The 56094-nt window shown below is 71.7% G+C and carries 54 protein-coding genes, 1 tRNA gene and 2 pseudogenes (2 of these 57 cut by a window edge); 31 read left to right on the forward strand and 26 right to left on the reverse strand.

The features are described from left to right. From ZF1_RS03700 to ZF1_RS03725, 6 genes are all read right to left on the reverse strand, one after another. A protein-coding gene (locus tag ZF1_RS03700; RefSeq protein WP_482636463.1) for a hypothetical protein crosses the window boundary here: on the reverse strand, window positions 1–3009 show its 5' portion. It extends 381 nt beyond the left edge of the window; the window shows 3009 of its 3390 coding nt (coding positions 1–3009); its start codon is at window positions 3007–3009; its stop codon lies beyond the left edge, outside the window. A gap of 143 nt (window positions 3010–3152) precedes the next feature. Continuing rightward, window positions 3153–4103 (reverse strand): DUF4007 family protein, encoded by a 951-nt coding sequence (locus ZF1_RS03705; protein WP_482636464.1) that lies wholly within the window; start codon window positions 4101–4103, stop codon window positions 3153–3155. Next, window positions 4100–5287, reverse strand: coding sequence for a cysteine desulfurase family protein (locus tag ZF1_RS03710; protein ID WP_482636465.1), 1188 nt, complete (start codon window positions 5285–5287; stop codon window positions 4100–4102). The genes ZF1_RS03705 and ZF1_RS03710 overlap by 4 nt, the downstream gene beginning before the upstream one ends. A gap of 426 nt (window positions 5288–5713) precedes the next feature. Beyond that, on the reverse strand, window positions 5714–7240 hold the full coding sequence (locus ZF1_RS03715; RefSeq protein WP_482636466.1) for a tyrosine-type recombinase/integrase: 1527 nt from the start codon (window positions 7238–7240) through the stop codon (window positions 5714–5716). Between the two features lie 261 nt (window positions 7241–7501). Further along, window positions 7502–7960, reverse strand: a complete 459-nt coding sequence (locus tag ZF1_RS03720; RefSeq protein ID WP_482636467.1) for an NUDIX domain-containing protein — start codon at window positions 7958–7960, stop codon at window positions 7502–7504. A 57-nt stretch (window positions 7961–8017) separates the two neighbouring features. Next, on the reverse strand, window positions 8018–9238 hold the full coding sequence (locus tag ZF1_RS03725; protein WP_482636468.1) for a helix-turn-helix domain-containing protein: 1221 nt from the start codon (window positions 9236–9238) through the stop codon (window positions 8018–8020). Window positions 9239–9371: 133 nt separating this feature from the next. On the opposite strand from ZF1_RS03725, the gene ZF1_RS03730 reads away from it, so the two are divergent. The 11 genes from ZF1_RS03730 to mobF all read left to right on the forward strand — a co-directional run bounded on the left by ZF1_RS03730 (window position 9372) and on the right by mobF (window position 20709). Continuing rightward, the gene (locus tag ZF1_RS03730) at window positions 9372–9644 is read left to right on the forward strand and encodes a helix-turn-helix domain-containing protein (protein ID WP_482636469.1); all 273 of its coding nucleotides are present in this window, start codon (window positions 9372–9374) and stop codon (window positions 9642–9644) included. Continuing rightward, on the forward strand, window positions 9644–9874 hold the full coding sequence (locus tag ZF1_RS03735) for a hypothetical protein (protein WP_482636470.1): 231 nt from the start codon (window positions 9644–9646) through the stop codon (window positions 9872–9874). The genes ZF1_RS03730 and ZF1_RS03735 overlap by 1 nt, the downstream gene beginning before the upstream one ends. A gap of 293 nt (window positions 9875–10167) precedes the next feature. Further along, the gene (locus tag ZF1_RS03740) at window positions 10168–10476 is read left to right on the forward strand and encodes a hypothetical protein (protein WP_482636471.1); all 309 of its coding nucleotides are present in this window, start codon (window positions 10168–10170) and stop codon (window positions 10474–10476) included. Continuing rightward, window positions 10473–10856 (forward strand): hypothetical protein, encoded by a 384-nt coding sequence (locus ZF1_RS03745; protein WP_482636472.1) that lies wholly within the window; start codon window positions 10473–10475, stop codon window positions 10854–10856. Before ZF1_RS03740 ends, ZF1_RS03745 begins: the two co-directional genes overlap by 4 nt. Beyond that, window positions 10853–11425 carry a WhiB family transcriptional regulator gene (locus ZF1_RS03750; RefSeq protein WP_482636473.1) on the forward strand — a complete coding sequence of 191 codons (573 nt, stop codon included), beginning with the start codon at window positions 10853–10855 and terminating at the stop codon, window positions 11423–11425. Before ZF1_RS03745 ends, ZF1_RS03750 begins: the two co-directional genes overlap by 4 nt. After that, window positions 11425–11964: a hypothetical protein gene (locus tag ZF1_RS03755; protein WP_482636474.1), complete on the forward strand. Its 540-nt coding sequence runs from the start codon at window positions 11425–11427 to the stop codon at window positions 11962–11964. The genes ZF1_RS03750 and ZF1_RS03755 overlap by 1 nt, the downstream gene beginning before the upstream one ends. Then, complete coding sequence (locus ZF1_RS03760; protein ID WP_482636475.1) at window positions 11964–13889, forward strand: type IV secretory system conjugative DNA transfer family protein; 1926 nt, start codon at window positions 11964–11966, stop codon at window positions 13887–13889. The genes ZF1_RS03755 and ZF1_RS03760 overlap by 1 nt, the downstream gene beginning before the upstream one ends. Continuing rightward, window positions 13886–14644, forward strand: coding sequence for a hypothetical protein (locus ZF1_RS03765; RefSeq protein WP_482636476.1), 759 nt, complete (start codon window positions 13886–13888; stop codon window positions 14642–14644). The genes ZF1_RS03760 and ZF1_RS03765 overlap by 4 nt, the downstream gene beginning before the upstream one ends. Further along, window positions 14641–15297, forward strand: a complete 657-nt coding sequence (locus ZF1_RS03770) for a hypothetical protein (protein ID WP_482636477.1) — start codon at window positions 14641–14643, stop codon at window positions 15295–15297. Before ZF1_RS03765 ends, ZF1_RS03770 begins: the two co-directional genes overlap by 4 nt. Next, window positions 15294–16157 (forward strand): hypothetical protein, encoded by an 864-nt coding sequence (locus ZF1_RS03775; protein ID WP_482636478.1) that lies wholly within the window; start codon window positions 15294–15296, stop codon window positions 16155–16157. Before ZF1_RS03770 ends, ZF1_RS03775 begins: the two co-directional genes overlap by 4 nt. A gap of 211 nt (window positions 16158–16368) precedes the next feature. After that, window positions 16369–20709 carry a MobF family relaxase gene (gene mobF / locus ZF1_RS03780; RefSeq protein WP_482636479.1) on the forward strand — a complete coding sequence of 1447 codons (4341 nt, stop codon included), beginning with the start codon at window positions 16369–16371 and terminating at the stop codon, window positions 20707–20709. Here mobF and ZF1_RS03785 read toward each other — a convergent pair whose 3' ends face one another. After that, window positions 20710–20859: a hypothetical protein gene (locus ZF1_RS03785; protein WP_482636480.1), complete on the reverse strand. Its 150-nt coding sequence runs from the start codon at window positions 20857–20859 to the stop codon at window positions 20710–20712. It abuts the gene before it with no gap. Window positions 20860–21291: 432 nt separating this feature from the next. Here ZF1_RS03785 and ZF1_RS03790 point away from each other — a divergent pair, with 432 nt between their 5' ends. Continuing rightward, window positions 21292–22629 carry an ApeA N-terminal domain 1-containing protein gene (locus tag ZF1_RS03790; protein WP_482636481.1) on the forward strand — a complete coding sequence of 446 codons (1338 nt, stop codon included), beginning with the start codon at window positions 21292–21294 and terminating at the stop codon, window positions 22627–22629. 141 nt (window positions 22630–22770) lie between these two features. Here the strand turns inward: ZF1_RS03790 and ZF1_RS03795 are convergent, their stop codons facing one another. The 3 genes from ZF1_RS03795 to ZF1_RS03805 form a co-directional block, all read right to left on the reverse strand. Beyond that, complete coding sequence (locus ZF1_RS03795; protein WP_482636482.1) at window positions 22771–24759, reverse strand: heavy metal translocating P-type ATPase; 1989 nt, start codon at window positions 24757–24759, stop codon at window positions 22771–22773. After that, window positions 24752–25132: an ArsR/SmtB family transcription factor gene (locus ZF1_RS03800; RefSeq protein WP_482636483.1), complete on the reverse strand. Its 381-nt coding sequence runs from the start codon at window positions 25130–25132 to the stop codon at window positions 24752–24754. The genes ZF1_RS03795 and ZF1_RS03800 overlap by 8 nt, the downstream gene beginning before the upstream one ends. A 487-nt stretch (window positions 25133–25619) precedes the next feature. Then, entirely contained in the window at window positions 25620–26144 is a 525-nt protein-coding gene (locus ZF1_RS03805) for a L,D-transpeptidase (protein ID WP_482636484.1), read from the reverse strand. 661 nt (window positions 26145–26805) lie between these two features. On the opposite strand from ZF1_RS03805, the gene ZF1_RS03810 reads away from it, so the two are divergent. The 3 genes from ZF1_RS03810 to ZF1_RS03820 all read left to right on the forward strand — a co-directional run bounded on the left by ZF1_RS03810 (window position 26806) and on the right by ZF1_RS03820 (window position 29734). Beyond that, window positions 26806–27582, forward strand: coding sequence for a M23 family metallopeptidase (locus ZF1_RS03810; protein ID WP_482636485.1), 777 nt, complete (start codon window positions 26806–26808; stop codon window positions 27580–27582). A 734-nt stretch (window positions 27583–28316) separates the two neighbouring features. Continuing rightward, complete coding sequence (locus tag ZF1_RS03815) at window positions 28317–29021, forward strand: DsbA family protein (protein ID WP_482636486.1); 705 nt, start codon at window positions 28317–28319, stop codon at window positions 29019–29021. After that, the gene (locus ZF1_RS03820; protein ID WP_482636487.1) at window positions 29018–29734 is read left to right on the forward strand and encodes a substrate-binding domain-containing protein; all 717 of its coding nucleotides are present in this window, start codon (window positions 29018–29020) and stop codon (window positions 29732–29734) included. The genes ZF1_RS03815 and ZF1_RS03820 overlap by 4 nt, the downstream gene beginning before the upstream one ends. Before the next feature lie 106 nt (window positions 29735–29840). Here ZF1_RS03820 and ZF1_RS03825 read toward each other — a convergent pair whose 3' ends face one another. Beyond that, a complete protein-coding gene (locus ZF1_RS03825; RefSeq protein WP_482636488.1) occupies window positions 29841–30290 on the reverse strand; it encodes an ArsI/CadI family heavy metal resistance metalloenzyme in 450 nt (149 codons plus the stop codon). 72 nt (window positions 30291–30362) lie between these two features. Between ZF1_RS03825 and ZF1_RS03830 the strand changes: the two genes are divergently transcribed. From ZF1_RS03830 to ZF1_RS03850, 5 genes and pseudogenes are all read left to right on the forward strand, one after another. Then, window positions 30363–30752, forward strand: a complete 390-nt coding sequence (locus ZF1_RS03830; protein ID WP_482636489.1) for an ArsR/SmtB family transcription factor — start codon at window positions 30363–30365, stop codon at window positions 30750–30752. Continuing rightward, a complete protein-coding gene (gene arsB, locus ZF1_RS03835; RefSeq protein WP_482636490.1) occupies window positions 30749–31852 on the forward strand; it encodes an ACR3 family arsenite efflux transporter in 1104 nt (367 codons plus the stop codon). Before ZF1_RS03830 ends, arsB begins: the two co-directional genes overlap by 4 nt. A 93-nt stretch (window positions 31853–31945) precedes the next feature. Continuing rightward, window positions 31946–32113, forward strand: a pseudogene (locus ZF1_RS03840) (three-helix bundle dimerization domain-containing protein); the annotation flags it as partial. Window positions 32114–32143: 30 nt separating this feature from the next. Continuing rightward, a complete protein-coding gene (locus ZF1_RS03845) occupies window positions 32144–32581 on the forward strand; it encodes an arsenate reductase ArsC (RefSeq protein WP_482638671.1) in 438 nt (145 codons plus the stop codon). Continuing rightward, on the forward strand, window positions 32578–32985 hold the full coding sequence (locus tag ZF1_RS03850; protein WP_482636491.1) for an arsenate-mycothiol transferase ArsC: 408 nt from the start codon (window positions 32578–32580) through the stop codon (window positions 32983–32985). Before ZF1_RS03845 ends, ZF1_RS03850 begins: the two co-directional genes overlap by 4 nt. Before the next feature lie 27 nt (window positions 32986–33012). On the opposite strand, the gene ZF1_RS03855 is transcribed toward ZF1_RS03850, so the two are convergent. From ZF1_RS03855 to ZF1_RS03870, 4 genes are all read right to left on the reverse strand, one after another. Next, complete coding sequence (locus ZF1_RS03855) at window positions 33013–33354, reverse strand: YnfA family protein (protein WP_482636492.1); 342 nt, start codon at window positions 33352–33354, stop codon at window positions 33013–33015. Further along, the gene (locus tag ZF1_RS03860) at window positions 33348–34106 is read right to left on the reverse strand and encodes a MerR family transcriptional regulator (RefSeq protein WP_482636493.1); all 759 of its coding nucleotides are present in this window, start codon (window positions 34104–34106) and stop codon (window positions 33348–33350) included. The genes ZF1_RS03855 and ZF1_RS03860 overlap by 7 nt, the downstream gene beginning before the upstream one ends. Window positions 34107–34377: 271 nt before the next feature. Then, window positions 34378–35811: a tyrosine-type recombinase/integrase gene (locus ZF1_RS03865; RefSeq protein WP_482636494.1), complete on the reverse strand. Its 1434-nt coding sequence runs from the start codon at window positions 35809–35811 to the stop codon at window positions 34378–34380. Window positions 35812–35904: 93 nt separating this feature from the next. After that, window positions 35905–35977, reverse strand: a tRNA-Arg gene (locus tag ZF1_RS03870). A gap of 340 nt (window positions 35978–36317) precedes the next feature. Here ZF1_RS03870 and ZF1_RS03875 point away from each other — a divergent pair. Next, complete coding sequence (locus ZF1_RS03875) at window positions 36318–37646, forward strand: MFS transporter (RefSeq protein WP_482636495.1); 1329 nt, start codon at window positions 36318–36320, stop codon at window positions 37644–37646. A 4-nt stretch (window positions 37647–37650) separates the two neighbouring features. On the opposite strand, the gene ZF1_RS03880 is transcribed toward ZF1_RS03875, so the two are convergent. Beyond that, the gene (locus ZF1_RS03880; RefSeq protein ID WP_357437658.1) at window positions 37651–38220 is read right to left on the reverse strand and encodes a TetR/AcrR family transcriptional regulator; all 570 of its coding nucleotides are present in this window, start codon (window positions 38218–38220) and stop codon (window positions 37651–37653) included. Between the two features lie 115 nt (window positions 38221–38335). Here ZF1_RS03880 and ZF1_RS03885 point away from each other — a divergent pair, with 115 nt between their 5' ends. Next, window positions 38336–39583 carry a YbfB/YjiJ family MFS transporter gene (locus ZF1_RS03885; protein ID WP_357437655.1) on the forward strand — a complete coding sequence of 416 codons (1248 nt, stop codon included), beginning with the start codon at window positions 38336–38338 and terminating at the stop codon, window positions 39581–39583. On the opposite strand, the gene ZF1_RS03890 is transcribed toward ZF1_RS03885, so the two are convergent. Continuing rightward, window positions 39552–39698 (reverse strand): hypothetical protein, encoded by a 147-nt coding sequence (locus tag ZF1_RS03890; protein ID WP_157818460.1) that lies wholly within the window; start codon window positions 39696–39698, stop codon window positions 39552–39554. The genes ZF1_RS03885 and ZF1_RS03890 overlap by 32 nt on opposite strands. Before the next feature lie 288 nt (window positions 39699–39986). On the opposite strand from ZF1_RS03890, the gene ZF1_RS03895 reads away from it, so the two are divergent. From ZF1_RS03895 to ZF1_RS03910, 4 genes and pseudogenes are all read left to right on the forward strand, one after another. Beyond that, window positions 39987–40385, forward strand: coding sequence for a 6-pyruvoyl trahydropterin synthase family protein (locus ZF1_RS03895; RefSeq protein WP_073577581.1), 399 nt, complete (start codon window positions 39987–39989; stop codon window positions 40383–40385). Then, the gene (locus ZF1_RS03900) at window positions 40382–41446 is read left to right on the forward strand and encodes a glycosyltransferase family 4 protein (RefSeq protein ID WP_357437652.1); all 1065 of its coding nucleotides are present in this window, start codon (window positions 40382–40384) and stop codon (window positions 41444–41446) included. Before ZF1_RS03895 ends, ZF1_RS03900 begins: the two co-directional genes overlap by 4 nt. Before the next feature lie 41 nt (window positions 41447–41487). After that, on the forward strand, window positions 41488–42312 hold the full coding sequence (locus ZF1_RS03905) for a class I SAM-dependent methyltransferase (protein WP_379673746.1): 825 nt from the start codon (window positions 41488–41490) through the stop codon (window positions 42310–42312). A gap of 8 nt (window positions 42313–42320) precedes the next feature. After that, window positions 42321–43151: pseudogene (locus ZF1_RS03910) on the forward strand (lysylphosphatidylglycerol synthase domain-containing protein); the annotation flags it as partial. A gap of 63 nt (window positions 43152–43214) precedes the next feature. Here ZF1_RS03910 and ZF1_RS03915 read toward each other — a convergent pair. Next, a complete protein-coding gene (locus ZF1_RS03915) occupies window positions 43215–43958 on the reverse strand; it encodes a creatininase family protein (RefSeq protein ID WP_073577781.1) in 744 nt (247 codons plus the stop codon). Window positions 43959–43970: 12 nt separating this feature from the next. Between ZF1_RS03915 and ZF1_RS03920 the strand changes: the two genes are divergently transcribed. Beyond that, window positions 43971–44621, forward strand: a complete 651-nt coding sequence (locus tag ZF1_RS03920) for a GTP cyclohydrolase II (RefSeq protein WP_073577782.1) — start codon at window positions 43971–43973, stop codon at window positions 44619–44621. Here the strand turns inward: ZF1_RS03920 and ZF1_RS03925 are convergent. After that, entirely contained in the window at window positions 44615–45595 is a 981-nt protein-coding gene (locus ZF1_RS03925) for a zinc-dependent alcohol dehydrogenase (RefSeq protein WP_357437646.1), read from the reverse strand. The two genes, ZF1_RS03920 and ZF1_RS03925, sit on opposite strands and share 7 nt — an antisense overlap. 92 nt (window positions 45596–45687) lie before the next feature. Here ZF1_RS03925 and ZF1_RS03930 point away from each other — a divergent pair, with 92 nt between their 5' ends. Beyond that, window positions 45688–46356: a RibD family protein gene (locus tag ZF1_RS03930; protein WP_357437644.1), complete on the forward strand. Its 669-nt coding sequence runs from the start codon at window positions 45688–45690 to the stop codon at window positions 46354–46356. Between the two features lie 4 nt (window positions 46357–46360). Here ZF1_RS03930 and ZF1_RS03935 read toward each other — a convergent pair whose 3' ends face one another. The 5 genes from ZF1_RS03935 to ppk2 all read right to left on the reverse strand — a co-directional run bounded on the left by ZF1_RS03935 (window position 46361) and on the right by ppk2 (window position 52113). Further along, window positions 46361–48700 carry a CDP-alcohol phosphatidyltransferase family protein gene (locus tag ZF1_RS03935; protein ID WP_482636496.1) on the reverse strand — a complete coding sequence of 780 codons (2340 nt, stop codon included), beginning with the start codon at window positions 48698–48700 and terminating at the stop codon, window positions 46361–46363. 49 nt (window positions 48701–48749) lie between these two features. Then, window positions 48750–49502, reverse strand: coding sequence for an FkbM family methyltransferase (locus tag ZF1_RS03940; RefSeq protein ID WP_161151229.1), 753 nt, complete (start codon window positions 49500–49502; stop codon window positions 48750–48752). A 44-nt stretch (window positions 49503–49546) separates the two neighbouring features. Next, window positions 49547–50104 carry a TetR/AcrR family transcriptional regulator gene (locus ZF1_RS03945; protein ID WP_179761107.1) on the reverse strand — a complete coding sequence of 186 codons (558 nt, stop codon included), beginning with the start codon at window positions 50102–50104 and terminating at the stop codon, window positions 49547–49549. A gap of 25 nt (window positions 50105–50129) precedes the next feature. After that, window positions 50130–51224: an SDR family oxidoreductase gene (locus tag ZF1_RS03950; RefSeq protein WP_482636497.1), complete on the reverse strand. Its 1095-nt coding sequence runs from the start codon at window positions 51222–51224 to the stop codon at window positions 50130–50132. Between the two features lie 91 nt (window positions 51225–51315). Then, a complete protein-coding gene (gene ppk2 / locus ZF1_RS03955; protein WP_482636498.1) occupies window positions 51316–52113 on the reverse strand; it encodes a polyphosphate kinase 2 in 798 nt (265 codons plus the stop codon). A 139-nt stretch (window positions 52114–52252) separates the two neighbouring features. On the opposite strand from ppk2, the gene ZF1_RS03960 reads away from it, so the two are divergent. Further along, entirely contained in the window at window positions 52253–53452 is a 1200-nt protein-coding gene (locus tag ZF1_RS03960; RefSeq protein ID WP_482636499.1) for an MFS transporter, read from the forward strand. A gap of 6 nt (window positions 53453–53458) precedes the next feature. Here the strand turns inward: ZF1_RS03960 and ZF1_RS03965 are convergent, their stop codons facing one another. Together ZF1_RS03965 and ZF1_RS03970 are read right to left on the reverse strand one after the other, a co-directional pair. Continuing rightward, window positions 53459–54145: an SGNH/GDSL hydrolase family protein gene (locus ZF1_RS03965; protein WP_253068904.1), complete on the reverse strand. Its 687-nt coding sequence runs from the start codon at window positions 54143–54145 to the stop codon at window positions 53459–53461. Between the two features lie 22 nt (window positions 54146–54167). Further along, on the reverse strand, window positions 54168–54872 hold the full coding sequence (locus tag ZF1_RS03970) for a mycothiol-dependent nitroreductase Rv2466c family protein (protein WP_346101738.1): 705 nt from the start codon (window positions 54870–54872) through the stop codon (window positions 54168–54170). A 133-nt stretch (window positions 54873–55005) separates the two neighbouring features. Here ZF1_RS03970 and ZF1_RS03975 point away from each other — a divergent pair, with 133 nt between their 5' ends. Both ZF1_RS03975 and ZF1_RS03980 read left to right on the forward strand, forming a co-directional pair. Further along, a complete protein-coding gene (locus ZF1_RS03975) occupies window positions 55006–55863 on the forward strand; it encodes an NAD(P)-dependent oxidoreductase (protein ID WP_226364516.1) in 858 nt (285 codons plus the stop codon). Window positions 55864–55940: 77 nt separating this feature from the next. Then, window positions 55941–56094, forward strand: the start of a protein-coding gene (locus ZF1_RS03980) for a response regulator transcription factor (protein WP_062400160.1). 542 nt of this gene lie beyond the right edge of the window; the window shows 154 of its 696 coding nt (coding positions 1–154); its start codon is at window positions 55941–55943; its stop codon lies beyond the right edge, outside the window.

Consider the following 56094-nt stretch of genomic DNA (forward strand, 5'->3'; position numbering starts at 1 on the left):
CCACCGCTCGACCGACTTTCCGGTGATTGCTAACCCGATTCGACCCAGCCAGCCTTCTCCGTCGGTGGTTTCATCCGCTACGTTGAAGATGAATGCTTTCAGTTTGCTGTCGATAACCTGGTCATCGATCTGCTCGGCTCGTGCGCTGAGAGACTTCCGAAGTTCGTCCAGCTGGTTGGACTCGTGGAACGAATCAGCTAGCCATCCCAGCACTTCCAGGAGTTGGCGCTCGTAAGCGTGCTGCAATTCTTCGAGGGCCGTCATGAGGCTGTCGCTGAACGACGCAACAGCAGCCGCTGAGGGTTTGCTCCAGGCCGGCCCCGAGAAGCCGCACGCGTTCGGGAGATCCACGAGGAGCAGCTGATCAGGTTCCCGGGCGCTGAGGAGTACGCGGCGAACGGCGAGTGCTTTTTCGCCCAGGTGGCTGGTCTTGCGTGTGTAAAGGTTCATGCCGCGGACTAGGTTGAGAAGCGGTGCCGCGACGGCGAGTACCGTCTCGTTGCGAAGTGCCTTCTGGGTGGTGCTGCGCAGCCCCCCTACTCCCAGGGACGCCGTCACCTTCGCGATCGCGGCTAGGACTTGCGCTCTGCTACCACTGTGTTCGAAGGACTTCAGCGCGAACCGCTGCGGCGACTTGACGAGACGCTCCACCAAGTCGGCTGTGAGGCTCGGTTGAAAGGTCCCATCCTCGTAGATTGCGACGTCATCGGACCTCTGCAGGAGATGCGCCACGAGGAGTACTGGGATCGGCCCCTCCTTGAGTCCAACAGGCGGAGCCATTAGGCGGGCGTATAGGCGATCGATGCCCGCTGGCTTGTCGTGAGCCCGGTCTATGAACCCGGCGATAGCTCCCCAGGAGTCTTGGAGCTTGCTATCCCGGCTGGGTGTTCCGAACGACCAAGAGTCTTCTAGCTGGCAGTGGATACCGGTGTGACGGAGTACCGCTTCGTACATAGCTCGCTCCGGGCCATACCCGCTGAGCCCTAGACGCTCCTCGCCCGGGTGCTGGATCATGGCCTCAATGAGCTCGCGACGCGCCTTCGCGCCTTGGCTCGTGAGTTCGCGACGTCCCAGCATCTCGTTGCGAATGTGAGGGCTGTGGTTGTAGGCGTCGTCGCAGACGTCGGAGAGCAGGCGAGAGAGGCTCACCTCGCTCGCTGGCGGCTCGCTCCAGGAGTCGTCGGTCCGAACTCGGAAGTCGACGCCGTTGGTCCCTGGACGGAACGCGTCAGATAGCGCTTGGCTCAGCCTGTTGCGGGCATCGGCTACGCGGTCCTGGAGCTCGCGCTTTGCGACTCGGTCGTCGACCACCTCTTGCTGATCAAGGACAGCTAGCGCCGCAGCGACTTCGATTGCGGCCTCCCGCACCTGCCGAGCGCGTTCGCTTGTGCACAGCACGACCGGCCTGTTGTCGGCTCCCGGAGCCAGCTGAAGTGCCGAGTCGGATAAGCCGAGGTGGTACACGACGAGCCCGTCGGCTGGATCGTTTCGCGGCAGCTTGGGAAGTGACTTCGAACCGTCGTCTGTGTATGCGACGGCAAAGTACCGGAGCATCCCGACTTCCTGACTGTGCCGCGCAGCGATAATTGGGTTGTCGCCCTGCAGGCGCCCAATTAGCTCTGCAGCGCTCGTGCTTCGGAGTTGCTCGCGTGCGTCTGCGACGCGGCTCCGAAGGTCTACATCGCTGCCCTGCCACAGTCGATACTCGTCAGCAAAGGAACGGAAGGTTAGGAAGCCTCGCGCTTCTAGATCCTCAAGCCGTGCCCGCCATTGCGGGTCGGCGACGTGATCCGGGTTGCTAAGTGCATAAGCTACGAGATCCGCTGATGCGCGTAGGCCGAGTGTGTTACCCATCAGATTCAGCAGTCCGACAGTCTTGAGGACTGCAAGTTCGTTCAGGTCGAGGTTGATGGCCTCGTGGACGCGATCATGGATCTCGCGCCAGCGTTGCCCGCCGATGCTGAGCGCCATGGCTCGACCTGCACCTGCGAAAAAGTCGAACAGTTCTGGCAGTCCGATGGTCGGTAGGGCGGCTGGAGCCTTGGGTACAATAGTGGATTCGAGGAAGTGCCGAGCCGAGCCGGCCTCGACGCTGGTGAGGAACGTGAACAATGTGCGGCCATGTTGGCCTAACTGTGCACAGAGCTCAGGCAGCGCTAGCAAGGCCACGGGATGAAGGGGGTAGCTATGCGCGACTGTCTCGATGCCGCCTGGAAGGTGGTTCGCAATCCCAACTTCTCGGGCGCCTTCGAATGATGCGGTAGCCCACTTCTGGCGACGGCCAGAGAAGGACCTCGACATCGCTCCACCATCGAGAGCGCCCACGACCAGGCGGAGCGACTGCTCTGGTGATTCGAGGAACGAGACATCCTCGAAGCGGCCCTGGACTTTACCCCACTCTCGGCGCTGCTGCACCGAGGCCTGCCGCACATAATCATCGAACGCTAGATGCTGAAGGGTGAATGTAAAGGCGGCAATCGCCTTATCGCCGGTTGCGTGCTCGGCCAGCTCTTGCAGAACAAATAGGTCGGCGCCGACTTCGCTTCCCTCGCTTGCGCGCACTGCGAAGTGCTCCAGCGTTTTGCCGAACTCATCGAGAATCAGAAGTAGCGGCGCGTTGCCCGCAATGCTTCGGGCTGCTGCCGCAATCGAGCGAGCCGACTTCGTAGCCTGAGCCTCCCGGAGAGCCTCGGTGACAGCGACGGGCTTTCGCTTGGGCCAGTAGTTCTGGGTGCCCTTGACGAGAGCACGCAAGAGGCTGTCAGTCACCGGCTCTAGCTGACACGTGGTGGTAGCGAGCACGAAGCCATCGTCGGCACCCAATGTCGTGCGGGCGGCGACCAGGTCATCCAGCAAAGCGGCGTCGGCGGCGCGGAGCGATGCCTCAGCGGCACATCGAAGGTCCCCGCGGGGGCCGAGCAACGTCCGCAGGAATAGGGCGAACGAACTCTTGCCAGCACCGTACGGACCAGTCAACGACCATGACCGGCCTGCGTTCGGGTCTGTCATCGATTGGACAAGGCGGCGCAGCACCTCGAGGGCACGGCTGGTTGGGATGTAGTGCTCCGCCTGCTCCTGGTGACTCTCTAGGTTGGCAGCACGCAAATAGTGGTCGCGGGGTCGGACCTGTGCTGACAGGGTGGTATCAGCACTCACGCTGCGTGCTCCTGGTTCTTGTCGTAATAGTCTGCGACGAACTGATCTTTGAGGACGCTGATATCGCCTTGGACCACTAGCTGTCGAAGGCCGCCGGGTTCGGCGACGCGTATCTGGCGGACCTTCTTGCTGGCGTCGACGAGGATCTCGTAGAGATTGCTTTCGGTGAGACGGAAGGCGCGGCCGGGGCTGCACGGATCGCTAGCGAGGCGGGCTAGGGTGATGGTCGACTCCTTGCCGCCAACCTCCTGCATGAAGTCGAGGCAGGCGTACGCGACGATCGCGCTAGGTAGTGAAGGCTTGGGGCCGGTAACGAAACGCCAGCTTCTTGACTCTCCCACGGCGGGCGCGATAAGACCCAGCTGGCGAGTGGGGCAGTCGAGAACATCGTCCATTGTCTGGCGGCCAGTGCGGCGAACAGCAAACGTGCGGAGTAAGCAGTCGACGTCCTTCTTGACCGAGGCCTCAACGACGCTCTTCCACCCCGCAGCGTCAGCGAGCTCCTGGACGTAGGCAGTCAGCTGAGTTTCCTCGAACTGCTCAAGGCCAAAGAGATTGAACGCGGTCCACCATGCCGGGGCTAGGCACGGGCCACTTAGTAGCTTCCAGTGAAGGAGCCAGAGGCTAGCTGGCTCTTCAAGCCAGGGATCCCAGCCGTCTTCGGCGAGCAGCTTTAGACCGAATTCCGAGGGGCGCCAGTGAGGTACTCGCGGTCGGTCGGTGTTCTCCGCGGCCTCAATCACCTTATACGCCTGGCACCAGTAACGGATGGCGTTGACCATATTCTTGCCGACTCCGAGCGTCACCGTGGCGTCGGGCTCCGAGAAGACCGCCTGGTTTCGCTGGGCCTCGGCGTAGCCCTTGCGGAGCCAGCCGAAGCGGAGATGGAACGTTTCGTGACGCGCAAAAATGGGTTCCGAGTGTTGGGCGAGTAGTGCGCCACTCATCTCGTAGTCCTCTCAACTGGGGAGACGTCACCAAGCAGGAGGGCCAACTCAGTGTAGGCGGCGATGAGGGCCTGTGAAGCTTGGTCAATTTCGCGTGCTGTCGTATACCTGCTCAGGCTGAGGCGCAGCGACCGAGCGGCCTCGTGCTCGGGGACCCCCATGGCGAGCAGCACCGGCGACGGCCCTGGAGCGCCTGAATGGCAGGCACTGCCAGTCGACGCAGCGAGATCGGGTATCCGCGCAAGCACCACGTCGGACTCGACACTGTCTGGATCGGAAGCGCCGACGGCGACGTTCAGAATTCCAGGTAGGCGCCGGGCAGCGGCAGCGCCGTGCTCGACGACATCGACGAGTCCTGTCTGGAGGTTGTCTCGGAGGCGTGCGCGCAGACCCGCGGTTACCGCGGCAGCCTCGTGTCCTGAGTTGGCGGCGAGAGCGGCTGCAGCGCCGAAGCCCGCGATCGCCGCGACGTTGAGAGTGCCGCTGCGTAGGCCCTTTTCCTGTCCGCCACCCGTTACCTGCGCACGCAGTAGCTGCCGCGCCGTTGGCCTCGCGATGAGTGCGGCAGCTCCTTGCGGGCCGTGCATCTTATGGGAGCTGACAGTGATTAGGTCGCATTCGTCGAGTAACGGCGCCCGCCCCCAGGCCATGAGTTGGCTCGCATCGGCGTGGACGAGGGCGCCTGCTGAATGCGCCAGATCGCAGATTTCGTCGAGGGGCTGGACTATTCCGGTCTCGTTATTCGCTGCGTGAACCGAGACTAGAAGTGTCTTTGGGGTGACGACTTCTTTGAGCTCAACTAGGTCGATCTCACCCGACAGAGTTACGGAGGTCAGCCGGATCGGACTCCCTTGGCCGTCAAGGTCGTCAAGGGTGGCAAGGACCGAGGGGTGGTCGGTAGTTGTAGCAACGACCTCCTTCCTCCGATCCCTACTGCTGAGGCCTCGCAGCGCGAGGTTGTTTGCTTCCGTCGCGCTGCCCGTGAATATGACGCTTGCCGCGCCGACGTTCAGGAGTGCTGCCACTGCTTCACGGGCAGAGTCGATGGCGTGGGCCGCCGAGTGGCCAGCGGCGTGGGCTGCGGACGGGTTCCCCGAGTGACGCAGCATTTCGACGGTCGCTGTGAGCGCCTCAGGGGCAAGCGGTGTCGAGGCGGCGGCGTCCAGGTAGATCACGTCGTGCATCTTCGTCTCCTCCCCCTGCTAGACGATGGGTGGGGTGCAGACCAAGCTACGGTCGGGGTCCGACAGTTTCGGACGGCCGTCGCCCCGTGGGGTTCGGGCGAGTGGAGGTGCCCAGCGCGACAGGGCATGACGAGATGCTCGCCGTCGACCACGCCGTGCGACGACAGGTCGACGGCAGGCGGCTTGAGGGCCTCGGCGGCCGTCGAGCTGACACCGCCGGTCCCGCGGTGGAAGATCCTCGCCGTCCGCGCTGTCACAGCGGCAGTCTCTCGCGAACCTCGTCCTGGGACTTCTCCAACACGCCGACAGCCTAGTCCCAGGAGCACCTGTGTGACCGCCCGGCCTACCGCTTCAGGTGTGGCTCCCGAGGCGCGGGAATCTGTCTGATTCGCTCAGACAATCAGCTCTGCTGAGATTGCTAGTGCTTCAGGTAAAGGACCCGCTATGTGTGGGGCGATCGTAGATCACCGACGTTCGACGTCCTCTGCCTGATGATACGAGACCCTCGGTCTGAAGAATGGTGACCGCGCTATGTGCGGTCCCGGTCGCAACTTCGTATCGCGCAGCCAGCGTTTTGACGGCTGGGAGCTCGTCGCCGATCCTGAGCGCTCCGCACGCGATCGCGGCCCGGAGATCGTAGGCAATCCTTCGGGACTTCCCCTTCTCGTCGATGTCGTCTGGGTGTTCTTCGACTGAGGGGCTCCCTGCAGTGGCGCCAGCCGGGATGGCAGGCATCCGGACCCCAGTCGACTTCATGGCTCGCTGGTCGGACTCTGCAACCCAGGCCGTGTAGACGCGGAGAGTCGTAGAGCCACCGCCTCCGTGGCCGAGGCGACCGGCGACGGTGCGGACGTCGACTCCCGCGGCGATGAGCTCCGTGGCCGAGTAGTGGCGGAGCTGGTGGAGGTTCATGTCCCAGCCGAGCCTCTTGCACATCCGCACGTAGCGGTTGGAGATCGAGGAGGGACGGAGCCAGGTGCTGTGGTCGATAGCCGGCGAGAAGATGCGGCCGTCCGGGCGGATCGTGATCCCGGCTGACTCGGCGAGCCGGTCGCACTCCGCTCGGTAGGTCTTCAACAGCGTGACCGTGTCCGCGTCGAGGTGGATGCGGCGTTGCTGGTGGGTCTTGGTGTCCTTCTCCCAGGTGTGGGTGTCCCGCTGGGCGACGCTGGAGCGGATCGTGAGTACGGCGCGGTCGAGGTCGAGGCGGTCCCAGCGGAGGGCGCAAAGCTCGCCGCGGCGTGCGCCGGTCACCATCGCCAGCCAGAGGAAGCAGGCCCACCAGAGGTCGGCGTCGAACGCGGACGCCAGGATCCTGGCGGCCTGAGCAGCCGTGGGCGGGTCGGGCTCGGCCACAGAGCTGCGGGGCGGCTCGGCTTGGTCGAGCGGGTTGACGGCGATCCAGCGCCAGCGGACGGCGCGGGCCAGCGCGCCGCTCAGGCAGAAGTGAATCTTGCGGATCGTGGCGCTCGCGAGTGGCTTGCAGACGTGGCGAGTGCACTTCGCGTCGCACTCGTGCGGCCCGTCAGAGGCGTGGTCGACTTTCAGGCGGCCGTTGCAGTGCTGCCGACAGCGCCGCAGGATCGCGTAGTACGAGTCCAAGAGCTCGCCGTCGAGCCGCGCGACCTGGAGGGGACCGAGTCGCGGGCGGATGTGGACTCGGATGACCTGTTCGTAGCGGTCCCTCGTGGTGTCTTCGACTTCGAGGAGCTCGAGGTAGCGGTCCAGGAGTTGGTCGACCGTGGCCTTGGTGCGCGGGTTGCGCTGCTCGTCGACCTGCGTAGCGAGCCGGCGCTGCACCTTCTCGGCCTCTTTGCGAGCGTCCTTGCCGGCGGGGACAGTCTCGACGAGGTAGTGCCGCTTGCCGCTCAGGGGATCGATGCCCGCGTACACGCGGACGCGCAGGGAGCCGTTGGAGCGGACCTCGATCTCGCCCCGCTGTCGTCTGGCCATGGGAGCGACGCTAGCGATTCGCTCCCATCATGGCTCCCAGGCCTGTGGACAACTCCGGCCAGCACCCCTGCTGACCTGCGTGCCCCCGGCAGGATTCGAACCTGCGGCACCCGCTTTAGGAGGCCGGGACGGTGCGTGATCCGGACCGCGCTCGTCGGCTCTACCAGGAGCCGGAGTTCTCGCGGACTGTCCACGGTGGTCCCGGATGCGCTGTAGTTCGCCCCACGATCGGCCCCACGTGGGGTCATGCTGAACCGCTGGTCAGCGGACGGTCAGTGCCTCTCCGTGCTCCAGGTACCGGACATCACTCGACGCCGTGGTGCGGAGACGACGTGCCAGGCGAGGGATCACGTACGACTCCAGGTCTTCGAGAGCGACCCACTCCCAGCGGTCGAGTTCGTCGTCGGCGAGCCGGATGCGCTCAGCGTCGTCGCCGAGCTGGCCGCAGTCGAAGATGAACAGGAGTTTGTCGCCTTCCTTATCGCTCGGTGCCCAGTCGACCGACAGCAGCGCGACGGGCTTCCGGTCCAGACCGAGTTCCTCGGCGATCTCCCGGCGGCAGGCGGCAGCGGGCGACTCCCCGCGCTCGACGTACCCACCGGGGATGTCCCACGTCTCCTTGTAGGTCGGGTGGACAAGGAGGATCCGGCCGCCGCCATCAACGAAGAGCGCGCCAGCGGCGACGCGGGGAGTTGCGAACGATTCGCTCGGGTCGGACACGCCGCGAGCTTACGACTGCGGCTGTGGAGGTGCTGTTGGCCGTGCGGCACGAGCCGATCAGACCAGACGCAAACGGCCGGCCAGATCGTCGAGGGCCGGATCCCGGTGCGCTCGATTGCTCTTCACCCAGCCGAGAACGAGTTGGCGGCTGAGGGCATGGTGTCGGATCTGCTCAGGAGCGATTCGCTCGGCCTGGAGCAACACCGCCAGCGCGTCCTCGCGGCGATTCCGGGCCGCGTAGGCGCGAGCCGTCTCGATAGCGTGTCGCACCTGACGCTCCGGAGGAAGACCCGAGACGTCGATCGAGGGTGCGAGGTCGACCGCCACCTGGACGTCGCCGAGCTCCAGCGCTGTCGTCATGCGGTGGAGCGCGACGTTCGTCGGGCCGAACGCTGTCCACATCGCGTTGGTGTCGTGCCCGACTCGGTGCGCGCTGTCCTCAGCTTCGCGGAGGAAGGCGTTCACCGAGGCCCGATCGTCGGCCCTCGCCGCAGCGACGGCCCCGGTCAGGAAGAGCGTGCCGTAGACCGAGAGGAAGGACTCGTCGGTGCGGCTGCTCAGGTGTGTTTCGAGGACGCCCGCGGCGGTCCGTACGAGGTCGACGCCCGCCGCGAACCTTCCGGTCGAGTGCAGGGCGTAGGCGACGGACCGGAACAGCGAGCCGAGTACGACGGGGCTCTCCGACTCCTGGGCTGCGGCCAGACCGCGCTCGGACGCGATCCACGCCAGGTCGGTCTCTCCCAGCTTCGTCAGGACCGACACCGCGACCTGATAGGTGAGCGCCAGCAGTGCGAGCGCCCTCCGGCGGTCCGCCTGCTCCGCGTTGTGTACAGCGGTCAGCGCGTCGCTGAGGACCAGGGGAGTCCGGCCGGTGACGTAGGCGTAGCGGCTCGCCTGGTACGCGTCGAAGATCGCCGAGACGTCCGCCTCCAGCGAGTCGAGGTCGGCTGCCTCGCCCGGAGCCGTCGGGCTCGCAAGTAGCGGAGTGATCTGCCGGTAGTCCATGAGGGCGGAGCGGAGCGCGGGGACGGTCTGGACCCCGCTGTCCGCCGTCCACTCCAAGAGGGTCGGTTCGCCGACCAGGTCACCGATCGTCACGTCGAGTGCCTCGGCGATCCGTCGAATGACGGACAGTCGATCGAGGTCGATCCGCCCGTTCTCGACCTTGCTGAGCCAGTCCTCCGTCCGGCCGATGAGACCGGCGAGCACGAGCTGCGAGAGCCCACGCCGCCGCCGGTAGAAGGCGATCCGCTCGCCGATGGTCATCGCCGTCGTCATTCCGCGCATGGCAACCACCCTCCTCGACTGGTCCGGACGTACCCCGGAATTTCCTTCCGGGTTCTACGTCAGAACAGGACTCAGGCTATCTCCACTGCCCGACAGGGAGCAGTAGTTCGAGAGGAGAAGCCCAGTGAACAGTCCGTCTACCAGGGAGGGTGTCGGCGCCGCCGCGGCAGTCGGCCCGACCTTCTACAGCGTTCCCGACGCCGCGAAGTTGATCGGAACCTCGCCCGTCACGCTGTACCGCGCAATTCGCGATGGTGAATTCCCCGCGCTCCGAGTCCGCGGCCGACTGATCATCCCGGCACGGGTTCTCGACGAGATGGTGAGCGCCGCCGTCAGCCAGCAGGCCGTCGTCGATGTCGCCGCGTGGGTCCCCGCGACCCGGGGGAGCGCGTCCTGATGGGCAGCGTCGGTGTGCTCATCCTCGGTGCGGTGCTCGGGGCGTTCATCTGCGCGAAGGCGCGGGTCGCGATCGGTGCGGTCGCGTTCTCGCTGATCGCGCTGGTCCTGTTCATCGCCACGCCGGTCGGTTCCGGGCTGCCGGAGGCGATCAGCACGTTCGTCTCGGCGTTCGACCGGGCGGCGACGCCCGCCCTGAACGGCGCCGGGACCACCGGGGCGGGGGCGTGACCGCGGCCGCCGATCCCGGAGCGGGAGACCTCGCCCTCACGGCCGGGCGGGCCGAGACCCCGGGTGGACCCGCCTGCGGCGGGGCGGAGGGCCGTCCGGCCCGAGTTTGGCCCGGCCTCACTCAGATTCAAGGGCGCTCCGCTGGCGCTACGCGTCGCTGCGCGACCGACCTTCGGCCGGCCCTTGAGTCCGAGCCTCGGAGGCCGTGCGCGCCTGACGGCGCGGTGGCGGACGGGACGCCGCCACCGGGGGGCCGGACCGGCCGACCCTCCTCACCCCTTCTGGAGGCCAGCATGACCGCGATCTTCCTGCCCGGCCCGCCCGTCGTGGACCTGGCCGACGACCCCGTCGACCTGGTCGACGTGACCGATCTGGTGTGCCCGGGTTGCGCTGGGCCGGTGGTCGACGCCCCGCCCTCGGGGTGGCCCGCGAGCGCCGGTCGGTGCCCGCAGTTCTCGCACCTCGACGGGTCGGTGCTCTGCCCGGGCTCGCTGGGGCGGGTCCCGGAGCCGGTCGAGGCGGCGTCGTTGCGCTACGGGCTCACCGAAGCCGGGGCGACCGCGACCGCGGCCGCGGACGAGGCGTCCGGGTGGTCGGCGTGAGCGCCCGTCCGTCGCCGGAGCGGACGGTCCCGGAGCGGGTCGTCGGGCCCGAGGACCTGGACCCGCGGTTGCTGCGTCCGACCGGTCGGACGGATCGGTTGCAAGTGGTGGTCGAGCACTACGTGCCGGGTGCGGGTCGGTGCCCGGGGTGCGGGTGGCCGGTACTGCGTCGTCAGGAGTGTCCGTCGCGCCAGGTCGCAGTGTGCCTGCTGGACAACCGGCCGCTGCCGGTCCGGCTGGCGCACCTGGCCGAGGTGATCCCCAGTGCCCGTGCCGGCCGGGACACCGCGGCGGACCGGGACGAGCAGCGCCGGATCGAGGACGGGCTGCCGGGGCTCTTCGCGGCCCCGGCCCGGGCCCCGGAACGGGGACAGCCGTGAACCAGCAGCAGAACCACGAGATGGGACGGCCCGGCGACGAGATCTTGGCGGAACACGACCGCCGGGCCGCTCTCACCAACCAACAGGAGGCAGGAGAGATGTTCACCGTAGACCCGACGCCCGGCATAGGCGACGCGTTGGACTGGCGGGCTGCTGCGGCCTGCCGCGACGTCGACCCCGAGCTGTTCTTCCCGACCGCGATGAGCGGTGCCGCGCTGGTCGCCGCGGAGCGGCGGGCGCTGTCGGTGTGCCGGGTGTGCCCGGTCGTGGCCGCCTGCCGGTCGTGGGCGATCGTGGAGCAGCCGCACGGCATCGCGGGTGGGACGACCGAGGACGAGCGCCGTCGCGCCCGTCGGGTGATGCCCCGCCGGGCCGGTCGCGTCGAGGGTCCGGCCTTGGTGCCTGGCCCGTCGCCGCGTACCGATCGGGCTCCGGTCATCGCCGCGGGCCGCACGGCGCTCACCGCCGGAGCCGACCGTGGGGACATCGCCCGCACGCTGGGTGTGACCCGGCGGACCGTGGATCGCTGGGCCGCCGCCTTCGCGATCCCCGCCGGGGGTGGTCGGTGATGAGCGAGATGTTCAGGGTCACCGAGTCCGGACAGGCTGCCGGCCGGATCCGGGAGCTGGTCCGCCGGATCGCCGTCGAGGTCTTCGCCGCGACCGAGACCGAGGTCCCGATCCCCGGGTTCACGATCTTCACCGACCGCAAGCTTGACGACCCGCTCGCCGGGGTCCGGGCCGCGCTGCTGATGCTCAGCGTCGCGGAGGCCCAGCTCTACGACTACGCCCGCTCCGCGCGGGCCGCGGGCCGCGCGTGGGACGAGATCGGCGCGGTCCTCAGCCTGCCGACCGGCGGGGTGCCGGTCGGGGAGGCGGCGTTCAACTGGCTGGTCTGCGGCCGGGTCCCCGACCCGGAGCGGGACGGGATCAGGTCGTTCAGGACGCCGTCGGCGTTCTGGCGGTGCTCGACCTGCGGTGAGCAGGTCACCGACGACGGGCCGTTCGAGTCCCACCCGACCGACAACGAGACCGGGCACGCCGACTCCTGCACCCGCCACCAGGCCGACGTCGCGGCGTGGGCGCAGCGGACGGGGTGGGCCGACTGATGGAGATCCTGTTCAGCTCCACCAGTCTCGTCCTGGCCGTGTTCGCCGGGGGCGCGCTGCTGGCCTGGTCTCGTGGTGCCCGCGGTCTGGCCGCTGGGCTCGCCGCGGTCGCCCTGCTTCCGGCGGCGACGCTCGTCACCGCCCTGTCCTGGCCCGCGATGGTCGCGGTGGCCGGGCTGGCCGTGGTGATCGTGTGGCACCGCTGGACCCGCTCGTCGGCGACGGTGTCGCGGTGGGCGTCGCGGTCCCGGCGCAAGGTCGGGGTCGCGTCGTCGTTGGACATCGTCCGGCACGCCGGGACTTTCGCGGTGCGTCGCCGCACCGGCACCGTCCGCCCCTCGCTGGCCGGGCTGCCGCGCTGGCAGCGGGCCCAGCTCGCGACGACCGAGGCTGCGGTCGAGCTGTGCCGCACCGGTGCTCTGCGGGTGTGGGCGCTGGTCGAGGACGTCGTGATCGTCGTCGGCGGCCCGCGCACCGGCAAGACGGGCTGGCTGGCCGGGCGCGTCCTCGACGCCCCTGGCGCCGCGCTGGTGACCTCGACCCGCACGGACCTGCTGGACCTGTGCGCGCCGATCCGGCGCCAGTCCCGCGGGGAGGTGTTCGTGTTCAACCCCGCCGGTCTGGGCGATCGGACCTCGACGATCACGTTCGATCCTCTGACCGGCTGCACGGATCCGGTGACCGCGACCGAGCGGGCCACGGACATGCTCGCCGCCGTCGCCTCCGGCAGTGGTGGAGATCGGGAGTTCTGGGACGGTCAGGCCCGCCGCGTCCTCGCCGCCCTGCTACACGCCGCCGCCCTCGGGGGCCGGCGGATGGTCGACGTCCTCGGGTGGGTCGCCGACCCCGACGCCGCAGGCCGCGAGGTCCCCGCCCTGCTGCGCCGCTCGGGTGTGACCGCGTTCGAGCAGGACGCGATGCAGTTCATCACCACCAACGAGCGCACCCGCTCCTCGATCACCTCCAGCGTCATGCCCGCGCTGGGCTGGCTCACGCACCCGGCCGCTGCCGCGGCGGCCGAGCCCGGGCAGGGGTTCGACGTGGCCCGGCTCCTGGACGATCGGGCGACGGTGTTCCTGCTCGGCGCCGAGGAGGCCCAGACCGCGCCCCTGGTGTGCGCCCTCACGGGGCACATCGCCCGCGAGGCCCGACGGCTCGCCGCAGGCCAGCCCGCGGGGCGGCTGGACCCGCCGCTCGGACTGTTCCTCGACGAGGCCGCCCTCATCAGCCCCGTCCCGTTGGAGTCCTGGACCGCGGATATGGGTGGGCGGGGTGTGACGATCCTGTGCGCGTTCCAATCCCGTGCCCAGCTCCTCGCCCGCTGGGGCGAGCACAAGGCCGCGACCATCCTGAACAACACCGCCGCCGTCATGATCTTCGGAGGGACGCGGGACAAGGCAGACCTGGAGTTCTGGTCCACCCTCGCCGGAGAGCGCGACGAGAAGGTCTCGACGACGGACGAGCGCGGTCGAGTCGCGTCGAGGTCGGTGCGGAAGGTGCCGGTGCTCGCCCCGGCGCAGATCGCGAACCTGCCCGCGGGGCGGGTGGTGGTGATCCGGCGGGGGATCGCCCCGGTGATCGGTCGGGCCCGCATGGCCTGGAAACGGCCCGACGTGCGGCGCCGCGCTCGGCTGATGGCCCGGGTCGAGGCCGAGTCTCGTCGTCACCGCCGCAACGAGGCGGTCCGGGTGTGGGGCGACGCCCAGCTCGAACGGGCCCTGGTGGTGCTCGCGGCGCGGTGGCCTGTCCGGTTCGGGGAGGCGTTGGAGCGGGTGCGGTCGTCGAACCGGATGTTCGCCGAGCTGCGTGCCATCCGCCGCGGCGACGACGCCGACCAGGCTGCCGAGGCAACGGCGCTGGTCGAGCCGGCCCCCGGTGAGCGGCCGGCCGATGGCCCGACCGGTGACGAGCGGTGGCAGCGATGAACAACAGCCACGAGCTGCTGACCCCGGCCCAAGCCGTCGAGCGGCTCGCCGCCGAGCTGCCCGGCGGTCGGGCTGACGCCGAACAGGTCATTGCCTCCTACCTGCGCGACGCCACCGGTGTGCACGGCCGTCCGTCGTCGGGGTGGCGGCTGGATGACTTCGATCTCGACGACGCCCGCGCCCGCTTCGGCTGGGTCGACTTCACGGGCGGGGAGACCGTCGCCGCCGCCCGAGCCCGGGCTGAGACGGCTGCGGTCGCGGCAGTCCGCGAGGCGCGTGGGACGTCGGCGGTTACCGAGCGGGACCGGCTGGCCGGGCTGCACTCGGATGCGGAGATGTGGGGCTACCGCGCCCACGAGGTCGGGCTCGACGAGCTGACCACCACCACCGCGTGTGCCCCGCAGCCCCGGTTGGTGACTGTCGCCCGGGAGGGCCGGGAGAGGTCGCATCGCGAGGCCGCCGCGACGCACGACGCCCGGGTCCTGGCCGCGGAGGCCGCGGCCGAGGCAGCCCGTTGTGGACACCCCGCACGAGCGCACGAGCAGCCGGACCACGACCAGCACGAGGACAAGGAAGGGGACCCGATGACCACCCCGGACAACGACCAGCATGACACAGAGCCGGAGGTGTCGCGGGTGTCGGACCTGGTCCGCGCGGTCCAGGCCGAGGCTGTCGCCCAGCAATTCGACGACCTCGACACCGTGGCCGCCCGCGGGCCGGTCGACGACGTCGACGGGGCGGGGTGGGAGCGATGAACACCCCGCCCGCTCCCGGACCCGCCGAGGTGGAGGTCCTCGCCGACCTCGTTCGCGAGGTCGACACGCTCCGGCGCCGTCTGGGTGTCCTCGACCAGGTCGGGCACCGGCTCGACGAGCTGGATCGGGTCGTCGCGCAGCTCGCGAACACCCTGGCGACCGTCGCCGCGCGACGGCGGGTCCCGGTCGCCCCGTCGTGGCTGCTCGCCCCGACCGGGGCGGACGAGGTCGCCGTGCTGCTCGACGAGCTGTCCGCGTGGCTGGCCGCGGTGTTCTTGCGCTACCCCGACGGCGCGACTGCGCTGCCGGAGTGCTGGCTGTGGCACCCCGACGTCGTCGAGGAGCTGCTCTGGCTCATGCACGCCTGGTGTGCCGCCTACCAGGGTGAGAACGCCTCGGTGCAGGCCGCGGGGGACTGGCACGACCGCCAGCGTCCCGGTGTCATCGCCCGGCTGCGCAAGTCGGTCGGGTCCTGCTCGGTGGAGCGGCACCAGACCCGGCCCGGTTGGTCGGACGTCCCGACGCCCGCCGCGGTGGTGCCTGGTCTGGCGCATATGGCGCTGATCGTCGGGTGGTGGTCCGCGCAGCGGGACGGGACGCCGCCGGAGCCGCCGGCCGTCGCGCCGAGCCCGATCGGGGGTGCGCTGCGATGAGCACCGTCACCTCGCCGTCGTCGGGCCGGTGGGCGCGCGGGGCGGTCTGGTTGCCCGGGCTCGTCGTCGCCCTCGGCGCCGCCGTCGCTACCGCGCACGGGCTCTACGAGGTCGCCGTCGCGGCCCGGGTCCCCGCCGCCATCGCCTGGATTTACCCGTTGATCACCGACGGCCTGGCCCTGGTCGCCTACGCGGCCACGGCCCGGCTGCGCGGGTCGGCTGCGCGCTACGCCTGGTCGGTCGTGATCGTGTCGGCCGGGCTGTCGGGTCTGGCCCAGGCCGTCTACCTCGCCTCCGACGCCGTCGCGGCCGGGATCGCGCTGCCGGTGTCGTCGGCGCTGCGCTTCGGCGTCGGGGCGTGGCCCGCGGTCGCGGCGGCCGTCGTCGCGCACCTGCTCTACCTGCTCGCCGCCGACCACCTGGCCGAGACCACCGGGGCCGTCCAGGCGGAGGCGACTGTCCGACCGGCCGGGCCGGACGACTCCGCCCGGCTGGACGCCGGGCGTCCCCCGCGGATGGTGCTCGACGGTCCGGTCATCCCGGCCCCGGCAGCCGAGGCGTCCAGCCGGAACCCGGCATCCCGGCCGGTGTCCCGCCCGTCCGACGGTCCCCGCCGGGCCGTCCCGGACACCGGAGCACCGTCGGCCGGGTCACCGGCCCGAGACCGGGCCCGCGACGCCGCCCGGAGGCACCGCGACCGCCACGGCGCCCTCCCGACGGTGCGCGAACTCCAGTCCCTCGCCGACGTCAGCCGCGGCACCGCGGGCGACGCCCTCAAGCAGCTCCGCGACACCCCGCAGCAGGCCGCGACCGGCCTGCACCTCGTCCCCGACGAGCCCGAGACCAGGACTCAGCAGTGACACCCAGCAGTCAGCACCCCGACGCGACCGAGCACACCACCAGAACAGAGAGCGAGAACCCCGAGCAGAGCAAGAACAGAGCCAGATCAAGAGCCGCACACCGAGGCATCACGATCCGAGGGGGCGGGCCGGCCTCCGGCCGGCCACGCCGCACGGCTTCTGCCGCGGGCGCCGAGAACGCCCGCCGGGCGGCCGGGAGCGGGTGGTCGACGTGCTGAGGATCGCCACCGGCTACTCCCCGGAGTACCTGCTCAAGGAGGTCGCCACCGGGCGGGAGAACTACTACACCGGTGCCGTCGCCGAGGGCGAGCCGCCGGGCCGCTGGTGGGGCGCCGGAGCGGAGAAGCTCGGCCTGCGGGGCCTGGTCGACGCCCAGGACATGCGCGGGCTCTACGAGCGGTTCCTCGACCCGCGCGAGGACGGGTTCGGTGACCCGGACCGGTGGGACGAGGTGTCCACCCTCGGACACACCGGACGCCGGTACCTGTCCGAGGACGAGCTGTACGCCCAGGCGTTGGACAATGAACCGGACGCGTCCGCCGAACGGCGCGCCGAGCTTCGGACGGAGGCGGGCAAGGCGGCCCGGCACAACGTCGCGTTCCTGGACATCACGTTCAGCGTCCAGAAGTCGGTGACGCTGCTGCACACCGCGTTCGAGGCCAAGGAGGTCGCTGCCCGTCGCGCTGGGGACGAGGAGACCGCCGCGGCGTGGGGCGAGTTCCGCCAGGCCGTCGAGGACGCCATCTGGGCCGGGAACAACGCCGCGCTCACCTACCTGCAGGACAAGGCCGGGTACGTGCGGATCGGGCACCACGGCGGCACCGCCGGCCGGTGGGCGGATGCGCACGGCTGGACCGTGGCGTCGTTCTTCCAGCACGACTCCCGCGACCGTGACCCGCAGCTGCACATCCACAACGGCACGCTGAACCGCGTCGAGGGCCCGGACGGCGTCTGGCGCACCCTGGACTCCCGCGCGATCCACCGGTGGCGGCCCGGCGCCGCCGCGGTCGCCGAGCGCACCTGCGAGGAGCGACTCGCGCACTCGCTCGGCACGCTGTGCGCGACCCGCCCGGACGGGAAGGCCCGCGAGCTCGTCGGCGTCCCGGCCGAGGCGATGTCGCTGCTGTCCTCCCGACGGCACGCGGTGACCGCGAAGCAGGCCGAGCTGGTCGAGGCGTTCGAGGCCCGCTACGGCCGGGCCCCGAACGGACTGGAGCGCGACCGTCTCGCCCAGGAGGCCACGCTGCGGACCCGGGCGCGCAAGTCCCACGACGGCGAGACGCGCGAGGAGTTCCTCGACCGGGTCAACGGCAAGGTCCGCGACGAGATCGCCGGCGGGCTGGAGGGGATCGCCGACCTCGCCCTGGCCGCACGCCGTGAGGGCGTCGAGCCGATGGCGTTCAACCCGGAGGCCGTCATCGAGCTGGCGCTCGCCGACGTCGCCGACCGCAAGTCCGGCTGGACCCGCGCGGACCTGGTCCGCGCGGTCAACGCCGCCCTGCCCGACTACCTCGGCACCCCGGACGGCGCCCAGGTGGCCGAGCTGCTCGACCAGCTCACCGATCGCGCGCTCGAGTACGCGGTCCCGATCGAGACCGCGCGGCCCGCGGCCGAGCTGCTGCCCGCCGACCTGCGGCTCGCCAACGGCGAGTCCGCCTACGTCGCCCCGGGTGGGCGGGTCTACTCGACCCCGGACCAGGTCCGCTCGGAGCGGATCCTGTTGGCCGCGACCAGCGCCCGCGACGGCGCCGCGCTGACCCCGCAGGCCGTCGGACGGTTCCTCGACGGGCTGCGCTCGGGCGGGGTCGAGCTGGGCGCCGACCAGGCCGCCGCGGTCCGCGGGATCCTCGCCTCCGGGGCCCGGGTCGAGACCCTCGTCGGCCCAGCAGGGACGGGGAAGTCCTACGTCGTCGGCACGCTGGCCCAGGCGTGGACGGACCCGACCCTGCGCCACGACGGCACCCACAGCCGGGTGTTCGGGCTCGCGACCAGCCAGCAGGCCACCGACGTCCTCGCCGCCGAAGGGCTGACCGCCCGCAACGTCGCCGCCTGGCTCGGCACCCAGCAGCGGCTCCACACCGGCGCCGCCGAGCGTCCGCACCGGCCGGAGGACGAGCCGTGGCGGCTGCGCGACGGGGACCTGGTCGTGATCGACGAGTCCGCGATGACCGACACCGCCGCGCTGTCGGCGATCCACCAGCACGCCGAGCGGGCCGGGGCGAAGCTGCTGCTGGTCGGTGACCACCGCCAGCTCGCCGCCGTCGGCGCCGGCGGCGGGATGGAGCTGCTCGCCGCGGCCGGGTCGAGCTACGAGCTGACCGACGCCCGCCGCTTCACCGCCGAGTGGGAGCGCGACGCCTCGTTACGGCTCCGGGCCGGGGACCAGACGGTGCTGCGCGAGTACCACCAGCAGGGCCGTGTCCTGGACACCGGCACCCGCGACGACGCCCAGACCTCCGCCGCCCGGGCGTGGGTCGCCGACACCCTCGACGGGCGCCGCTCGCTGCTGCTGGTCGACACCAACGAGGAGGCCGCGCAGGTCTCGGCGCAGATCCGCGCCGAACTTGTCCGCCTCGGCCGGGTCGACGCGCACGGCACCCTGCTCGGACGGCAGGGCACCTACGCCGGGGTCGGGGACCTGATCCAGGCCCGGGAGAACGCCTGGCACCTCGACGGCTACGAGGGAAACCGCCGCGCGATCCGCAACCGCGACGACTTCCGCGTCACCGCGCTACGCCCCGACGGCAGCCTGGAGGTCACCACCGACCTCACCGGCGCGGGCGAGGGGGAACGGTTCGTGCTGCCCGCCTCCTACGTCGCCGAGCACGTCGCCCTCGGCTACGCCGGGACCATCCACACCGCCCAGGGCGCCACGGTGGACACCACGCACTCGGTGGTCACCGCGCGCACCAGCCCGAACGCGCTGTATGTCGGCATGTCCCGCGGCCGCGGCGCCAACACCGCCCACGTCGCCACCCGCACCGCGCCCGAGGACCCGGCCGACGGCAGCGCAGAGCGCCACGAGCTGCACCGCGACCCCGTCGCCGTCCTCGCCGGGATCCTCGACACCCACGACCAGGTCACCCCGAAGTCGTCGCTGGCAATCGCGACCGAGTCCGCCGACCAGGCCGGAAGCGCCCGCACCGCGGCCGAGCTGCTCGCCGATGCCGCCCAGCTCGCCGCCACCGAACGCACCGCGCGCTCCCTGGACCGGCTCGTCTCCGACGGCGTGCTCACCGACGACCAACGCGCCCGCATCGCCGCCGAGGACGGCACCGGCGCGTTGACCCGCATCCTGCGCCGCGCCGAGATCGCCGGCCGCGACCCCGACCGGGTCCTCACCGACGCCGTCACCCACGGCCCGCTCACCGGGGCCCGGAACCTGTCCAACGTCCTGTACTCCCGGATCCGCGACCACCACCGGTTCGACCCCGTCGGCGACACCTGGACCGACTGGGTCCCGCGCACCGACAACCCCGAGTGGAAGCAGTACATGGCCGGCCTCGCCGAGGCCGCCGACCGGCGCGCTGCCCGACTCGGCGCCGCCGCGGCCCAGGACCCGCCCCGGTGGGCGCTCGACGCGTTCGGCGAGGTCCCCGCCGACCTCGTGCAGCGCGTCGGGTGGGAGGGCACCGTGGGACGGATCGCCGCCTACCGCGAGGTCCGCGGCCACGACGACCCCACGGAGGCCCTCGGCCCCGCCCCGAAGCCGGGACAGGTCGAGGAGTTCGCCGCCTACCGTGTCGCGTGGCGGGCGCTCGGGCGGCCGGAGATCGACCGCGAGCACCTGGAGCTGTCCAACGGCCAGCTCCGGATGCGGGTCCGCGCCTACGAACGCGAGCTGGCCGCCGCGCCCCGCTACGTCGCCAACGAACTCGCCGGAACGCGCCAGTCCGCCGACGACCACCGCCAGACCGCAGCGCTCCGACGAGCCGAAGCTGAGACGGCGATCGGCGACGCCGGGCGCGAGCAGCTGCTCGGCGACGCGGCGCGGTCCGCGCGGCTCGGGGAGCTGCTCGACCAGCGGGCCGAACAGCTCCAGCAGGTCGACGACGCCCGCGCTGCCTGGCTCGCCCACACCAGCCAGACCCGCGTGCAGGCCGACCTGTCCAAGGCCGAGCTGACCGCACGCGGCGCAGCCGACGACCCGGACGAGAGGGTCACCGCCGCGGAGTGGAAGGCCGCCCACGACGCCGCGCTCGCCGAGGACGAGCAGCACCGGGAGATCACCGAGGACGACGTCGACCTCGACGACCGTGCCGAGATCCACGACGCCGGGGCGGGGGAGACTCGGCACCGCGACGTCCGCGAGGTCGCGGACGAGCAGCCGGCCCCGGTGCTGGAGGACGTCGTACGGGTCCCGGACGCCGAGCAGACCGCCGACAGCGTCCAGCACGCCGGACGGGTGCTCGATGAGATCCTCTACCGCGACAGCGCGGACGAGGCCGCCGCCGACGACCACCGGGCCGAGGAACTCACTCGCTGGCACGGCAACGACCAGGAAGCCGCTCGCGAGTACGAGGCAGCCGGCTGGGGCGACGGCGAGGACTAATCAGGTGCGGGGAGCCGACCAGGCGGTCGGCTCCCCGTTCTCGTCCAACGGGGGCGGGCCCTCGTTGCGCCAGGCCCAGCGCAGCGTCGCGCGGATGCCCTCGCACCAGCCGGGGCGCTGCTTCAGCAGCCAGGGCTGGCGCTCCGCCATCAGTTCGGCGGCCTGGTACTCGGCTTCGATTGAGTCCTCCGCCGCGGAGATGGCACGGTCCTCGACCGGAGATCGTGCTGGGTGCGAGCAACCCCGTGCAGGAACGTAGTGCGCGTCAGCTAACCACATGCACGTGACGATGATGCCGGACGTATACCAGTGGACAATCTTGTGTTGGCCGTACGCGTCGGCTTGCGTCTGTGCGGCGGCCCAGACTGCACCGAACTCCGCGCGAGCGACCCGGAGGTTCCGCGCCGGGACCCGGTGAAGAGCCTGGTCAACGGCTGTCATAGCCACATGCTCTCACCGAACACCGACAACGAACGCTCTCGCTAAGCAGATGAGTCGGTCGCAGCTCGTGCCGGGCGCTGTAACCACGGGGGGCTCGTCCTCGATAGCCCGCACATAGACTGTGACCGGAAGGTGCGTACGTTGGCGCGACTCGAAGAAACTCTCAAAGGTGCGATCGGCTTCTTCTGGGAGTTTCAGCGGCCGAAAGATCTTGATTCTGAGCCTGCGCGCGGGCATGTTGCATTACATGATAGTCAGTGGCTGGTACTGGATACCCTCGACGAACAGCCCCTTGAGAGCTTTGCGGAAAGTGATGGCGAGAGCCGCAAGTGGCCTGCATCGATCGTCGGCGCAACAAGCGAATCTGGAGTGATGCTGCTGAATCAGCGTTCAAGCGGTCATCAAATTAGGTTCGGAGTCGGACGTGCCTCAACGCGCCATTCGCGCTTTCGCACCATGCTCTCGGGGGTTGATAGCGACGAGCTTCGCTCTCCCAAAATGCGGGGGATCCGCATAGAGATCCCTGAGGGTTTGGACTGGTCCGGAATGCAAGCCTTATCGGACGAGCGCGAGTATCACGAAGATGGATCGAGTCGACTCGCCAAGGTCACAGTTACGTTGGACGCAGGTAATCAGGAGCTAGTCATTCAGCCTGGAGGCGGCGTGCGTATCAGCCTCCGTCCCACGTGGCGGATAGACGGCCCGGATGAGCTCCGGACTCTCCGCGCAGGCCTCCTTGTTGAATGCACAACAAAGAAGGCTCGCAACTTTGACGATCTTGCCGTTCATGTGGATGCAGTTAAACAGCTATTGCATCTCTGTTTTGGTCGAGAGGTAGAGATATCCAACGTTCGCGCGCTTCCGGACTACAAGGATCCGTCTGAGACATGGGCTCACGCCTGGGATGATCGATTCCTGTCGAAGGCCATCAAGGAGTCCGCTCCACCTCGATCTGGTAAGAAGCCGCGCTTTCCGTTGATCGGCTTGGCTGACCTCGGGTCCAGTTTGGCAGTGCGTCGCTGGATGAAGTTCTACTCAACGCATGGGCGATTCATGGGGCCGGTGCTGCACGGTATTCGGATCGGGTCGTCAGTCCCTGTTGAGTCTCGCTTACTAAGCCTGGCTGTCGGCATCGAGTACTTCGTCGCCGCAAACCGATCCAAGAAGAAGGCATGGGCTGCAGACCGTCATATCAATCGTGCACTCGCCAAGTACGCAGGTCGACATTTCGAACAGTGGATCGGCGACGTGGAAGTGTGGGCCGACGAAATGCAATCGACTTATAATTCTATTAAGCATGATCCGGCCCGGGCTGTTGACCCGCTTCGGATACTTCTTCTTGTGCAGACTGCAGAAGGTCTCATGTCGAGCGTTGCTCTCAGTGAGATATGTGGGCGGAAATCTGTTGTTCGCCGCTACCTTGCTGATCATCGGTTAGAAAGCATCGGTCGCCGCTTTCGGGAGGAGTTCGGTACCTGATTGACAGTCGTTGTTGCAGTGGGACTGATTGAGGGTTGCGCACCCTGTTGCGGCAAAGCGCGCGGCGCAACGAGCAGCGCGCAAGTCGGGCACGGCAGTCGATCTCACCGGGAATGGCGTTCCGCTCCAGATCGCGCCGAGCTACATCTGGGCCGATCGAGTCTCGATCTCGCGGGCTTCGATCGAGGGCGCGACGGCAAATCCTGGAAGCGGTCGAGCCCGGGCAGCCCTGACGGCATTGAGGATGACCAGTACTTCGGCGGCCTCGTGGATGACGACGACGGTGGTCAGGCCGAGCACGCCGAGGGCGGCGAGCGGGATGAGAGTGCCGATGATCAGCAGTGAGAAGCCGACGTTCTGCAGCATGATCGTCCGGGCGCGCCGGGCGTGGGCGAGGTTCTGGGGTAGGTGACGCAGATCCTCGCCCATGAGGGCGACGTCGGCGGTCTCGATGGCGACGTCGGTGCCCATGGCGCCCATGGCGATGCCGACGTCGGCGGTGGCGAGAGCGGGGGCGTCGTTGACGCCGTCGCCGACCATGGCGACGGGGCGGCCGCGGGCGATGTCGGGAAGCATCGCGGCCTTGTCCTCGGGACGCAGCTCGGCGTGGACGGTGTCGATGCCGGCCTGCCGGGCGAGGGTGTGGGCGGTGCGCCGGTTGTCGCCGGTGAGCATGGCGACCTCGATGCCGAGGTCGCGGATCCGGCGGACGGCGTCAGGGGCTTCGTCGCGGAGTTCGTCGCGGACCGCGACCGCACCCAGCAGTGTCCCGTCGCGTTCGAGCAGGGCCACGGTGGCGCCGTCGCTTTGCAGGCGGGCGACGTCGTCGGTGAGGGGGCCGGGGTCGATCCAGCTGGGCTTGCCGAGCCGCAGTGCTGCGCCGTCCCGGGTTCCGGTGAGGCCATGGCCTGCTACGGCGGTGACGTCATCGGCGGGGGCGAGCGTGATGGCCCGTGCGGGGTCGGCGGCGGCGTCGAGGACGGCGCGGGCGAGGGGGTGCTCGCTGCGTGCCTCCAGGGCGGCGGCGGCCTCCAAGACCTCCCGCGCGGCGTGTCCGGCGGTGGCCAGGATGGCGACGACCTCGGGCCTGTTGCGAGTGAGGGTGCCGGTCTTGTCGAGGGCGATCACCCGGATGCGGCCGAGTTCCTCCAGAGCGGCGCCGCCCTTGACCAGGGCGCCGTGTCGGCTCGACGCGCCGATCGCGGCGACGACGGTCAGAGGTACCGAGATCGCGAGCGCGCACGGGGACGCGGCGACGAGTACGACCAGCCCTCGTTCGATCCATATCCCGGGGTCACCCAGCAGCGATCCGAGCGCGGCGATGAGCGCGGCGAGCACCATGATGGCCGGGACCAGGGGGCGGGCGACGCGATCGGCGAGGCGCTGACCGGCTCCCTTGCGTTCCTGGGCCTGCTCAACGATGTGCACGATCCGGGCCAGTGAGCTGTCCGAGGCTAGGGCTGTGACCTCGACCTCGATCGCGCCGCCGCCGTTGATCGTGCCCGCGTGCAGGGTGTCGCCGGGGCCGGCCTCGACCGGGACGGACTCCCCGGTGATGGCAGAGGTGTCCAGGCTGGTCCGGCCGGTGCGGATGACGCCGTCGGTCGCGGCGCGCTCGCCGGGCCGCACGACGAGCAGGTCGCCGACGACAAGGTCGTCGGGGGAGACGGTGAGCTCACGGCCGTCGCGGATCACGGTGGCGGTCGGGGGCACCAGACCGAGCAGCGCCCGTAAGCCTCGTCGGGTCCTGGTGACCGCGTAATGCTCCAGGCCCTCGGCGACGGAGAACAGAATCCCGAGCAGCGCGGCCTCGGCGACCTGCCCGAGAGCGACCGCACCGATCGCGGCGATGGTCATCAGGGTGCCGACGCCGATGCGGCCGTGGCGCAGGTTGCGCAGTGCGCCGGGGACGAAGTTCCACGCCGCGATGACGGCCGCGGCCAGTTCGATCCCACCGACCAGCGTCGTCCGACCCGTGGCGAGGGCGTCGATCGTCAAGGCGGTCGCCAGCAGGAGCGCTGCGACAGTGGCGAGTTGCAGCTCCCGGACCTGCCAGATGCGGGCGGGTCCCTCGTCGGCCCCTGACGGTGTGTTCGTCGTGGCCTCTGGGCCGCAGCAGTCGTCAGACACGGTCGGCTCCTTCGACTGCGACGTCCTGGTCGAGGTCCAGCAGCGCGCCCAGCACCGACGCCCCCCGTTCGGACAACCGGTACATGACCATCCGGCCGTCTTTGCGGGAGATTACGACCCCCGCGCTGCGGAGCTGACGCAGATGATGGGACACCAACCTCTGCGATGCGCCGACGATCCACGCGGTGTCGCACACGCACAGCTCGTCCCCGGCCAGCAGGGCCACCGCGATCCGCAGGCGTGTCGGCTCGCCCAGTCCACGCCCGATGCCTGCCGCAGGTTCGAGGCTCGCCACGCCTGGAAGCTCCGTGCGGATTCGTTCAGCGCGGGGCAGATCCAGGCACAGCAGCTCACATTGGTCGTCGATCGACATCCAAATATACTAACACTCATTTGTATGTAAGAACTCGAGGCAGGTTCAGTCGAAGTGGCTGCTGGCGCTCGCCCTACCGGGACGTTCATCTCGGCGTCGTCTCCGGCAGCCCGACAGGCGCCGCGACTCGCGATCACGGCCTCTCCGGTCACGAGGGAGCTGAGAACGACCCGTCGACGTCAGCTCAACGCATCGATCGATGCGGAGCGTCGTCACTCTCCCTTAGGTTGTGTGGTCGCCCGTCCTGCCGCGGACCGGCCTGAGGGACGTGGCCAAGGTGTCGCGAGGTCGGTCTGTTCGGCCGGCGGGCCTCTGTCGTTCTCAGCAGGTTCTGGGTACGTCGACGCCGATCGGATGCCCATCTCCGACTCGGGACTTGGGCAACGTTCGGAGGGGATGGCGGTGTTCTGGACCGTGTCGCGATCATGTGCGACGTCGACTACCCGTTCTGGCCACGGCCGGAACGGGGCACCAGCGTCATGCGGCGTCAGCCCGCCGACGGTGCTCCGCCCCTGGCCTCTCGCTCGGCGGAGGCATTGACGACCTGTACCTTGTCGCCCTCCACGAGGTCGTTGAAGAAGGCTTCGGCCTCGGGCAGGTCGAGTTTGACGCAGCCGGCGGAGGCGCGTTCGCGGTCCCCACCGTGGAAGGCGACCCCACCGTCTGCGAAGAAGACCGACCAGGGCATCGGGGCGGGGTTGCCGTCGGGGCCGGTGAACTCGCCGCTCTTGTGGTCCTTGTTCTTGCGGTAGACGCGGAACGAGTGTCCCAACGGGGTCTCCTGCCCGGCGCCGCCCGAGGCGATCGGAACGGGGCCGCGGGTCACCTTGCCGTCGCGGATGAGCCATGCGCGCTGCGTCTCGAGGTCAACGCATGCCCGCGTCGAGATCGCGCACGGCGTGTCCGGCGTGATCGCCTCGGCGTGGGCCTGGGCGGCGACATCGCTCTGTTCGATCTCGGCGAGAGCGGTTCCGGCCAGCCCGATGCTGGCTGCCGCGACGAGCGTGGCCACCAGGACCTTGCCTCGCATGACGCGTCGAGGGCTTCGGTTGCGCAACAGTTCTCCCTGGTCGTGTCGTGACGGGCTCGCACTCGGTGTAACGACCGGGTGCCCGTCCTGTCACCTACGACGTCTGGGCGGCGCCCAGGTTGTCACGCTGTGCGATGTCGCATCGCGGTGAGTGACCGAACGGAGCGAGCTGTCGGTAGCCCGGGCCGCCTCCGAGGGATCAGCCGGTGGTCGTTAGCCTCCGGACCATGGGAAGGAGGGATGTCGTGGGTCGTATCAACACGTCATCCCTGCTCGCAGTCGTCGTACTCGGGGTTCTTGGCCTCGGCCTTCTCACCGGTGGCCTCGCCGCCGTCGATGCCCCGGCGCCGGTCGCTGCAGGGCAGGCACCGCACAGCTGCCACGGTGCTCCTCTCCAGGATGTGGACCACTCCACGGCTGTCTCCGCGCGAGGCGCCGCGGACCCGTTCGACGTGCCTGCGGACCGTACGTGCACCGTCGTCGCCGTTGGGGCTCCCGTCGCGACCGAGTCTCCGCTCTCCCGCCCCACGGACCGGTCACCCCCCACTACCGGTGCTGCCTCCATCACCGAGTTGCAGGTCTTCCGGATCTAGTCGCGCTGCGCCCCCGCATGTCCGCAGCCCCGACAGATCCGGATTCTCGTATGCCGTCGCACCCGTCTGTCCGATCGACCGTCCCCGCTCCGCCGCCCTCGGGAGCCGGCATCTGCGCCGCAGCTGCATTCGGCGCTCTCATCGTCGGCGCCCAGGCCACGTACGACCAGCTCGACCCGCGCGACGATGCCGACGTTCATCTCGCGGCAGCGCTCACGCCGACTGAGCTGGGCGCATCGTCGACCTCGGTCGCCTCGATCAGCAGTGGACTCCGACCGATCCGTTCCGTCGAGCCGCCGTCGAGAGCAGATTCCGACCAGCTCGCCGCACTCGCCAAGGGTGCCCGTATCGGCGAGACGGAGCGACGACATGCCGACATGGACGCCCGGCTGCGGAGCGCGGGGGCGCCGGCGGTCTCACTCACAGATGGGGAGGCCACGGTCCAGCCCGTCACCGGCCGCATCACCTCGACGCCCGGGCCGCGGTGGGGGACGACCCACTACGGTCTGGACATCGCAAACCGAATCGGGACCCCGATCTTCGCCGTCGCCGACGGGATCGTCGAAAGATCAGGGCCCGCCAGCGGATTCGGGCTCTGGGTGGTGATCCGCCACGCCGACGGCTCCCGCTCGGTGTACGGCCACATCAATCGCGCATTCGTCGCCGTGGGCGAGCGGGTCTCGGCGGGGGAGCGCATCGCCGAGGTCGGTAACCGCGGTCAGTCCACCGGTCCGCACCTTCACCTGGAGATTCGCCAGGGCTCGGCGTCCGGCGCGAAGGTCGACCCGGTCGCATGGCTGCGCGATCGCGGGCTGACGCTGATATGAGCTGACATGAGCGGTCCCGGCCGCCGTAGCCGATCTCCGTAAAGCCGCGACGAGTTGAGCCATCCGACGATCGAACGACGTTGAGTACTTGCGTCCGTAGAGGGACCGACCAGAAGGTCGTGGCCGACGGTCGCTAGGTTGCGGTCACGAGGATGACGTCGGGGAGCCGACCGGGAGGTGGACGTGCGTTCGGTGGTGTCGCTCGCGACGAGCAGTCTGGCCGTGCTCCTCCTGCTCGGTGTCGTACTGAGCTCCCTAACGGCCTGCTTGTCGCCCGGCGTAGACGGGACGGCGGCAACTGTCGTCGCAGCGGAGCCCATGGCGGGCCCGGCGAAGGACGAACCGCCGGCCCAGTCGCCGGCCGGGTCCGATCCGTGTACTCCCGAGAAGCCCTGCCAGCACGTCCCCGAGCGGGCCCGAGGCGTCGAACATGCGCTCGGGCGGACCGGGGCAACCTCCTGTGACGCCGTACAGACCGTCTCGGAGTCCGACCTCGGTCCGCGTCATCCCCTGGAACGGCCCGGACCCCCTGCCTCGACATCGAGCCCGGTTCCGCCCGTAGCCGTGCGCGCCCCCGTCGCGGCCCTCTGCGTCGACCGGAACTGAGCCACCGGCGCGTCGACACCGCACCACTTGCCCGATCTGGGTGCAGGTGTCGAGTAGGCCGTCGCCGTCTCCTGACTCCTGTTCCCGATCGTCCGCGGCTCCAGGCCGCCTGCCCGAAGGGCATTTCCATGTCACGCTCCCAGCGCACGACCCAGCCGTCGGCCACCCCGCCGCGGCGACGGCTGTCGAACACGACCCTGTCGCTGGTCCTCATCGGCGCCTTCCTCCTCGTCGTCGCCACGATGTACGCCGTCACCCGCGCCGGTTCGGACTCCCCGACCAGCAGCTCGGAGGCCGCGGCGATCGCCGCGCGGCCCGACAGCCACAGGCTGTCCGCCGCGCCCGGTTCCACGGTCGACTTCGTCGAGTTCCTCGACTTCGAATGCGAAGCCTGCGGCGCGGTCTACCCCGCGATCGAACAGCTGCGCCAGCAGTACGGCGACCGCGTCAACTTCGTCATCCGCTACTTCCCCGGCCCCGGCCACGTCAACGCCGAACCCGCTGCTCGAGCCGTCGAGGCGGCCGCCCGGCAAGGACAGTTGGAGGGCATGTACCGGCTCATGTTCCAGACCCAGGCCGAGTGGGGCGAGCAGCGGGTCCCGATGGACGACCGCTTCCGTGGCTACGCCGAGCAGCTCGGTCTCGACATGGCCCGCTACGACGCCGTCTACGGCGACCCCGCCACCCTGGACCGCATCCGCGCCGACCGCGACGATGGCCTGACCCTCGGTGTGCGCGGAACCCCCACCTTCTTCGTCAACGGCGAGCAGCTCGACCCGCGGTCCTACGGCGACCTGACGGCGAGGCTGGACGATGCCCTGGCCGGGCCATGAGGAGCGCTCCTACGCGGCTTCCGCCTCACGCGGGCCGGGCTTACCGATTCGGTCCTGGTACGCCCAGGCGAGCACGCCGAGCGCGACCAGCATGCGGCGAGGTAGCCAAAGGCGACGGTCTGCGAGACGACGGTGTAGAGCAGGCCCGCCACGTTGCCTGCTGCCTGGACGGTGGCGAGCATGCCGAAGGCGGATTCGAGGCCGACGGCGCCGCGACGGTGCGGTCGCCGCTGCTGCGCGACCAGGACCCCCACCTGATCCACCTGTGGCGTCGCGAGCAGGGGTTTCTGGTTCCCCGAGGCGGAGCGGGGTCGGTCGCGACGGCTGCCGATCTTTCCGGGTTGCGGGTCGCCCGTAGGGAGACCGGTGCCGGTACGCGGGTGCTGCTGGACCAGCTCCTCCTCGGCGCGGGAATCGCGCCGGAATCCGTCCCCGGACCGGAGCTGGCGTCGCACCTCGAATGTGGGCTCGCGGTCGCCGCTGGAATTGCCGACGTCGCACTCGGTCTGCGGTCGGCGGCCCGTGATCTCGACCTGGAGTTCGTGAGCGTCGGGTGGGAGCCCTACGAGGTCGTGGTTCCGGCGGCGACGCTGCCGGCGGCCCTGCGTCTTCTCGACGGGCTCGCCGTCCCGGCTCTCCGGGCCGGTATCGAGGCGCTCGGGGGCTACGACCTGGCGGATGCTGCGACTGTCCGACGGCTGGCGCCGGGGTGAGCGAGAGTCGATCCGCCTCGACGGCTCTGCTCGCCCATCTGTCGGTCGGCCGAACGCGCGGCCGACGCGACGGGTCTCCCGGCCGGCCGGGAGACCCGCGACGAGATCAGCGGTCGGCGCAGCACGAGGCAGGCGGCGCGCCGTCCGGGACGGCCATGGGCATGATGGATCCGTCCTGGCCGTAGTCCGGGGAGTCATCGGTGACGGTGTAGACCTCCCACGGCTCGTCGCCGGGTCCGTGTACCCACACCTTGTCCTGCCGGGCGTAGCAGCAGGTGGTGTCGTTCTCCACCTGTGTGAACAACCCCAGCTCGGACAACCGCTCGGTTGCCTCCTGCACGGTGGCCGTGTCGTCGACCTCGACGCCGAGGTGGTCGAGCACCGTTGCCTTGCCGGGCTCGCCCTCGATCAGGACCAGCTTCAGCGGCGGCTCGGCGACGGCGAAGTTCGCGTACCCCGGGCGGCGCTTCGCCGGTTCCACCCCGAACAGCGACCGGTAGAACGCGATCGAGCCCTCCAGGTCCGACACACGCAGGGCGAGCTGCACACGGGACATGACCCCTCCTTGTTTCGACAACTGCCGAGACAGAGGTTGCGCCGATGGTTCGATACTTGTCAAGATAGACGCATGTCGAAGCAAGGTCCCGAGCTGCCGTTCCTCGGCAGCGGTATCGAGTGCTGCTCCCCGCTGGTCGCCGAGCCGTTGTCCGGCGAGCAGGCTGCGGACCTCGCCCGGGTGTTCAAGGCGCTCGGCGACCCGGTGCGGCTGCGGCTGCTGTCGTTGATCGCTTCCCACGCCGGGGGAGAGGCGTGCGTCTGTGACCTGACCGACGTGTTCGACCTGTCCGGCCCGACGATCTCCCACCACCTCAAGGTGCTGCGCGAGGCCGGTCTGATCGCCGGGGAACGGCGTGGAACGTGGATCTACTACCGGGTCCTGCCCGACGTCCTCGGTCGTCTCGCGGGCGTCCTCGCCCCGACCGCCACCGGCCAGAGCGTCGCGGAGGCGACCCGATGAGCTCCACGACGCACCGCGGCGACGTCGTCGCCCGCCTGTCCACCCTGGACCGGTTCCTCCCGGTCTGGATCGTCGCGGCCATGATCGCCGGGCTCCTGCTCGGTCGCCTGGTCCCCGGCATCGCACCCGCGCTCGACGCGCTCGCCGTCGACGGGATCTCGCTGCCGATCGCACTCGGCCTGCTCGTGATGATGTACCCGGTCCTGGCCAAGGTCCGCTACGACCGCCTCGACACCGTCACCGGCGACCGCCGCCTGCTGATCAGCTCGCTGGTGCTGAACTGGGTCCTCGGGCCTGCGCTGATGTTCGCGCTGGCCTGGCTGATGTTGCCCGACCTGCCCGAATACCGCACCGGGCTGATCATCGTCGGGCTGGCCCGTTGCATTGCCATGGTCATCATCTGGAACGACCTCGCCTGCGGCGACCGCGAAGCCGCCGCCGTGCTCGTCGCCCTCAACTCGGTGTTCCAGGTCATCGCGTTCGGTGCGTTGGGCTGGTTCTACCTCGTCGCCCTGCCCGGCTGGCTCGGGCTGCCCGTCACCGACGTCGCGTTCTCCACCTGGGACATCGTCAAGTCCGTGCTGGTGTTCCTCGGCATCCCGCTGCTCGCCGGCTACCTGACCCGCCGCATCGGTGAGCGCGCCAAGGGCCGCACCTGGTACGAGGAGCGCCTGATCCCGCGGATCGGACCGTGCGCGCTCTATGGCCTGCTGTTCACCATCGTGCTGCTGTTCGCGTTGCAGGGCGAGGCGATCACCTCCCAGCCGCTCGACGTCGCCCGGATCGCGCTGCCGCTGCTGGCCTACTTCGCCCTGATGTGGGCCGGGTCCTACGCCCTCGGCCGCGCCGTGGGCATGGGCTACGAGCGCACCACCACCCTCGCGTTCACCGCCGCGGGCAACAACTTCGAACTCGCCATCGCCGTGGCCATCGGCACCTTCGGCGTCACCTCCGGCCAGGCCCTCGCAGGGGTCGTCGGGCCGCTGATCGAGGTCCCCGTTCTCGTCGCCCTGGTCTACGTCTCCCTGTGGCTGCGCCGTCGATTGTTCCCCTCCACCGCCACCCCGGTGTCGAACCCGTCGACTCCACCCTCCGTCTGACGCCCGAGGAAGTGCGCCATGCCCGTTCAGCCCACCCGGCCCGTACCGGAGCACCGTCCCGACATCGAGAGCTACGCACTGCTCAGCACCGACATGCGTCTACGACGAGCAGCCGAGGACGTCGCCGCCCAGTTCCGCGGTGTGTTCGCAGTCGAGACGGTCCAGGCCTGCATCGAGGAGTCCTACCGGCTGCTCGCGGCGACCGCACGCATCTCCACCCACCTCCCCGTCCTGGCCACACGCTTCGCCCGCGACCGGCTCACCGCCGTCGCGCTCACCCAGGGAGACCTCGTGTCCACCGCCCCGGAAGTCCTGTTCGTCTGCGTCCACAACGCCGGGCGCAGCCAGATGGCCGCCGCCCTGCTCGCCCACCACGCCGGCGGCGCCGTCAACGTCCGCTCCGCCGGATCCGCACCGGCCGACTCGATCAACCCCGCCGTCCGGGAGGTCATGGCAGAGATCGGCATCGACCTCGACCACGCTTTCCCCAAGCCCCTGACTACCGACGTCGTCCAGGCCTCCGACGTCGTCATCACCATGGGCTGCGGCGATGCCTGCCCGGTCTTCCCCGGCAAGCGCTACCTCGACTGGCAGCTCGACGACCCCGCAGGTCGGACTGCCGACCAGATTCGCCTCATCCGCGACGACATCGACGCGCGCGTGCGAGCCCTGCTCACCGAGCTGACCGCTGACCGCAGCGGTTCGTCCCAGGCTGTTGTCCTGTCGTGACCCGCCCCGCCGTGCTGTTCGTCTGTGTCCGCAACGGCGGGAAATCTCAGATGGCTGCCGGGCTGATGCGTGCCACAGCCGGTGATCGCGTCGAGGTGCACTCCGCAGGAACCAGCCCCGGGGAGAAGATCAACGCCCTGTCCGCCGAGGTCCTGGCCGAACAGGGGGTCGACATCAGCGGGCAGACCCCGCGATCGATCGACCCCGAACTGCTGGAGCGGGTCGACCTGGTCGTGACCCTCGGTCGAGAGGCACACGTCGACGCCGGCGACGTCGAGACCCGCAACTGGGACACCGACGAACCGTCCGAACGAGGGATCGGCGGTATCGAGCGCATGAGACTGGTCCGGGACGACATATCCCGTCGCGTCGCCGATCTCGCTGCCGAGTTGGGCTCGGGCTGAGAGGTGTCCGGGTATCGGCATCCGATGTCAGACGGCCCCTGATCGTGGGGCGTACATGATCACCGCGACTCCGGCGATGCAGGTGAGTGCTCCGATGACGTCGTAGCGGTCCGGCCGGAATCCATCGGCGACCATGCCCCAGGCCAGAGATCCGGCGACGAACACTCCGCCGTAGGCGGCAAGGATGCGACCGAAGTTGGCGTCCGGCTGGAGCGCGGCGACGAAACCGTAGAGCCCCAGGGCGAGGACGCCGGCGCCGATCCATAGCCATCCACGGTGCTCGCGGATTCCCTGCCAGACCAGCCAGGCGCCACCGATCTCGAACAGTGCGGCGACGACGAACAGTGAGACGGACTTGAGGATCAGCACAGGTCACTTCCGGTGGCGTCGGGGAGAAACAGGTCGCGCAGCACCGGAGTGGCGTCCGCCGGGGCGGTCGCGACGAGGCGAGTGCTATCACGGGTGATGGTGAGGGTGAACTGGAGGAACGGGCAGCAGCCCACCTCCTCCGACACCAAAGCGGTGATCTCGGCGGTTCGAGGGCCCGGAATCTCGACGCGGACCGAGCCGTCGTCGAGGTGTTCGGGCGCGGTCCCGCCGAGGGCGGTGTGCCAGCGGCTCAGTCGAACTGCGTGGTCCCTGGGCGAAAGGGAGCAAGCAACCACAACGTCCGACGTAGAAGGTGGGTCGGCAGCGTCCTTCGGCGCGGCCGGTGTGTGGCTCAGGAAAGCACAGTCCGGGTCACACGGTGAGTCCCTGGACGGGAGGGCGTCGAGCCTCCTGTGCGCCTCCACCAGATCGTCGCGCAATTCGTTGAAAACCATCAGGCGAGCGTCGAGATCTGCGATCTGCTCGTTGACCAGTGGGAGGAGTCGTCTCCGGACGTCGCGGCACATCCCGTCCTGCCACACGTCGAGCAGGTCACGGATCCGGACCAGTGGTATGCCGAGATCCTTGGCGGCCGCAATGAACCGGACACGTTCGACGTCGTGATCGTCGTAGGCCCGATATCCGCTTGCCGTCCGACGGGCCGGCAGAAGGCCCCGGGTCTCGTAGTAACGCAACGTCGTGGCCGGAACGCCTACGCGCTCGGAGAACTGGGAGATGCGGTAGTCGACCACGCCAGCGACGCTAGACCTTCGACCACGGTCGAAGGTCAAGCCTGGATCGGGCCATCGCGCTGGAGCGTTGATAGCTGGGCCCCGTCGGCCGGGTAGACGTTCGATCCGAGGTTCACTGGTCGGTCCACGAACTGCACGACATCGACACCAGCCATGCCCGATCTGGTACCGGTAGCGCAGGCAGCCACCCGGGATACCTGACCTGCGGACGCCGACACGCCAACTACGGTTCAGGAGGTCGAGCGGAGGGGCTCGTGGCTGACCTGGCCGGTCACGGACCGGTCGTGTGAGCCGGTCGTGGTCCGATGACTACCGCTCGGCGTCCGCGAGAGACCTCGATCAGTCCCTCCTCCCGTAGAAGCGAGACGGCGCGGTGCGCAGTCCCGACCGCGCAAGAGTTGGCGACGGCGAGTTCGGCCATCGTCGGTAGGGGCGCTCCCGGCGGAAGGGTGCCGTCCTGGATCTGTTGACGGAGTGCCGCGGCGAGCAGCTCGTACGGCCCCGCCCGCTGCACCGCGGGCTTCGGCTGCGGGAGCACCGTGGCGATCGTCGCGGCGGCCCGCCGGTCGGCTTCCTCGACCCACGCCGCGTACACCCGCAGGGTCGTCGCTCCGCCGCTGCCGTGCCCGAGTCGTCCGGCGACGGTCCGGATATCGACCCCGGCCGCGACCAGCTCGGTCGCGGAGTAATGGCGGAGCGAGTGCAGCCGGGTGCTGCGCAGCTTCAAGCGGACGGCGAGCCGTCGGTAGCGCTGGCTTATCGCGCGGGGCGCGTAGGGCGTCCGTCCGTCGGGCGACGGTGAGAACACGAACCCGTCGGGAGAGAAGTCGACGCCGAGTGCGCACAGTCTGCTTACCCAGAGGTCCCGTTGTGTGCGCAGCAGATCGACGGTGTGCGGGTCGAGTGCGACCCGGCGCTTGCGGTCGGTCTTCGTGGACTTCTCGACGACGCCGGCCTTGGACTGGGTGTTGCTGCGCTGGACCCAGACGGTGGCGCGGTTGAGGTCGACGTCGTGCCAGCGCAGGGCGGAGATCTCGCCGCGGCGGGGGCCGATGAGCATCGTCAACCAGAGCAGCAGGCCCCACTCCGGGTCGCGCCATGCCTCGTTGAGGATCGCGGCGGCCTCGTCGGCGCTGGGCGGGTCGGGCTCGGCCTTGCTCGGTGCCGGGGCTTGGGCGATGGCGGCGGGGTTGACGCCGAGGTGGCGCCAGCGCACCGCCCGGTCGAGCGCGGCGCGGAGGATGTAGTGCACCTTGCGGGTCGTGCTTGCGCTGAGCGGTCGGCACTCGTGCCCGGGGCGGGGGCGGCCGGTGCAGAGCGTCCGGCACCGCTGGAGGCGGGCGTAGAACCGTTCCAGCAGCTCGGCGTCGAGCTTCCCGGCCTGGAGTTGGCCGAACGTGGGTAGCACGTAGAGCCGGATCAGGTCGTCGTAGCGTTCCTGTGTGGTGGGCTGGAGGTCGGCGACCTCCAGCCACTGCGCGATGGCCTGGCCGACGGTGATCGAGGACTTCGGCTGCTTGTTCTCGTCGACCTGGCGCTGGAGCTTGGTCAGCGCCTTCTTGGCCTCGGCGTGCGTCTTGCAGGTCTCCCGGAGCTTGCGCTTCTTGCCCGTCAGCGGGTCGATGCCGGCGAACACCTCGGCGCGGAACGAACCGCTCGGCAGCTCCTCGATGTAGCCGCGTGACCTGCGCTTCTGCGGGGGCATAGGCGGACCGTAGCCAAGTTTGACCCCACAAATGGCCCCACGGCCGTCTGTCGTTCGCGATCGTGAACAGCGTTTCCGCTGGTCACGGTGTTGTGCCCCCGGCAGGATTCGAACCTGCGGCACCCGCTTTAGGAGAGCGGTGCTCTATCCCCTGAGCTACGAGGGCCTGACGGGAGCCTACCCGGACGCCTCCCCGCCGGACCGCCGGTGCCGCCCGCCGCGCCGCGGAACGGCGGATCCGCCGTTCCGCGCGGAATTCGGGAATCGTCGCCGTGACGTCGCCCACTACGACACCGGAAGGCTTCTGCGAGTGCACGGCGACAGCGACCTCCTCGCAGCCGGAACGGTGCCACGAGCCGCGTCGACCTGCGGATTCGTGGTTCGGGGACGATGTCGCCGCCACCTCGCAGTTCACGCCGGGAGGCTGCTGCTCCCCGCTGGCAACTGATCCGTTGGGGCGATCGGGAAATCGTTCTACGGTCCCCGCAGTCGACGGGGGAGGGCCAGTGCGATCGCTGTTCCGGAACACGCGGTTCCGCCGGTTGTTCACGGCCCAGGTCGTCGCTCTGGTCGGGACCGGGCTCACGACGGTCGCGCTCGGGCTGCTCGCCTACGACCTGGCCGGCGAGCGGGCCGCGCTCGTCCTCGGCTCGGCGCTGACGATCAAGATGGTGGCCTACGTCGTCGTCGGGCCGGTCGTCGGCGCGGTCGCCGACCGGGTCCCGCGACGGATGCTGATGGTCGGCGCGGACGTCGTCCGCGCGGCGGTCGTGCTCGTCCTGCCCTGGGTGACCGGGATCTGGCAGGTGTTCGTCCTGGTCGCGGTGCTCCAGGTCGCCTCGGCGACGTTCACCCCCGTGTTCCAGTCGGTCATCCCCGACGTCGTCCCCGACGAGCGGGACTACGCCGGGGCGCTGTCGGCCTCGCAGCTCGCGAGCAGCGCGGAGACGGTGCTGAGCCCGCTGCTGGCCGCGGCGGCCGTCGCGGTGACGAGCTACTCGACGCTGTTCGTCGGCACCTGTGCCGGGTTCGTGTTCTCCGCGGTCGTCGTGGCGTCGACGGCCGTCCCGCCGGTCGCGGGCCGCGCCCAGGGCGGCTTCGCGACCCGGCTGCTGCTCGGGGTCCGGCTGTTCCGGGCGGTCCCGCAGTTGCGGGGGCTGCTGGCGCTGAACGTCGTCGTCGCCGCGGTGGGGGTGGTGTCGCTGGTGACGACGGTGAACGTCGTCCGCGACCTGCTCGGCGGCACCGAGGCCGATGTCGGGCTGCTGCTCGCGGTGTCCGGCGCGGGCACGGCCGCGGCGGCGCTGGCCTCCCCGTGGGTCGCCCGGCGGCTCCCGGTCCGGACGGTGATGCTGGCCGGCGCGGCGGTCTCCTGCCTGGCGGCCGGCGCGACCCTGCTGCTGGCGGCCGCACCGTCGTGGACGACCGCGGCACTCGCGTGGGCGCTGGTCGGCTTCGGCCCGGGGTGGATCATGGTCAACACCGGTCGCCTGCTGCGCACCTCGGCCGGGCCCGGTCAGCGGCCGGCCCTGTTCAGCGCGCAGTTCTCGCTCTCGCACGCCTGCTGGCTGGTCACCTACCCGCTCACCGGCTGGCTGGTGGTCTCGGCCGGCTGGACGGTCACCTGGTCGGTCCTCGCCGCGCTCGCCGTCGTCGCGCTCGGGGTGGCGGTCACGGTCTGGCCGACGGCCGGCGCCGACCTCGTGCGGCACCGCCACGACCACGACGCCGACCACGCCCATGTCGTCACCGCCAGCCCGTCGGTGCACGGGTGGACCCACGCGCACCGGCTCGTCGTCGACGACCAGCACCCGCACGGACCCGTCCCGGTGTGACCGTTCAGGGCGCCGGGAGCAGCCCGTCGGCGACCTCCCGGGCCGCGCGGATCGGCCCCCTCCCGCGCTCGACCACCGCCATCGCAGCCGCCCCCTCCAGAAGGATCATCAGGATCCCGGCGAGCGCCGGGGCCGGCTCGGCCGTCCCCAGCCGCTCGACCTGGGCCTGCAGGTAGCTGCGCAACGCGGTCTTGTGGTGCCGGACGACCTCGCGGGCCGGGTGGTCGAGGCGCGGCAGCTCGGAGGCCGCGTTGAGGAACGCGCAGCCGCGGAAGCCCTCCCGGGACTGCCAGGTCTCGTAGGCGTCGAACACGGCGAGGATCCGGTCCCGCGGCGACGCGTGGTCGGCGGTGATCCGGTCGATGTCGGACTGCCACCGGCGGTCGCGGTCCCGCAGGTAGGCGACGACGAGCCGGTCCTTCGAGCCGAAGTTCGTGTACAGGGCCGTCTTGGTGACGCCCGCCTCGGCGGCGACGGTGTCCACCCCGACCGCGTTGATGCCGTCCCGGTAGAAGAGCCGGGACGCGGCGTCGAGCACCTTCGCCCCGGCGTCGCCGCGCCGTGTGCGTGCCATACATCCTCCTGCAGTAAACCGAACTGTCTGTTCTGTTGACCGACTTTAGCAGCAGAAACAACACCGTCGATCGGCGCGAGTTGCAAACAAACATACCGGTCTGTTTACTAGCGGCATGACGGCGACCTGTGAACGGCCCGGACCTGCACCCGCCACCGACCGGCCCTGGTGGACCACCGCGCTGCTCGGCGCCGGGGTGATCGCGCTCTGCTACGGCGTCGCCCGCTACGCCTACGGACTGTTCGTGCCTCGCTTCACCGAGACGTTCGGCCTGACCCCGGCCGCGGTCGGCGTGCTCGGCGGGCTCTCCACGGCCGGCTACGTCCTCGGGCTGCTCGCCGCTCCGGCGCTGTCGGCGCGGTCGGCGCGCGGCGCCACGATCGCGGCCGCCGTCTCCGCGACGGTGGGGCTGCTGCTCATGGCCCTCGCACCCGGCGTGGTGGTGTTCGGTGCCGCGATCGTGGTGGCGGGGGCCGGGGCCGGCATCGCGACGCCCGGGGTGGCGCAGCTCGTCGTCGAGACGGTCGGTGCGGCCGCGCGCACCCGGGCACAGGCCTGGGCGAACACCGGCACCGGGGCGGGGCTCGCGTTGACCGCGTTCACGCCGCTGCTGCCGGGGGACTGGCGGGCCGTCTGGCTCGGGTTCGGTCTGGTCGCGGTCGTCGTCACCGCTGCCGCCGCGTGGTCGCTGCCGCGGGGGGTCCCCGAGGCGGCGCCCGCGCAGCGCGGGCACGACCGGGTGCTGCCGCTGCTGGCCGTCGCCGGGCTGCTGGGGCTGGTCAGCGCGCCGTACTGGACCTTCTCGACCGCGCGGCTCGACGAGCTCGGCGCCGGGCCGGTCGTCGGCACCGTCGCCTGGTGTGCGATCGGTGTGGTCGGTGTGGTCGGCGGCGCGGTGGGACGGGCGGCGCAGCGGTACGGGCTGCGAACGGTCGGGCTCGTCGTCTGGACCCTGTTCTCGGCCGGGATCGCCCTGCTCGCCCTGCCGGAGCCGGGCCTGGCCGGCGCGGTCGTCTCGGCGGGCCTGTTCGGCGCCGGCTACATCGGGCTGACCGGGCTGTGCATCCTGTGGGCCGCACACATCCTCCCGGGCGCTCCCGCACGCGCGGTCACGTGGGCGTGCCTCGCCCTGGGCGTCGGCCAGACGGTGGGCTCACCGCTCACCGGGGGGCTGGCCGGCCGGATCGGGACGGCGGGGACGTTCGCCGTCGCCGCCGCGCTGGGGCTGCTGGCCTGGGCTCAGCTGCACCCGCGGCTGGCGCCGCCGGACGCGGACCGGTCCTGGACGACGGCGTCCCCCGGCGCGGACGTGCCGCACCGGGGGACGGGTGTCAGCGACGGGCCGGGGCGCGGCCGTGCGTGACGGCGCTCCAGGTGTCGATGCCCACCCAGATCGCGCGGAGCACGTTCCCGGTGCGCCGGCCGGCGTCCCGCAGGGTCTCGGACCAGGACGGCATCGGGGTCTCGTGGGTGGTCATCGGCTACCTCCTCGTAGTGGTCGACGCGGACGCTGCTGTGTCCGAATCGCGCCACGAGAGTAGCTAATGAGACATGATTGCCTCAAGGGTGACCATCGTGTGTCACGCCTCATTCGCTCGGGGCAGCACCGGTGACAGGTCGCAGCAGCCGGGCGCATGCGCGTGACCAGCGCGGGCCACCCCGTGACGCGGCTCGGTCGCTGCGTCGCCCGCATGGTGGTTTCATGAACATTGCCCGCTTTTGATCTGGACATCCGGTTCAGGGGGCGCCGCACGCAGGAGGACCGATTGTTCAGCATCACCGTCCGGGACCACGTCATGGTGGCGCACAGCCTGCGCGGCGAGGTCTTCGGACCGGCGCAGCAGCGACACGGCGCGACCTTCCTCGTCGACGCCACCTTCCGGCGCCCTGAGCTGGACCCGGACGGGATCGTCGTCGACATCGGGCTGGCCACCGCGCAGCTCGCGGAGACGCTCGCCGACCTCAACCACCGCGACCTCGACGACCACCCCGAGTTCGCGGGCGTCAACACGACCACCGAGTTCCTGGCCCGGGCGATCGCGGACCGGCTCGCCGACCGCATCGGCGCGGGGAAGCTCGGCGGCAACGCCGGCGGGCTGACCGGCGTGACGGTGACGCTGCACGAGTCGCACGTCGCGTGGGCGAGCTACGAGCGGGACCTGTGACGGCTCCCGCACCGCCCCGCACCACGGGGCGTGCGGTGCACGTCGTCGTCCCCGCCGGGATCGACGACCCGCGTTCGCCGAGCGGCGGGAACCGCTACGACCGCGGTGTCTGCGCCGCGTTCGACCGTCCCGTGCGGGAGATCGCCGTCGTGGGCGGCTGGCCGGACCCGGACCGGGCCGCCCTCGAGCGGCTCGACGCGGCGCTCACGGGCGTCCCGGACGGCGGGTCGGTGCTGCTCGACGGGCTCGTCGCCTGTGCCGCGCCGGGGGTCCTCGCCCGTCACACCGGCCGGGTACGCGTGGTCGTCCTGGTGCACCTGCCGCTGGGCGACGAGCACGGGCTCGCCGCGGCGGTCGTCGCGGACCGCCGGGCCCGGGAGCGCGCGGCGCTGCACGCGGCAGCCGCCGTCGTCACCACCAGCCGATGGACGGCACGGCGGGTGGTCCGTCTGCACCAGCTGCCCCTCGCCCGCGTGCACGTCGCGTCGCCGGGGGTGGACCCTGCCCCGATGACGTCCGCGCACCCGGCCGGTACCCGGCTGCTCGCGGTCGGGGCGCTCACCCCGACCAAGGGCCACGACTTGCTGGTCGAGGCCCTCGCCCGCGTCGCCGACCGGGAGTGGACGTTGCGCCTGGCCGGGCCGCTCGACCGCGTCCCCGCGCACACCGCGGCCGTGCGCGCGGCGGTGGACCGGCACGGCCTGGCCGGGCGGATCACCCTCACCGGCCCGCTGACCGGCCCCGCCCTCGACGCCGCCTACGCCTCCGCGGACCTGCTCGTGCTGCCCTCGCGCACCGAGAGCTACGGGATGGTCGTCACCGAGGCGCTGGCCCGGGCCGTCCCGGTGATCGCCGCTGCGGTCGGCGGGGTGCCCGAGGCGCTCGGCGACGGTGGGCTGCTCGTCGACCCCGGCGACCGGGACGCGCTGGCCGGCGCGCTGCGGTCCTGGCTGACCGACCCGGGGATGCGGGCGGACCTGCGCGCCGCCGCCCGGGAACGCAGGGACCGGCTCGACGGCTGGGCCGACACCGCCCGCGCCCTCGGCGCGGTGCTGCCGTGAGCGCCGCCGCCGACCGCGGCATCGACCACACCGCCGTCCCGATCCAGGGTGCGGCGGGCAACCCGGTCTGCCCGCCGGAGTGGCTCGCCCTGCGCGAGCCCGCCGACGCCGACGCCCGCTCGACCGCGCTCGCCGACGCCGTCCGCGACCTCCTGCCGCCGGGTCCGCTGCTGGTGCGCGACCTCGGCTGCGGCACCGGGTCGATGGGCCGCTGGCTCGCCCCGCACCTCGCCCGGCCCGGTGGCCAGCACTGGGTCCTGCACGACCGCGACCCCGTCGTGCTCTCCCACGCCGTCGCGTCGCTACCCGGCGGTGTGACCGGTGAAGCCGGACCCGGCGACCTCACCGGGCTCGGCGCCGACGCGCTGGCCGGGACGTCGCTGATCACCGCCTCCGCGCTGCTCGACCTGCTCACCGCCGACGAGATGGACGCCCTGGCCGCCGCCTGCACCGCCGCCGGCTGCCCCGTGCTGTTCACCCTGACCGTGTCCGGCCGGGTCCGGCTGCACCCCGAGGACCCGCTCGACGCCGAGATCGGCGCCGCCTTCGACGACCACCAGCGCCGCGACGAGAACGGTCGGCGGATGCTCGGGCCGGACGCCCCCGCCGCCGCGGCGGCCGCGTTCGCCCGGCACGGCGCGCGGGTCCGCACCGCCGACTCGCCGTGGCGGCTCGGCCCCGACCGGCCCGCGCTGCTCCGCGAGTGGCTGGCCGGACGGCTCGATGCGGCGTGCGCGCAGCGTCCCGGCCTCGCCGCACACGCAGGCGCCTACCGCGACCGGCGCGAGCGCGCCCTCGACGCGGGGGAGCTCACCGTGTCGGTCGGCCACATCGACCTGCTGGTGGTCCCGGGGGAGCGGCCGTGAGACGCCGGGTGGGTCCGGCCCTGCGGCTGCTCGCCGGGGCCGGGTTGCTGGCCGCGCTGGTCGTGCAGGTCGGTGTCGGGCCGGTGCTGGAGCGGCTGCGCGGCGTGGGGCCGGCAGCGGTCGTCGCCGCGCTGCTGCTCGGCGCGGTCGCGACCGTGCTCAGCGCCTGGCGGTGGCGGATGGTCGCCCGCTCGATCGGGCTCGGCCTGACTGCGGGACGCGCCGTGGCCGACTGCTACGGCGCCACCTTTCTCAACTCGCTGTTGCCTGCCGGGGTCCTCGGCGACGTCCACCGCGCGGTCAGCCACGGGCGCAGCGAGGGGAACCTCGGCGCCGGGGTCCGGGCCGTGGTGTTCGAACGGGTCGCGGGGCACCTGGTCGCGGTGGCGGCCGTCGCCCTCGTCCTGGCGCTGCAGCCGGACCTGCTGCGGGCCGCGGCCGGCGCGGTCCCGGGCGGCGCGGTGCTGCCCGCGGTCGCCGTCGTGGCCGCGCTCGGCGGGGCCGGGTGGCTGCTGCTCGCCCGGCTCGGCCGCGTGTGGGCCGACGCGCGCACCGTGCTGCGCCCGCGCACCGCGACCGGGGTGGTGCTGACCTCGGCCGGGGCGCTGGCCTGCCACCTCACGCTGTTCGTGCTGGCCGCGCGGGCGGCCGGCGCGACCGCACCGCTCACCGTCCTGCTGCCGCTGCTGCTGGTCGCGTTGCTGGCGATGACGATCCCGCTGACCGTCGGCGGGTGGGGGCCGCGCGAGGCGGCCGCGGCGGCCGGGTTCGCCGCGGTCGGACTGCCCGCGGCCGAGGGGCTCGCCGCCGCCGTCGCCTACGGGGTGCTGGCGCTCGTCGGGGTCGCACCGGGCGCGCTCGTGGTGCTGCGGCGCCGCCGGGCGGCCCGGGAGACCGCGCCGTCAGCGCCCGGCGAGCGCCCGCAGGTGCCCCTCGAAGGCGACCACGAGCGCGTCGAGCAGGCCCCGGCCCTTGTCGGCGGTGGCGAGCGACGGCCGCCCCACCACACCGCCGGCGGAGTAGGCCCCGAGCCCGGTGGTGAGCAGGTGAGGCCGCTCGTCGGCGACGTGGTCGGCGGTGCGGTACGACGGCCGGACCTGGTCGGGGACGGTGTGCAGCAGGATCGAGGTCTCCAGCTCCCCGGCGTGCATGTCGGCGGTGTTCGAGGTCTCGCACCCGGCGGTCCGGCGGGCGGCGGTCCAGTCCTCGGAGACGGGGAACAGGGCCATGGGCAGCGGCCCGACCGAGGCCTCCTGGACGACGTTGCGCAGGACGTGGTTCCCGCCGTGCGCGTTGACCAGGACGAGTGCGGTGGTGCCGGAGGCGCGCAGCGAGGCGGCGACGTCGGAGACGACCGCGCCGAGCGTCGCCGCGGAGATGCTCACGGTGCCCGCCCACGCGGCGTGCTCGTGGGAGCAGGAGATCGTCAGTGGTGGCAGGACGCGCACGGGGTGGGTCTGCGCGATCCGGGCGGCCACCGCGGACGCCACGAGGGTGTCGGTGGTCAGGGGCAGGTGCGGTCCGTGCTGCTCGAGGCTCCCGACCGGGAGCAGGGCCACGGAGGCACCTCGCTCCCGGACGTCCTCGGTGGTGTCGACCGGGAGGGGATTCACGCAGGCGAGGCTCTCACGGCCCTGCCCGATCATGGAGGAGCAACGGTGTACGACGACCGACACGAGTTCGCCGAGTCCCGGTTGACCACGCGGCACGGGGAGTTCCGTGCGATCGCCTTCCGCGAGTACGAGGGCGGTCCCGAGCACCTCGCGCTGGTGCACGGCGACCCCGCGGACGTGGAGGCGCCGCTGGTGCGGATGCACTCCGAGTGCCTCACCGGTGACGTCTTCGGCGCGCGGCGCTGCGAGTGCGGGGCGCAGCTGTCGATCGCGATCGACGCCGTCGTCCGCGCGGGCCGCGGCGTGATCGTCTACCTGCGCGGGCACGAGGGCCGCGGCATCGGCCTGCTCGCGAAGATCCGCACACACGTGCTGCAGGACGAGGACGGCCTGGACACCATCGACTCGGCCGTCGCGCTGGGCCTGCCGGTGGACGTGCGCGACTTCGGGGCCGCCGCCGTCGTGCTGCGCCACCTCGGGATCGGTCGGGTGCGGCTGTTGTCCAACAGCCCGGCGAAGGTCGAGGCGCTGACCGGGTACGGCATCGTCGTCACCGAGCTGGTGCCGGTGCTGGAGCCTGCCGACGAGCACAACGTGCGGTACCTGACCGCCAAGCGCGACCGGCTCGGGCACGTCCTGCCGCAGGTCGACGCCGCGCCGGACGCGCCGCGCGGCCACACCGCGACCGGCTACTGACCCCCGTGGTGCGACACCCGAAGGCACAGCGACGGCGGCCCGTCCGCCGCCATCGTGGCGAGCACGGTGGGCAGCTGGTCGAGCGTGCAGTCGCCGCCGACCAGGGCGTCGAACCGGGGGTCGGCAAGCAGCCGCAGCGCCAGCGCCATCCGGTCGCCGTAGCCGCGGCGCGCCCGGCGCGGGGACACCGTGCCGACCTGGCTGGCGCGGATGGTGAGCCGGCGGCTGTGGAACGCCCCGCCCAGCGGCAGCGGCACCGAGCGGGTCCCGTACCAGCTGAGCTCGACCACCTCGCCCTCCGGTGCGAGCAGCTCCAGCGAGCGGTCCAGGCCGGCGGGGGTGGCGCTCGCGTGCACGACGAGGTCCCGGTCGCCCTCGGCGTCGTCGGGAGAGGCGAACCCGACGCCGAGCGCCGCGGCGACGGCGGCCCGGTCCGGGTCGGGGTCGACGAGCTGCACCCGCGCGCCGGGCAGCCCGGCCAGGACCGCGGCCACCGACGCCCCGACCATCCCCGCCCCGACGACGGCGATCCGGTCGCCGACCAGCGGGGCGGCGTCCCACACCGCGTTCACGGCGGTCTCGACGGTGCCGGCGAGCACCGCGCGCGCGGCGGGCACGTCGTCGGGGACGACGGTGACCGCGTCGGCGGGCACCACGAACCGGCTCTGGTGCGGGTACAGGCAGAACACGGTCCGCCCGGCGAGCTCCGGCGGGCCCTGCTCGACCTCGCCCACCGCGAGATAGCCGTACTTCACCGGGGCGGGGAAGTCGCCGTCCTGGAACGGCGCGCGCATCCGCTCGTGCTCGGACTCCGGGACCTCGCCGCGGAACACCAGGGTCTCGGTGCCGCGGCTGACCGCGGTGTACCGGGTGCGCACGAGCACCTCGTCCGGCCCGGGGTCGGGCACCGGCACCGTCCGGATCTCGCCGTGCCCCGGTGCGGCCAGCCAGAACGCCCGTGCCTCGTGCCCCACTCCACCGTCCCCGATCCCGGCGCGCGGCGCACCGACGGCCCCGACAGTATCCGGACGTATCGGGCGCCTGCCCGGTACGTGGAGGTGATCTGATGGACCGGCCGCACGTGCTGGCGTCGGTCGCGATGTCGCTGGACGGCTACATCGACGACGCCGGTCCCGACACGCTGGTGCTCTCCGACGCGGGCGACCTCGACCGCGTCGACGCCGTACGCGCCGGGGTGGACGCGATCCTGGTCGGCGCGGGGACCGTGCGCGCCGACGACCCGCGGCTGCTGGTGCGCTGCGCGGAGCGCCGGGCCGGGCGGGTCGCCGACGGCCGCCCGCCGTCGCCGCGGCGGGTCGTGCTGACCACCGGGTCCTCGCTGGACCCGGCGGCGCGGGTGTTCACGGGCGGGGACGCGCCGCTGGTGTTCACCGCGGGCCACGCGGCCCCCGCACTGCGGGACCTGCTCGGCGACGCCGCCGAGGTCGTCGCCGCGGGGGACCCGCCGGACCCGTGCGCGGTGCTCGACGACCTGGCCGCCCGCGGCGTGCGACGGCTGCTGGTCGAGGGCGGGGGCGGCGTGCACACCGCGTTCCTCACCGCCGGGCTGGTCGACGAGCTGCACGTGGTCGTCGCGCCGTTCTTCGTCGGTGACGCCCGCGCCCCCCGCTTCGTGCACGACGGCCGGTTCCCGCAGTGCCCGCAGCGCGGCATGTCCCTGGTCGAGGCACGCCCGATGGGCGACCTGGTGCTGCTGCGCTACCGCGCGCCCTGACCGGTCACGAGAACGCGGCCAGGAAACGGTCCCGGAACTCGGCCATCAGCCACGGCGGTGCGTCCGGCGGCGGGAGCAGCCCGGGCGTCCAGCCCCAGTCGTCGATGCGGTCCAGCACGTCGGTGTCGCGGGTGATGACCGAGACGGGGACGTCGGAGCCCGCACCGGGCCCGGACACCGTCGCGCCGGGCTCGTGGTCGCCCAGCATCAGGACGACGAGGTCCCGGTCGTCCTCCGGGCGGTCGGCGACCCAGCCGGTGGCGCTGCGCAGCGCGTACTCCAGCGAGGTCAGGTAGTCCCCGCGCAGCGTCTCCCGGTCCAGGGAGAAGATCGTGTCGTAGGACTGCTGGCCGCCGGCGTACGGCCCGTAGACGGCGCCGTCGCCGATCCCGGCCGGGTCCAGCAGCGGCGGCACCGGCGACCACGGCGCGTGGCTGGAGGTCAGCACCACGGTGCCGAGCACCGGGCCCCGGTCGGGGCGGTCGAGCTCGAGCCGGGAGAACGCGTCGAGGGTGTACTGGTCGGGCATCGGGGACCAGCTGAACGGCGGGCCGGCGTAGCCGAGGTCGTCGCCGGCGTACACCCGCTGGTGGCCGAAGAACGCTGCCTCGGGCCACTCCCGCGTCGTCGCCGGGGTGATCACGGTGGTCTCCCACCCGGCGTCGCGGAACGCGCGGGGAAGCGTCAGCCGGTCGGACGCGGTGAGCCGGTCGTGCGCGCCCTGGTCGGCGATGGAGAGCCCGGAGAACAGCGTCGCGTGGGCGAGCCAGCTGCCGCCGCCGTTGATCGGTGCGGTGAGCACGCCGCTGCGCGCGCCGTACCCGGCCGCGGTGAGGCGGGCGTCGGCCTCGGCGAGGACCGGCCGGATCCGGGGCGCCATCGCGGGGGCGTTCTGGGCATTGCGGCCGTAGCTCTCCACGAAGGTGATCACGACGTCCTTGCCGCGCAGCGCGGACAGCAGCGCGTCGGGCGGGGCGCCGTCCCAGCCGTCGCGGGCCAGGCTCTCGGTGAGCTCGCGGCGCTCCCGCAGCGTCTCGGGGACCTGCTGGGCACGGTGCGCGACCTCGGCGACGCCGTCGGCGGCGGCCACCGGCACCCCGGGGACCAGGCGGGCGTCGGCGACCGTGCCCACGACGAGCCAGGCCGCGGCCAGCAGCGCGGCGACGCCGACGGTGGCCCGCCGGTGCCGGGCCGCGAGCTGTCCGAGCCGGACGGCCGCGGCGGCCGTCGCCACGACCAGGCCCACCGCGACGACGGCGGCGAGCACCACGACCGCCGTCCCGGCCGCGCCGGCGGTGCCCTGCAGGAAGTCGTGTGCGTTGCCCAGCAGCGACCAGTCGGACACGGCGTCGAACCGGCGGCCCTGGAAGGCGAGGAACCCGATGTCGGCCAGCTTGAGCAGCCCGAGGGCGGCCAGCAGCGCCCCGGCCAGGGCGGCGGCGACCCACCGGGCCCGGCCGGGCAGCAGCGCGAGCACCGCCGCCCCGAGGACCGCCTCGATCGGCAGCCGCAGCAGCCCGGCCGGGTCGAGGGCGGCCGGGTCGGCGGGCAGTACCAGGATCCCACCGACGAGCGCGAGGCAGAGCGTGGTGAGCAGCGCGGCACCGGCCCGGCGGGCGTGGAACGGGTGCCGTTCGGCGGCCCGCCACAGCTGCACCACCGACACCCCGAACGACCACACCAGCGCAGCCAGCGCCATCCCGACCGCGGTGAGCGCGACGGCGTCGGGCAGCACCCCGGCCGCGGTCACCACGAGCACGATCCCCTGCAGGGCGGCGACGACCTTGGCCGAGTAGCGCGGCGGGAGCTCGCCGCGCAGCCACGGCGCGACCCGCCCGGCGGCGACGAAGGCGTAGCGCAGCAGGCCCAGCGCGGTGACCCACCACTGCCCGGTCGTCGCCGCGACGTGCGCCGACAGCACCATCAGCAGGAAGGCGTCGGTCTCCATGTCGAACCGGGCGCCCAGCGCGGTCTCCGTGCCGGTGCGGCGCGCGACCGGGCCGTCGACGCCGTCGAGGACGAGCGCGACGCCGACGAGCGCCACGAGCGCCACGGTCCCGGCGCCGTCCAGCCCGACCAGCGCGACGACGGCCACGGCGAGCGCCCCGCGGGCCACCGTGACCACCCCGGCCGGGCCGAGCGTGCGCTCCCCGGCGCGGCGCGCGGCCCGCAGCAGCAGCGCCGCGGCGACGGCGCCGACGACGGCCGCGCCGGTGACCCGCAGGGCGCCGGCGCCGGTGGTCGGTACGAGCACGGTGAGGACGGCCGCGAGCAGCGCCGCGCCCGCCGCGATCTGGAGGGCGACGGGGGCGGTGGCGGCGGTGCCGTGGGTCTTCCGGAGCATCAGGTGTCCAGCATGCCCGACTTGTCCGGTGAGCGACCCGGCGGTGCGGTCAGGCGGGCACGTGGCGGGCGTAGACGTCGCCCGAGCGGCCCAGCGGGCGGCGCCGGTCGAGCAGGGCGCGGAGCTCGGCGGCGTCGACCCAGCGGTCACCGGCCGAGGTGTCCCAGGTCATCGTCTCGACGGGGGAGTAGCGGTAGACGTAGCGGCCCAGGGCCTCGATGCGGGCGAGCGACTCCAGGGTCGCGTCGTGCGCGGCGGGCAGGTACTCCACCGACAGCGCGGGCAGCGGGCGCGACAGCCCGTCGAGGACGTCGGCCTCGAAGCCCTCGACGTCGATCTTGCAGAAGGCCGGGACGCCGTGCTCGGCGATGAGCGCGTCGAGCGTGCTGACCGGCACCTCGATCGAGGAGTCCCAGGTCACCCGGCTGAACCCGGCGTCGTCGGCGACGGTGTCGCGCCAGCGCTGCGACAGCGTCGAGACGGTGGGGGTGGCGCGGGAGACCCCGAGGCGGGCGGTGCCCGCCGCGGCGCCGAGCGCGAGGGGCAGGACGGTCACGGCGTCGTCGCGGCCGAAGAACAGGCGCAGCAGCCGGGTGAAGTCCGGCTGCGGCTCGACGGCGACCACCCGCGCCCCCAGGGCCCGCCAGGCACGCACCCGGTTGCCGGCGTGCGCGCCGACGTCGAAGGCGAGGTCGCCGGGACGCAGGAACGCGGAGTAGAAGCGGCGCATCCGGCGCTGCCGGCCCGGGATCCCGTGGTAGGTCGCGAGCGAGCGGGCGATGCCGGAGGCACGGGTGAGCACGCCCCGAGCGTAGTGGACGAACGAGGAGGAAACGGACTCGACGGTCAGGGGGTGGCCGGGCTGCGGCCGGCGGTCTCCACGACCCCGGCCAGCAGCGTCCGCTCGGTGACCCCGACGATCTCCTGCCGGCCGAGCCTGCCGTCGTGCGCGGCGAGCACCGCCCGGGTCAGCAGGGCGTAGAGCGCCTCGGTCATCCACGTCGCGGACTGGGTCACGCAGAAGGCCCCGCTCCGCTGGCCGCGCCGGAACAGCTCGACGAGCAGGGTGTCCATCTCGGCGTAGCGGGCCAGGACCTCGTCGCTGGACTGGATGCGCTCGGCGAGCACCCACAGGTCCACCGAGGGCAGCAGGCCGACGATGACCCGGCGCACCGCCTCGATCGGGTCGCCCTCGTCGGTCCGGGCCTCCCGGATCGCGGCGATCCCGCGCTCCACGCCCATCTCGCTGAGCTCGGAGAGCAGGGCCTCCCGGCCGTCGACGAGCCGGTGCAGGGTCGCCCGGCTGATGCCGGCGCCGGTCGCGATCTCCGACATCGACGCGGCCGGGTTCTGCACGAGCACGGTCGCGGCCGCGAGGAGCACGTCGTTCCGCTCGATGGCCACGCCGGAGACGGTAGACCTCTCGGCGTCAGACCATCGCAGCCGTTCCGACCTGCGGATTCGCGCTGAAGAAGCGGACCATCGCGTCGACGTGCCCGGTGAACGGCGGGCAGTGGACGCCGAGCCCGCCGAGCATCGCCGTCGTCGCGTCGGTGTCGTAGTGCGACGGGTGGGTCAGGTACTCCAGCGTGCTCGACGGGACCTGGAACAGCCGTCCGACGCCGGGTACGTGGTCGATGGAGAACGCGGCGAGCCCGACCGGCATCGGCACCACGCGCAGCTGCTTGCCGAGCCGGTCGGCGAAGACCTCGCACATCTCGGTCACCGTCGGCGGGGCCGGCTGGGCCAGCGCGAACGTCCGGTTCACCGCCGGGCCGTGCCCGGCCAGCGCGGCGATCCCGTCGACGACGTAGTCCGAGGGCACCAGGTTGAACCGGGTCCGCGACGCGGCGCGGGGGAGCGGCGCGAACGCCGTCCGGCCCTGCCGGGCCAGCAGCTGGAGCAGGTAGTAGGGGCCGTCGAACTTCTGCGTCGCACCGGTCACCGAGTCCCCGACGACGACCGAGGGCCGGTAGACCGACACCGGCAGGCCGGCGTCGCGGGCCTTCGCCACGACGCGCTCGGCCTCGTGCTTGGTGTGGTCGTAGTGGTTGGCGAAGGGCTGGCCGAGCTCCAGGTCGGTCTCGGAGAAGATGCCGTCGTAGCGGCCCGAGACGTAGCAGGTCGACACGTACTGCAGCCGGACCAGCTGCGACGCGGCCTCGGCGAACCGCACGACGTGCCGGGTGCCCTCGACGTTCACCCGCCAGGCGACGTCCGCCGGCACCGAGAGGTCGTAGACCGCGGCCAGGTGGAAGATCTCCAGCGGTCCGCCGAGCAGGCGCTCGCGCTCGACCTGCTCCAGTCCCAGCCCGTCGACGGTGATGTCCCCGACGACGAGGTCGGTGCGCCCGGCGATCTCCGGCGCCTCGCGCTCGATCCGGGCCAGCGTCGTGCGGGCCTGGTCGAGGAACTTCGCCTGCACCAGTGCGACCGCGCGCGCGTCGGGCGCGCGGCGCAGCGTCCGCGGCAGCAGGGCCGACCCGAGGAACCCCGGGAACCCGGTGAACAGCACGACACCCACGGGTGCACCGCCTCTCGCGCGGCGTCCGTGCCGCATCGTCGCTCGTCGGGACGGTATCCGGTACCGGCCGTACCGTCCGGGTGGGTGTGACCTAGATCAGCGTCGACGCGTGGTCGGGCACGTCGCGCTGCACCTCGCGCGGCGGGCGCTCGTAGCCCGTCGACGGCTTCCGGTCCGGCAGCGTCAGCACCTGTCGCGCCACCGGCTCCCAGGGGATCGACCCGAGCAGGTGGTGGATCATGTTGATCCGCGCGTTGCGCTTCTGCTCGGCCTCGACGATCCACCACGGTGCGGACTCGGTGTCGGTGTGGATCAGCATGTCGTCGCGGGCGCGGGAGTAGTCGTCCCAGCGGGTCATCGACTCGAGGTCCATCGGCGAGAGCTTCCACTGCTTGAGCGGGTTCTCCAGCCGTTCGGCGAACCGTCGCGCCTGCTCCTCGGCGCTGACCGAGAACCAGTACTTGCGCAGGTGGATGCCGTCCTCGACGAGCATGTTCTCGAACACCGGCGCCTGGCGCAGGAAGCGGCGGTACTCGGTCTCGGTGCAGAACCCCATCACCCGCTCGACGCCGGCGCGGTTGTACCAGGACCGGTCCATCAGCACGATCTCGCCGGCCGCGGGCAGCTGCTCGACGTAGCGCTGGAAGTACCACTGCCCCTTCTGGCGCTCGGTCGGCGCGGGCAGCGCGACGATCCGGGTGAACCGCGGGTTGAGGTACTGGGTGACCCGCTGGATCGCCCCGCCCTTGCCCGCGGCGTCGCGTCCCTCGAAGACAACGACCACCCGTGCGCCCGACGCCCGGACCCACTCCTGCATCTGCAGCAGCTCGCCCTGCAGGCGGAGCAGCTCGGCGTCGTAGACCTTGCGCGGCAGCTTCGGGGTGCTCACCGGCCCAGCCAACCAGAAGGCGGGGTGACGTGGCGGACAGCGCGGTGGGCTGGCGCGTCGCCTATTTACTCGTCTAGCGTTTTTATTCGCGACGACGACGCCGCCTCCCTGTCCCGCCACTCCCCGGAGGAGGCACCCGATGCGTGCCGTCACCACCCGTCCCGCCTTCGCGCTCGCCGCACTCGCCGTCGGCGCCTTCGCCATCGGCACCGGCGAGTTGGTGATCATGGGCCTGCTGCCCGACGTCGCCGGCGGGCTCGCGGTCGGCATCCCCGACGCGGGCCGGCTGATCTCGGCGTACGCGGTCGGCGTCGTCGTGGGGGCCCCGCTGCTGGTCGCGGCGGCGAACCGGTTCCCGCGCAAGCACGTCCTCATCGGACTCATGGCCGGCTATGCCGCGTTCAACGTGCTGTCCGCCGTCGTGCCCGGCTACCTGCCGGTGCTCGCCGCACGGTTCCTCGCCGGGCTGCCGCACGGCGCCTTCTTCGGGATCGGCGCCGTCGTCGCGGGCGGGCTCGTGAGCGCCGACCGCCGGGCCCGCGCGATGGCGACGATGTTCGCCGGGCTGACCCTGGCCAACGTCGCGGGCGTCCCGGCCGGGACCCTGCTCGGCCAGCAGTTCGGGTGGCGGCCGGTGTTCGGCGTCGTCGGGGTGATCGCCGCGGTCGCCGCGGTGGCCGTCGCCGCCTGCGTCCCCGACGTCCGCGACGCCACCCCGGTGCGCCTGCGCGCCGAGCTGCGCGCCCTCACCCACCGTCCGGTGTGGACGGCGCTGCTGGTCGCGACGGTCGGCGGGGCCGCGCTGTTCAGCACCTACAGCTACATCACCCCGATGCTGGTCGAGGTCGCCGGGTTCACCCCGACCGAGGTCACGCTGCTGCTCGCGTTGTTCGGCGTCGGCATGACCGTCGGGAACCTGGTCGGCGCCCGCCTGGCCGACATCGCGACCATGCCGACGATCTACGGCGCACTCGTCGCCGACGCCGTCGTCGCGTTGCTGTTCGTGCCTGCCCTGCAGAACCAGGCGACCGCGGTCGTCGCCCTGTTCGCCTTCGCCGTGACGACGTTCGCGCTGGTCCCGGCGGTGCAGCTGCGGATCATCAGCGGCGCCGGTGACGCGCCGAACCTGGCCTCGGCGGCCAACCAGGCCGCCTTCAACGTCGCCAACGCGATCGGGGCCGCGCTGGGCGGCATCGTGATCGCGGCCGGGTTCGGCTACGCCTCGCCGAACGTCGTCGCGGCCGGGCTGGCCGTGGTCGGGCTGGTCGTCGCGGTGCCGGCCGGGCGTGGGGACCGGACGGCGGCGTCCCGGGCGCGCGCGGTCGCCGCGGCGGTGTGACGGGGTTCAGTGCCCGGCGCGACGCAGCGCCTCGGCGAACACCTCGGTGATGGCGGCGTAGCCGCGGTCGTTGGGGTGGAACCGGTCGGAGGCGAGCTTGCCGCGCCAGTGCCGCGTCCGCGGGTCCCGCAGCTCGGCCAGCACCAGCCCGCGGCGCCGCACGGCGTCGTCGATCAGGCCGTTGACCTGCACCGCCGCGGCGAAGGTGCCCGGCTGGTTGCCGACGACCGTGCCGCGCGGGAGCCGGTCGAGCAGGGCCGCGTACCGGCTCCCGACGCCCTCCTGGTGCTTGGGCTGCATCAGGTCGTTCGACCCGATCAGGCACAGCAGCAGGTCCGGGTGCAGCCGCAGCGCCGCCGGGAGCTGCGCGTCGAGGACGTCGTCGACGCGGGCGCCGTACTGGGACAGGTTGACCGTGCGCCAGCCCGGCAGCAGCCCGACCAGCTGCCCGAACCAGCCGCACTCCGGGGCCGACGCGCCGACGCCCTGGGCCATCGAGTCGCCCAGCGCGACGCACAGCGGCCCGGTCCGGGCGAGCTCGGTGCGGTTGCGCTGCTCCCAGTACGCGGCGTAGGGCTCGATCTGCTGCTGCACCCGGCGGATCGCGGGCACGAACCGGGACACCGCGGTGATCACCCGGCCCGGCGGGCGCCCGGTCCGGTTGGAGAAGCCGAGATCGCCCGCGTCGGTCACGTCCCCAGTGAAGCAGAGACCGTCATCGCACCGTCGTCTCCCCGTGCGCGATCCGCGCGGTCAGCGGGGTGTCGGGGAACGACCGCAGGCTCCGCTTGAGCTCGGCGAACCCGGGCCAGGTGGCGAGGGTGTACGTCGCGTCCCACAGCCGCAGCGCGTCCTCGCCGAACGGCACGGAGTCGATCACCGGCCCGAACAGGGCCGGCCCGTCCGGCGGGGAGAACGACAGGATCGGGGTACCGACGTCGTCGCCGCACCGCCGCCGGGCCTCCGCCACGTTCGCGGCGAGGCCCTCGTCGAGGTCGGTGCCCGTCGCGGCGTCGGCCAGGGCAGGGTCCAGGCCGAGGTCCTCCAGCACCGGACGCAGGTCCCGCTGCTGCGCCATGACGCGCATGACCGGGTCGAAGCCCTCGCCGTCGGGTGCGGGGGAGTCCCACACCAGCTCGCCGAACCGGGTGTAGAGGTCCCCGACGACCCCGGGGCCCGCCACCGCCTCGGCCGCGGCGATCACCCGCAGCATCTCCAGGCCGCGGAGGTGGGAGTCCGGGTAGGACTCCGAGACCTTCCGCCGCTCCTCGTAGGAGATGCCCTCGTTCAGCATCGCCAGCGGCAACGGGCGCCAGTGCACCGCCAGCTCGCGACGACGGCCCACCTCCACCACCCAGCGGGACGTGACCCAGCAGAACGGGCAGATCGGGTCGAAGAAGAACTCGAGTTCGTCGCTCATCCCACCGGGTACCCGTTCGGGGTGCCTGCAGTGCCGCGCAGGCGCGACGGGGCCCGACCCGCGACGGACCGCTCCGGACCACACGACCCGGCGTGCGGCGGCGCTCCCACGGAGATCGACCTACGGTGGGTCCATGACGACCGTGGCACTGCTGGGAACCGGGATCATGGGCGCCGGGATGGGGCACAACATCCTCGCGGCCGGGCTGGACCTGCGGGTCTGGAACCGGACCGCGGCGAAGGCGCAGCCGCTCGCGGACGCGGGCGCGGCCCTGCACACCGATCCGGCCGACGCCGTGCGCGGCGCCGACGTGGTCGTGACGATGCTGGGGGACGCCGACGACGTCACCGCCGTCCTGGAGCAGGCCGCCGGCGGTCTCGCGCCGGGCCAGGTGTGGCTGCAGACGACCACCGTCGGCGTCGAGCCGTTCGACGGGCTCCGCGCGATCGCCGGGCGCCACGGCCTGACCCTGCTCGACGCGCCGGTGCTCGGCACCCGAGCGCCCGCCGAGTCCGGGCAGCTCGTCGTGTTCGTCGCCGGCGACCCCGCGGCGCGTCCGGTCGTCGACCCGGTGCTCGACGCCGTCGGCAGGCAGACCGTCTGGGTCGCCGAGGACAACACGACCGCCCAGGCGAGCCGGCTCAAGCTCGTCGCCAACAGCTGGGTGCTGGCGATCACCGCAGCGACGGGGGAGTCCGTCGCGCTGGCCCAGGGACTCGGCGTGGACCCGCAGGCCTTCCTCGACGCCGTCGCCGGCGGTCCGCTGGACCTGCCCTACCTGCAGAACAAGGCGAAGGCGATCCTCGACGACGACTTCACGCCCAGCTTCACCGTCGACAACGCGGCCAAGGACGCGGGCCTGATCGTCGCCGCGGCGGAGGCCTCGGGCACCCGGCTCGACGTCGCGCCCGCGGTGCGGGACCGGCTGCGGCGGGCGTCGGAGCGCGGGCACGGCGGCGACGACATGGCCGCCGCCTACAAGGCGTCCTGATCGCCGGGCGCTGATCACCACCCGCTGATCAGGGCCTGCTCAGGTTCCTCTCAGAGCCGTCGGCGAGACTGGCGCCCATGCGCATTCTGGTGGTCGACGACGACAAGGCGGTCCGAGACTCGCTGCGTCGTTCGCTGGCCTTCAACGGCTACCAGGTCGACCTCGCCGAGGACGGCCAGGTCGCGCTGGACAAGATGCTCACCGACCGGCCCGACGCGCTCGTCCTGGACG

The sequence above is a fragment of the Pseudonocardia sp. ZF1 genome, assembly GCF_056835605.1.

Excerpts from the sequence above, each read along its gene's own strand:
- ZF1_RS03935 (WP_482636496.1), bottom strand. The coding sequence starts at position 48,700 with ATGCTCCGGAAGACCCACGGCACCGCCGCCACCGCCCCCGTCGCCCTC.
- ZF1_RS03710 (WP_482636465.1), bottom strand. The coding sequence starts at position 5,287 with ATGCACGACGTGATCTACCTGGACGCCGCCGCCTCGACACCGCTTGCC.
- ZF1_RS03815 (WP_482636486.1), top strand. The coding sequence starts at position 28,317 with ATGTCACGCTCCCAGCGCACGACCCAGCCGTCGGCCACCCCGCCGCGG.
- ZF1_RS03825 (WP_482636488.1), bottom strand. The coding sequence starts at position 30,290 with ATGTCCCGTGTGCAGCTCGCCCTGCGTGTGTCGGACCTGGAGGGCTCG.
- ZF1_RS03770 (WP_482636477.1), top strand. The coding sequence starts at position 14,641 with ATGAACACCCCGCCCGCTCCCGGACCCGCCGAGGTGGAGGTCCTCGCC.
- ZF1_RS03760 (WP_482636475.1), top strand. The coding sequence starts at position 11,964 with ATGGAGATCCTGTTCAGCTCCACCAGTCTCGTCCTGGCCGTGTTCGCC.
- ZF1_RS03800 (WP_482636483.1), bottom strand. The coding sequence starts at position 25,132 with ATGTCGATCGACGACCAATGTGAGCTGCTGTGCCTGGATCTGCCCCGC.
- ZF1_RS03970 (WP_346101738.1), bottom strand. The coding sequence starts at position 54,872 with ATGAGCGACGAACTCGAGTTCTTCTTCGACCCGATCTGCCCGTTCTGC.
- ZF1_RS03830 (WP_482636489.1), top strand. The coding sequence starts at position 30,363 with ATGTCGAAGCAAGGTCCCGAGCTGCCGTTCCTCGGCAGCGGTATCGAG.
- ZF1_RS03755 (WP_482636474.1), top strand. The coding sequence starts at position 11,425 with ATGAGCGAGATGTTCAGGGTCACCGAGTCCGGACAGGCTGCCGGCCGG.
- ZF1_RS03930 (WP_357437644.1), top strand. The coding sequence starts at position 45,688 with ATGGACCGGCCGCACGTGCTGGCGTCGGTCGCGATGTCGCTGGACGGC.
- ZF1_RS03885 (WP_357437655.1), top strand. The coding sequence starts at position 38,336 with ATGACGGCGACCTGTGAACGGCCCGGACCTGCACCCGCCACCGACCGG.
- ZF1_RS03735 (WP_482636470.1), top strand. The coding sequence starts at position 9,644 with ATGGGCAGCGTCGGTGTGCTCATCCTCGGTGCGGTGCTCGGGGCGTTC.
- ZF1_RS03960 (WP_482636499.1), top strand. The coding sequence starts at position 52,253 with ATGCGTGCCGTCACCACCCGTCCCGCCTTCGCGCTCGCCGCACTCGCC.
- ZF1_RS03785 (WP_482636480.1), bottom strand. The coding sequence starts at position 20,859 with ATGGCGGAGCGCCAGCCCTGGCTGCTGAAGCAGCGCCCCGGCTGGTGC.
- ZF1_RS03820 (WP_482636487.1), top strand. The coding sequence starts at position 29,018 with ATGAGGAGCGCTCCTACGCGGCTTCCGCCTCACGCGGGCCGGGCTTAC.
- ZF1_RS03890 (WP_157818460.1), bottom strand. The coding sequence starts at position 39,698 with ATGACCACCCACGAGACCCCGATGCCGTCCTGGTCCGAGACCCTGCGG.
- ZF1_RS03865 (WP_482636494.1), bottom strand. The coding sequence starts at position 35,811 with ATGCCCCCGCAGAAGCGCAGGTCACGCGGCTACATCGAGGAGCTGCCG.
- ZF1_RS03880 (WP_357437658.1), bottom strand. The coding sequence starts at position 38,220 with ATGGCACGCACACGGCGCGGCGACGCCGGGGCGAAGGTGCTCGACGCC.
- ZF1_RS03975 (WP_226364516.1), top strand. The coding sequence starts at position 55,006 with ATGACGACCGTGGCACTGCTGGGAACCGGGATCATGGGCGCCGGGATG.
- ZF1_RS03915 (WP_073577781.1), bottom strand. The coding sequence starts at position 43,958 with ATGATCGGGCAGGGCCGTGAGAGCCTCGCCTGCGTGAATCCCCTCCCG.
- arsB (WP_482636490.1), top strand. The coding sequence starts at position 30,749 with ATGAGCTCCACGACGCACCGCGGCGACGTCGTCGCCCGCCTGTCCACC.
- ZF1_RS03705 (WP_482636464.1), bottom strand. The coding sequence starts at position 4,103 with ATGAGTGGCGCACTACTCGCCCAACACTCGGAACCCATTTTTGCGCGT.
- ZF1_RS03775 (WP_482636478.1), top strand. The coding sequence starts at position 15,294 with ATGAGCACCGTCACCTCGCCGTCGTCGGGCCGGTGGGCGCGCGGGGCG.
- ZF1_RS03740 (WP_482636471.1), top strand. The coding sequence starts at position 10,168 with ATGACCGCGATCTTCCTGCCCGGCCCGCCCGTCGTGGACCTGGCCGAC.
- ZF1_RS03810 (WP_482636485.1), top strand. The coding sequence starts at position 26,806 with ATGCCGTCGCACCCGTCTGTCCGATCGACCGTCCCCGCTCCGCCGCCC.
- ZF1_RS03765 (WP_482636476.1), top strand. The coding sequence starts at position 13,886 with ATGAACAACAGCCACGAGCTGCTGACCCCGGCCCAAGCCGTCGAGCGG.
- ZF1_RS03725 (WP_482636468.1), bottom strand. The coding sequence starts at position 9,238 with ATGACGACGGCGATGACCATCGGCGAGCGGATCGCCTTCTACCGGCGG.
- ZF1_RS03715 (WP_482636466.1), bottom strand. The coding sequence starts at position 7,240 with ATGGCCAGACGACAGCGGGGCGAGATCGAGGTCCGCTCCAACGGCTCC.